This window comes from Citrobacter sp. Marseille-Q3906, assembly GCF_916618775.1.
Lineage (GTDB): Bacteria > Pseudomonadota > Gammaproteobacteria > Enterobacterales > Enterobacteriaceae > Citrobacter > Citrobacter murliniae.
This window is the reverse complement of the sequence record NZ_CAKAKA010000002.1, coordinates 1,614,806-1,672,476: the sequence shown is the minus strand read 5'-3', so window position 1 is coordinate 1,672,476 and position 57,671 is coordinate 1,614,806. Positions and strand designations below refer to the sequence as shown.

The 57,671-nt window shown below is 49.2% G+C and carries 54 protein-coding genes (2 of these 54 running past the window's edge); 25 read left to right on the top strand and 29 right to left on the bottom strand.

Annotation, left to right across the window (positions count from 1 at the left end):
- The 7 genes from sapD to pspF form a co-directional block, all read right to left on the bottom strand.
- Nucleotides 1–378, bottom strand: the 5' portion of a protein-coding gene (gene sapD / locus LG384_RS12085) for a peptide ABC transporter ATP-binding protein SapD (protein WP_045443447.1). Its footprint begins 615 nt before the window's first position; the window shows 378 of its 993 coding nt (coding positions 1–378); it begins with the start codon at nt 376–378; the stop codon falls past the left edge of the window.
- The gene (sapC, locus tag LG384_RS12080; RefSeq protein WP_048221390.1) at nt 378–1,268 is read right to left on the bottom strand and encodes a peptide ABC transporter permease SapC; all 891 of its coding nucleotides are present in this window, start codon (nt 1,266–1,268) and stop codon (nt 378–380) included. The genes sapD and sapC overlap by 1 nt, the downstream gene beginning before the upstream one ends.
- Nucleotides 1,255–2,220 carry a peptide ABC transporter permease SapB gene (gene sapB / locus LG384_RS12075; protein ID WP_045443441.1) on the bottom strand — a complete coding sequence of 322 codons (966 nt, stop codon included), beginning with the start codon at nt 2,218–2,220 and terminating at the stop codon, nt 1,255–1,257. The genes sapC and sapB overlap by 14 nt, the downstream gene beginning before the upstream one ends.
- Complete coding sequence (gene sapA / locus LG384_RS12070; RefSeq protein WP_045443438.1) at nt 2,217–3,860, bottom strand: ABC transporter substrate-binding protein SapA; 1,644 nt, start codon at nt 3,858–3,860, stop codon at nt 2,217–2,219. Before sapA ends, sapB begins: the two co-directional genes overlap by 4 nt.
- 320 nt (nt 3,861–4,180) lie before the next feature.
- Entirely contained in the window at nt 4,181–4,801 is a 621-nt protein-coding gene (locus LG384_RS12065) for a TetR/AcrR family transcriptional regulator (protein WP_045443435.1), read from the bottom strand.
- A 6-nt stretch (nt 4,802–4,807) separates the two neighbouring features.
- Nucleotides 4,808–7,936: an efflux RND transporter permease subunit gene (locus tag LG384_RS12060; RefSeq protein ID WP_225760961.1), complete on the bottom strand. Its 3,129-nt coding sequence runs from the start codon at nt 7,934–7,936 to the stop codon at nt 4,808–4,810.
- Nucleotides 7,937–8,233: 297 nt separating this feature from the next.
- Entirely contained in the window at nt 8,234–9,223 is a 990-nt protein-coding gene (gene pspF / locus LG384_RS12055) for a phage shock protein operon transcriptional activator (protein WP_225760960.1), read from the bottom strand.
- 155 nt (nt 9,224–9,378) lie between these two features.
- Between pspF and pspA the strand changes: the two genes are divergently transcribed.
- Genes pspA through pspD form a run of 4 tightly spaced genes read left to right on the top strand, consistent with a single transcriptional unit; the run spans nt 9,379 to nt 10,918 of the window.
- Nucleotides 9,379–10,047, top strand: a complete 669-nt coding sequence (gene pspA / locus LG384_RS12050) for a phage shock protein PspA (protein WP_045443428.1) — start codon at nt 9,379–9,381, stop codon at nt 10,045–10,047.
- A 54-nt stretch (nt 10,048–10,101) separates the two neighbouring features.
- On the top strand, nt 10,102–10,326 hold the full coding sequence (gene pspB, locus LG384_RS12045) for an envelope stress response membrane protein PspB (RefSeq protein WP_045443425.1): 225 nt from the start codon (nt 10,102–10,104) through the stop codon (nt 10,324–10,326).
- Nucleotides 10,326–10,685 carry an envelope stress response membrane protein PspC gene (gene pspC / locus LG384_RS12040; protein ID WP_136345572.1) on the top strand — a complete coding sequence of 120 codons (360 nt, stop codon included), beginning with the start codon at nt 10,326–10,328 and terminating at the stop codon, nt 10,683–10,685. The genes pspB and pspC overlap by 1 nt, the downstream gene beginning before the upstream one ends.
- Nucleotides 10,686–10,693: 8 nt before the next feature.
- Nucleotides 10,694–10,918, top strand: a complete 225-nt coding sequence (pspD, locus tag LG384_RS12035) for a phage shock protein PspD (RefSeq protein ID WP_045443419.1) — start codon at nt 10,694–10,696, stop codon at nt 10,916–10,918.
- A gap of 570 nt (nt 10,919–11,488) precedes the next feature.
- Here pspD and LG384_RS12030 read toward each other — a convergent pair.
- From LG384_RS12030 to LG384_RS12015, 4 genes are all read right to left on the bottom strand, one after another.
- Nucleotides 11,489–13,303: a hypothetical protein gene (locus LG384_RS12030; protein ID WP_225760959.1), complete on the bottom strand. Its 1,815-nt coding sequence runs from the start codon at nt 13,301–13,303 to the stop codon at nt 11,489–11,491.
- A complete protein-coding gene (locus tag LG384_RS12025; RefSeq protein WP_225760958.1) occupies nt 13,300–14,220 on the bottom strand; it encodes a glycosyltransferase family 2 protein in 921 nt (306 codons plus the stop codon). Before LG384_RS12025 ends, LG384_RS12030 begins: the two co-directional genes overlap by 4 nt.
- A complete protein-coding gene (locus tag LG384_RS12020; protein ID WP_225760957.1) occupies nt 14,217–14,579 on the bottom strand; it encodes a GtrA family protein in 363 nt (120 codons plus the stop codon). Before LG384_RS12020 ends, LG384_RS12025 begins: the two co-directional genes overlap by 4 nt.
- A 514-nt stretch (nt 14,580–15,093) precedes the next feature.
- Entirely contained in the window at nt 15,094–16,179 is a 1,086-nt protein-coding gene (locus LG384_RS12015) for an acyltransferase (RefSeq protein WP_225760956.1), read from the bottom strand.
- Between the two features lie 352 nt (nt 16,180–16,531).
- Between LG384_RS12015 and LG384_RS12010 the strand changes: the two genes are divergently transcribed.
- From LG384_RS12010 to LG384_RS12000, 3 genes are all read left to right on the top strand, one after another.
- On the top strand, nt 16,532–16,807 hold the full coding sequence (locus LG384_RS12010) for a metal/formaldehyde-sensitive transcriptional repressor (protein WP_045443410.1): 276 nt from the start codon (nt 16,532–16,534) through the stop codon (nt 16,805–16,807).
- Between the two features lie 33 nt (nt 16,808–16,840).
- Nucleotides 16,841–17,959, top strand: coding sequence for an S-(hydroxymethyl)glutathione dehydrogenase/class III alcohol dehydrogenase (locus tag LG384_RS12005; RefSeq protein WP_225760955.1), 1,119 nt, complete (start codon nt 16,841–16,843; stop codon nt 17,957–17,959).
- A 169-nt stretch (nt 17,960–18,128) separates the two neighbouring features.
- On the top strand, nt 18,129–19,814 hold the full coding sequence (locus tag LG384_RS12000; protein ID WP_225760954.1) for a methyl-accepting chemotaxis protein: 1,686 nt from the start codon (nt 18,129–18,131) through the stop codon (nt 19,812–19,814).
- 48 nt (nt 19,815–19,862) lie between these two features.
- Here LG384_RS12000 and LG384_RS11995 read toward each other — a convergent pair whose 3' ends face one another.
- The 7 genes from LG384_RS11995 to LG384_RS11965 all read right to left on the bottom strand — a co-directional run bounded on the left by LG384_RS11995 (nt 19,863) and on the right by LG384_RS11965 (nt 27,332).
- Complete coding sequence (locus LG384_RS11995; RefSeq protein ID WP_225760953.1) at nt 19,863–20,954, bottom strand: pilus assembly protein FimA; 1,092 nt, start codon at nt 20,952–20,954, stop codon at nt 19,863–19,865.
- Entirely contained in the window at nt 20,954–21,547 is a 594-nt protein-coding gene (locus LG384_RS11990) for a fimbrial protein (RefSeq protein ID WP_048221399.1), read from the bottom strand. Before LG384_RS11990 ends, LG384_RS11995 begins: the two co-directional genes overlap by 1 nt.
- Before the next feature lie 8 nt (nt 21,548–21,555).
- Nucleotides 21,556–22,116, bottom strand: coding sequence for a fimbrial protein (locus LG384_RS11985; protein ID WP_048221400.1), 561 nt, complete (start codon nt 22,114–22,116; stop codon nt 21,556–21,558).
- 2 nt (nt 22,117–22,118) lie between these two features.
- Entirely contained in the window at nt 22,119–24,698 is a 2,580-nt protein-coding gene (locus tag LG384_RS11980) for an outer membrane usher protein (protein ID WP_225760952.1), read from the bottom strand.
- Between the two features lie 17 nt (nt 24,699–24,715).
- The gene (locus LG384_RS11975; RefSeq protein ID WP_071828949.1) at nt 24,716–25,438 is read right to left on the bottom strand and encodes a fimbrial chaperone; all 723 of its coding nucleotides are present in this window, start codon (nt 25,436–25,438) and stop codon (nt 24,716–24,718) included.
- A 75-nt stretch (nt 25,439–25,513) separates the two neighbouring features.
- Nucleotides 25,514–26,068, bottom strand: coding sequence for a fimbrial protein (locus LG384_RS11970; protein WP_048221402.1), 555 nt, complete (start codon nt 26,066–26,068; stop codon nt 25,514–25,516).
- A 340-nt stretch (nt 26,069–26,408) separates the two neighbouring features.
- Nucleotides 26,409–27,332, bottom strand: coding sequence for a LysR substrate-binding domain-containing protein (locus LG384_RS11965; protein WP_045449629.1), 924 nt, complete (start codon nt 27,330–27,332; stop codon nt 26,409–26,411).
- A gap of 223 nt (nt 27,333–27,555) precedes the next feature.
- On the opposite strand from LG384_RS11965, the gene LG384_RS11960 reads away from it, so the two are divergent.
- The 4 genes from LG384_RS11960 to LG384_RS11945 all read left to right on the top strand — a co-directional run bounded on the left by LG384_RS11960 (nt 27,556) and on the right by LG384_RS11945 (nt 32,163).
- On the top strand, nt 27,556–28,458 hold the full coding sequence (locus LG384_RS11960) for a manganese-dependent inorganic pyrophosphatase (protein ID WP_225760951.1): 903 nt from the start codon (nt 27,556–27,558) through the stop codon (nt 28,456–28,458).
- 121 nt (nt 28,459–28,579) lie between these two features.
- On the top strand, nt 28,580–29,923 hold the full coding sequence (locus tag LG384_RS11955; protein WP_225760950.1) for a VOC family protein: 1,344 nt from the start codon (nt 28,580–28,582) through the stop codon (nt 29,921–29,923).
- Between the two features lie 193 nt (nt 29,924–30,116).
- The gene (locus LG384_RS11950) at nt 30,117–31,772 is read left to right on the top strand and encodes a glucan biosynthesis protein D (RefSeq protein WP_225760949.1); all 1,656 of its coding nucleotides are present in this window, start codon (nt 30,117–30,119) and stop codon (nt 31,770–31,772) included.
- Nucleotides 31,773–31,938: 166 nt separating this feature from the next.
- Entirely contained in the window at nt 31,939–32,163 is a 225-nt protein-coding gene (locus tag LG384_RS11945; RefSeq protein WP_045443368.1) for a YdcH family protein, read from the top strand.
- 64 nt (nt 32,164–32,227) lie between these two features.
- On the opposite strand, the gene alr is transcribed toward LG384_RS11945, so the two are convergent.
- Entirely contained in the window at nt 32,228–33,454 is a 1,227-nt protein-coding gene (gene alr, locus LG384_RS11940) for an alanine racemase (protein ID WP_045443365.1), read from the bottom strand.
- A 221-nt stretch (nt 33,455–33,675) separates the two neighbouring features.
- On the opposite strand from alr, the gene rimL reads away from it, so the two are divergent.
- A complete protein-coding gene (gene rimL / locus LG384_RS11935) occupies nt 33,676–34,221 on the top strand; it encodes a 50S ribosomal protein L7/L12-serine acetyltransferase (RefSeq protein ID WP_045443362.1) in 546 nt (181 codons plus the stop codon).
- On the opposite strand, the gene ydcK is transcribed toward rimL, so the two are convergent.
- Nucleotides 34,213–35,193, bottom strand: coding sequence for a YdcK family protein (gene ydcK / locus LG384_RS11930; protein ID WP_225760948.1), 981 nt, complete (start codon nt 35,191–35,193; stop codon nt 34,213–34,215). The genes rimL and ydcK overlap by 9 nt on opposite strands.
- Nucleotides 35,194–35,307: 114 nt before the next feature.
- On the opposite strand from ydcK, the gene tehA reads away from it, so the two are divergent.
- The 3 genes from tehA to LG384_RS11915 all read left to right on the top strand — a co-directional run bounded on the left by tehA (nt 35,308) and on the right by LG384_RS11915 (nt 37,739).
- Nucleotides 35,308–36,309, top strand: coding sequence for a dicarboxylate transporter/tellurite-resistance protein TehA (gene tehA, locus LG384_RS11925; protein ID WP_225760947.1), 1,002 nt, complete (start codon nt 35,308–35,310; stop codon nt 36,307–36,309).
- Nucleotides 36,309–36,905 carry a tellurite resistance methyltransferase TehB gene (tehB, locus tag LG384_RS11920; RefSeq protein ID WP_045443345.1) on the top strand — a complete coding sequence of 199 codons (597 nt, stop codon included), beginning with the start codon at nt 36,309–36,311 and terminating at the stop codon, nt 36,903–36,905. The genes tehA and tehB overlap by 1 nt, the downstream gene beginning before the upstream one ends.
- 159 nt (nt 36,906–37,064) lie before the next feature.
- Nucleotides 37,065–37,739: a DUF3313 domain-containing protein gene (locus LG384_RS11915; protein WP_045443332.1), complete on the top strand. Its 675-nt coding sequence runs from the start codon at nt 37,065–37,067 to the stop codon at nt 37,737–37,739.
- 41 nt (nt 37,740–37,780) lie between these two features.
- Here LG384_RS11915 and LG384_RS11910 read toward each other — a convergent pair whose 3' ends face one another.
- Complete coding sequence (locus LG384_RS11910) at nt 37,781–38,689, bottom strand: DMT family transporter (RefSeq protein ID WP_045443329.1); 909 nt, start codon at nt 38,687–38,689, stop codon at nt 37,781–37,783.
- Between the two features lie 189 nt (nt 38,690–38,878).
- Between LG384_RS11910 and LG384_RS11905 the strand changes: the two genes are divergently transcribed.
- The gene (locus tag LG384_RS11905) at nt 38,879–39,748 is read left to right on the top strand and encodes a helix-turn-helix domain-containing protein (protein ID WP_045443327.1); all 870 of its coding nucleotides are present in this window, start codon (nt 38,879–38,881) and stop codon (nt 39,746–39,748) included.
- On the opposite strand, the gene LG384_RS11900 is transcribed toward LG384_RS11905, so the two are convergent.
- Nucleotides 39,731–40,897 carry a benzoate/H(+) symporter BenE family transporter gene (locus tag LG384_RS11900; RefSeq protein ID WP_225760946.1) on the bottom strand — a complete coding sequence of 389 codons (1,167 nt, stop codon included), beginning with the start codon at nt 40,895–40,897 and terminating at the stop codon, nt 39,731–39,733. The two genes, LG384_RS11905 and LG384_RS11900, sit on opposite strands and share 18 nt — an antisense overlap.
- A 104-nt stretch (nt 40,898–41,001) precedes the next feature.
- On the opposite strand from LG384_RS11900, the gene LG384_RS11895 reads away from it, so the two are divergent.
- Both LG384_RS11895 and rlhA read left to right on the top strand, forming a co-directional pair.
- Nucleotides 41,002–41,538, top strand: coding sequence for a helix-turn-helix domain-containing protein (locus tag LG384_RS11895; RefSeq protein WP_045443321.1), 537 nt, complete (start codon nt 41,002–41,004; stop codon nt 41,536–41,538).
- A 78-nt stretch (nt 41,539–41,616) separates the two neighbouring features.
- Complete coding sequence (rlhA, locus tag LG384_RS11890) at nt 41,617–43,578, top strand: 23S rRNA 5-hydroxycytidine C2501 synthase (protein WP_225760945.1); 1,962 nt, start codon at nt 41,617–41,619, stop codon at nt 43,576–43,578.
- A 3-nt stretch (nt 43,579–43,581) separates the two neighbouring features.
- On the opposite strand, the gene LG384_RS11885 is transcribed toward rlhA, so the two are convergent.
- The 4 genes from LG384_RS11885 to LG384_RS11870 all read right to left on the bottom strand — a co-directional run bounded on the left by LG384_RS11885 (nt 43,582) and on the right by LG384_RS11870 (nt 46,539).
- The gene (locus LG384_RS11885; RefSeq protein WP_200042270.1) at nt 43,582–43,812 is read right to left on the bottom strand and encodes a DUF2554 family protein; all 231 of its coding nucleotides are present in this window, start codon (nt 43,810–43,812) and stop codon (nt 43,582–43,584) included.
- 188 nt (nt 43,813–44,000) lie between these two features.
- Entirely contained in the window at nt 44,001–44,126 is a 126-nt protein-coding gene (locus LG384_RS11880; RefSeq protein WP_071828945.1) for a DUF2474 domain-containing protein, read from the bottom strand.
- Complete coding sequence (cydB, locus tag LG384_RS11875; RefSeq protein ID WP_200010861.1) at nt 44,126–45,136, bottom strand: cytochrome d ubiquinol oxidase subunit II; 1,011 nt, start codon at nt 45,134–45,136, stop codon at nt 44,126–44,128. The genes LG384_RS11880 and cydB overlap by 1 nt, the downstream gene beginning before the upstream one ends.
- Complete coding sequence (locus tag LG384_RS11870; protein ID WP_045443300.1) at nt 45,136–46,539, bottom strand: cytochrome ubiquinol oxidase subunit I; 1,404 nt, start codon at nt 46,537–46,539, stop codon at nt 45,136–45,138. The genes cydB and LG384_RS11870 overlap by 1 nt, the downstream gene beginning before the upstream one ends.
- Nucleotides 46,540–46,706: 167 nt before the next feature.
- Here LG384_RS11870 and LG384_RS11865 point away from each other — a divergent pair, with 167 nt between their 5' ends.
- From LG384_RS11865 to patD, 6 genes are all read left to right on the top strand, one after another.
- Nucleotides 46,707–48,116, top strand: a complete 1,410-nt coding sequence (locus LG384_RS11865) for a PLP-dependent aminotransferase family protein (protein ID WP_045443122.1) — start codon at nt 46,707–46,709, stop codon at nt 48,114–48,116.
- 328 nt (nt 48,117–48,444) lie between these two features.
- Nucleotides 48,445–49,590, top strand: coding sequence for a putative ABC transporter substrate-binding protein YdcS (gene ydcS / locus LG384_RS11860; RefSeq protein ID WP_045443119.1), 1,146 nt, complete (start codon nt 48,445–48,447; stop codon nt 49,588–49,590).
- A 16-nt stretch (nt 49,591–49,606) separates the two neighbouring features.
- Nucleotides 49,607–50,623 (top strand): ABC transporter ATP-binding protein, encoded by a 1,017-nt coding sequence (locus LG384_RS11855; protein ID WP_045443116.1) that lies wholly within the window; start codon nt 49,607–49,609, stop codon nt 50,621–50,623.
- On the top strand, nt 50,624–51,568 hold the full coding sequence (locus tag LG384_RS11850; protein WP_045443113.1) for an ABC transporter permease: 945 nt from the start codon (nt 50,624–50,626) through the stop codon (nt 51,566–51,568). It begins immediately after the preceding gene.
- Nucleotides 51,558–52,364 carry an ABC transporter permease gene (locus LG384_RS11845; protein ID WP_045443109.1) on the top strand — a complete coding sequence of 269 codons (807 nt, stop codon included), beginning with the start codon at nt 51,558–51,560 and terminating at the stop codon, nt 52,362–52,364. The genes LG384_RS11850 and LG384_RS11845 overlap by 11 nt, the downstream gene beginning before the upstream one ends.
- A gap of 21 nt (nt 52,365–52,385) precedes the next feature.
- Complete coding sequence (patD, locus tag LG384_RS11840) at nt 52,386–53,813, top strand: aminobutyraldehyde dehydrogenase (protein WP_225760944.1); 1,428 nt, start codon at nt 52,386–52,388, stop codon at nt 53,811–53,813.
- A gap of 367 nt (nt 53,814–54,180) precedes the next feature.
- On the opposite strand, the gene yncL is transcribed toward patD, so the two are convergent.
- Complete coding sequence (gene yncL / locus LG384_RS11835) at nt 54,181–54,276, bottom strand: stress response membrane protein YncL (protein WP_071828932.1); 96 nt, start codon at nt 54,274–54,276, stop codon at nt 54,181–54,183.
- A 192-nt stretch (nt 54,277–54,468) separates the two neighbouring features.
- Between yncL and LG384_RS11830 the strand changes: the two genes are divergently transcribed.
- On the top strand, nt 54,469–54,642 hold the full coding sequence (locus LG384_RS11830) for a GhoT/OrtT family toxin (protein ID WP_136345510.1): 174 nt from the start codon (nt 54,469–54,471) through the stop codon (nt 54,640–54,642).
- Nucleotides 54,643–54,661: 19 nt separating this feature from the next.
- On the opposite strand, the gene LG384_RS11825 is transcribed toward LG384_RS11830, so the two are convergent.
- Nucleotides 54,662–56,821, bottom strand: a complete 2,160-nt coding sequence (locus tag LG384_RS11825; protein WP_225760943.1) for a virulence factor SrfC family protein — start codon at nt 56,819–56,821, stop codon at nt 54,662–54,664.
- Nucleotides 56,818–57,671 carry the end of a virulence factor SrfB gene (locus tag LG384_RS11820; protein WP_225760942.1) on the bottom strand. 2,128 nt of this gene lie beyond the right edge of the window, so the window shows 854 of its 2,982 coding nt (coding positions 2,129–2,982); its start codon lies off the right edge, out of view; it ends in the stop codon at nt 56,818–56,820. The genes LG384_RS11825 and LG384_RS11820 overlap by 4 nt, the downstream gene beginning before the upstream one ends.

Here is a 57,671-nt window from a genome sequence, read left to right as displayed (position 1 = left end):
CCACCAGCGCCCTTTATAGGTCCAGGCCGGGATATTTTGCATTAGTTGCCGCCCAATACGTTCAGACGGATCGAGACAGGATTGCGGCTCCTGAAAGATCATGGAAACGTTATGACCGACCAGTTTACGTCGCTCACGAGCGGAAAGACGCAGCAGATCGATATCGTCAAAGCGCATACGGTCGGCGGTAACGCGCCAGTTGTCTTTGGCTACTCCGCAGATGGCTTTGGCGATGAGACTTTTACCCGATCCGGATTCACCTACCAATCCACGGATCTCGCCTTCATTCAGCGTCATGCTAACACGGTCAACTGCCTTCACCCATTCGTCGCCGGTCCTGAACTCAATAGTCAGGTTGCGGATATCCAGTAATGGCATTATTCCACCCCCGCAATAATCGCGCGACGTACGCCGTCACCTAACAGGTTAACCAGCAGCACACTGATCATAATTGCCGCCCCCGGCAGCATTACCGTCCACGGCGCGACGTAAATCAACTCCAGCGCGTCGCCGAGCATAGCTCCCCATTCCGGCGACGGGAGCTGTGCACCGAGATCCAGAAAGCCCAGTGCGGCAATGTCCAGAATCGCCATCGACAGTGCGCGAGTGATTTCGGTGATAAGTCCGGCGGTAATATTGGGCAGAATCGCAAACCACAAAATATTGAGCGTTGTGGCACCGTCCAGGCGCGCAGCGATGACATACTCTTTTTCCAGCTCGTCGTGCACCATGCTGTAGACGGAGCGTACCATGCGTGGCAACAACGCCAGCCAGACAGCAAACATCGCGTGAGTCAGGTGCGGTCCGGCAAACGCCACCACAATAATCGCCAACAGCAGCGAAGGAATAGAGAGGAGGGTATCCAGAATATGGTTCAGCACGGCGGAGCGTAAACCGTGCGTTGCTCCGGCTAATACTCCTAATACCAGACCACACAGCGTGGCGGCGAGCGTCACGACAAACGCACCACCCACGGTAGGAGCCGCGCCGCTAAGCAGGCGGCTTAACACGTCACGCCCCAGATCGTCAGTCCCAAGGAAGAATGACACTTCGCCATAGCGTGACCAGGAAGGAGGCAGCAGTTGGTATCCCAGAAATTGCTGATCGATACCATAAGGTGCGAACCAGCCACCAAAAACACACAGTATCATCAGTCCCGCGCAGCCATACAGGCCGACCATTGCAGGAGCATCACCATAAAAATTGCGCCAGGCGGTGCGTAGCGTACCGGGCGGGCGCTTTTCGGTGTATACGCTATCGTAAGGCATACCATTCCTTATGTTTCAGAGGGTTAGCCATGGCACCCAAAATATCAGAGATAACGTTAACAATAATAACCAGAGAACCAATCACCATAACGCCCGCAGAAATTGCGGCGTAATCCTGTTGACGAATCGCGTTAATCAGCCAGCGGCCAAGCCCTGGCCAGCTAAAGACCATCTCAGTAATCATTGCCAGAGTCAGCATGGTAGAAAACTGTAAACCAAGACGCGGGATCACCGGCGGCAGGGCATTATGCAGCACATGACGTCTCAGGATCGTTAACCGCGACAGGCCGCGGGTGGCTGCTGCTTTCACGTAGTTCTGATCGAAAACTTCAATAGTGCTGATGCGCATTAGACGAATGACTTCGGTTGTTGGCGCGACGGAGAGCGTCAATACGGGGAGCACCATATGTCGGATTGCACTGACCACCATTTCATCACGCCAGGGCGAATCGGAGATCCACGCGTCGATAATGGCAAAACCTGTGACGGGTTTGACTTCGTAGAGCAGATCAAAGCGGCCTGATACCGGCAACCAACCGAGCGTAAGTGAAAAGAGTAATGTCAGCAGTAGCGCCAGCCAAAAAACCGGAATAGAAAAGCCCATCAGAGCAATAGCACTGATGCAACGATCCTGCCATTTATTACGCGTTATGCCTGCCAGCATGCCGATAGGGATCCCTACCATCAGCGCAAAGCCAAAGGCCAGAATGCACAACTCCATCGTGGCAGGAAATACCTCTTTCAGTTGTTCTGAAATCAACTGTCCGTTGATACTGGAAACACCAAAATCCCAGTGAATTAAGCCATTAAACCAGAATACCCAGGCGTTCCACAGCGATGCGCCTTGCAGAGGTGCATGGGGAGTAAAATAGCTCAGGCTAAACCCGATAAATGTCAGGAAGAAAAGGGTTACCAGGAGCAATAAAAAACGCCGCAGGGTGAAGATAATCATGGTTTTTTCACCTCATCTTTCTTTTCCCTGGAAACCCCGGCAAAGGAGGCATTACCAAACGGACTCAGCACCAGTCCTTTGATGTCGTAGCGATAGGCCTGCAGGCGTAGTGAAGATGCCAGTGGCAGAATCGGGAGCTCTTTTGCCAGAATATTTTGTGCTTCGTCATAGGCGTCAATGCGTGAGGCGAGCTGCTGTGAAGACAGCGCCTTGCGCAGAACGTTATCAAACTCCGGGTCACACCAATGGGCAAAGTTGGTCTGCGAGTTAATGGCGGCGCAGCTCAGTAGCGGTCGGAAAAAACTGTCAGGATCGTTACTGTCTGTCGCCCAGCCGGACAACGTCAGATCATGGTTCATATCCATTAATCGCGCCTCCTGAAAACGACCTTCTACCGGGACGATTACCACTTTTACGCCAACCTGCGCCATGTCTGCCTGGATCAATTCTGCGGTTTTCAATGGACTCGGGTTCCAGGCCTGAGAGCTGGTGGGTACCCAAAGTTGTAACGTTAAGTTCTCCAGCCCCAGCGCTTTAAGCTGTTCGCGAGATTTTGCCGGGTTGTATTCTGTAATTTTAGCTTCGTTGTCATAAGCCCACGAGGCGCGAGGTAAAATAGATGCCGCTGTTTCCGCCGTACCGTAGTAGATCGACTGCATCAGACGTTGGTTGTTGATCGCCAGTGCCAGCGCATGACGAACGGCAGGATTATTCAGTGGAGGTTTGTCCGTATTAAACGCCAGATAGGCAATGTTCATTCCCGGTCGCAGCGTCAGACGCAGACGCGGGTCATCACGTAAAATACTGAGCTGGCTGGCGGCAGGCCAGGCCAGAACATCGCACTCTCCGGTGAGCAGTTTTGATAAACGCCCCGTGCCACCCGAGCCGAGATCAACGACCACCTGCGGCATTAAAGGCTTACCGCGCCAGAAATTGTCGTGACGTTGCAGACGAATATATTGCCCGGCGCGATTTTCTGAAAGCTGGAACGGCCCGGTGCCGACAGGCTGCCTGTCCAGTAATTCCTGGCGATCCTGTTTTGCCAGCGTTGAGGCGTATTCAGCTGACATGACGGAGGCGTAGTGCGTTGCCAGGTGCCACAGGAAAGAAGCGTCGGGTTGGGTCAGACGAAATTCGACGGTGTTGTTGTCCAGCTTACGCACACTTTGTACGTTATCGGCAAACTGGAGGCTGTCGAAGTAGGGGAAGCTACTGCCATTTACGTTATGCCATGGGTTCTGGCGATCAAAGATTCGCTCGAAGGTAAATACCACATCGTCCGCATTTAGCTTACGTGTTGGGGTAAACCAGGCCGTCTTTTGAAACGGTACGTCTCGGCGCAGATGGAAACGGTAGGTTGCACCGTTGTCCAGCACTTCCCAGCTCTCTGCCAGTTCAGGAACCAGTCGATAAGTGTAAGGATCCACATCAAGCAGCCGGTCATAGAGCTGGGCGGCCAGCGTGTCGACAATCAGACCACTGCTGGCTTTTTGTGGGTTGAATGTGTTGACCTGCCCGCTGACGCAATAGACAAAGCCGCTGTCACGAATATCAGCGTGCGTGGTCTGCTCAGGCGCAGCAACTGCCTGACCACTCAGAAGTCCAGCCATCACGATCAGAGATGATAAAACCAGGCGCATAATTTTTAATGGATTATATATAAAGAAGCTATCTTACTAATATTTAATGACATTTGCCATTACCGTTTGTGTTTGGGGGTAGTAGTGGTGGTAATCACGAATTCAACATCGCGACCTGGTCAACATTCATACCAGCTTTCCACTTTGAATATACCTCATGAACTATCTTAGCATTTTCATGCCCTATCTGACTCGCAATAAACGAGGATACGCCTTAACAGAACTGGTCTGCGTTTTGCCAACGGTTATGACAAGAGGGGAATAGGGAGTGAACAGGCGGCAACCGAATTGTGACGCCAGAACTGCTTTGTTCTTATTCTTTACGCACGATTGAATCGCCACGCTCTGAGAAAAGTCTCCACAGCGGATAATGCCAGCTTATCCAACCACACCGGATCTACCGGAGCCTGGTCAATAAGTGCAGCGGGGAGGGCGTAGCCCATAATGGCCCCAAGAAAAGCTGTTGCTTGCAGATTGGGATCATCCAGTTGAATTTTACCTTCGGTCTGAAACTGAGCCAGAACCTGGGCTAGCGTATCGCGAATCCGGCCAGTAGGGCGCTGCGCAAGGCTGGAAAAGATTTCAGGGCGCTGAACCAGCACCTGAATGAGCAGTCGTTGAAAATGAATATTGGCCGGTGAGAAAAAATAGGCTTGTATCATCCTGGCGATCCCAAGAAGCAGCTCCGGTAAATTATGCTGTTTATCGTCAAGCAACTGCTGCAGAGACGGCTGAAGCTTATCGTTCAGAAAAGCAAAGGTTTCAACCAGTAGCTGATCCTTTCCTCCCGGAAAGTGACTGTAAAGCGTTGTTCTGGTTGTATTGGCCTTTTCCGCAATAATTTGAAGCGAAACATCCATGCCGTGCTCGAGGAAAATATCACGCGCAGCCTCAAGAATGCGAGGACGGGCTTTCATCGGGCGACCTTGTGGTTTAGTCATTTACTGTTACGTTTCCTTTTCACTCTCGACCAGTACCGGGGGATTAGCCATTCTTTCAATGCCCCTGCGGATAGCAATAAAAAAGAGTGGAACAAAGAGTAAGGTTAATAATGTTCCGGAAAGCATACCGCCAATAACGGCGACGCCAATCTCCAGGCGGCTTGATGCCCCAGCTCCTGTGGAGAGTACCAGAGGAATTACCCCGGCAACAAATGCCAATGATGTCATCAAAATAGGTCGTAAGCGTAAACTCGCTCCTTCCAGTGTTGCTGTGACAACCTCTTTGCCGCTCTGATACTGTGACTGTGCGAATTCAACGATCAGAATTGCATTCTTGGCGGATAATCCCATGGTTGTGAGCATGCCAACCTGAAAATAGATGTCATTGGTTAAGCCGGTGATCCAGGTAGCGAAGACGGCACCAGAAATGGCGAGTGGGATGATTAATAATACAGCCAGTGGGATGGCCCAGCTTTCATACAGCGCAGCAAGGCACAGGAAGATAAAGGCACAGGTCGCGAGGTAGATCCACTGGGCTTGTCCTGAGGACAATTGTTCTTGATATGACAGGCCGCTCCATTGGAGTCCAAAACCATCAAACTTCTGTATAACATCCTCAATCGCGTCCATTGCGGAGCCTGAACTTCCCCCCTCAGTTGCATTACCCTGAAACTGGACGGAAGAAAGTCCATTAAAGCGTTGCAGCATCTGGGGACCCGTGGTCCATTGCAGGGTACTAAAGCTGCTAAAAGATGCCATTAAATCGTTATCCCCCCGTACGTGCCAGGCGGAAATATCCTCTGGCGAAGTACGCCAGTCAGCATCACTTTGCATGTACACCCGCTTGACCCGTCCCCGGTCAATAAAATCATTAACATAAACACCTCCCCATGCGGCGGATAATGTACTATTGATGTCTGCTTGCTCTAGTCCCTGAACCTGCGCTTTATGTCTGTCGATATCGACCCTGAGCTGGGCTTTTTCGTCAAGGCTGTTGATCCTGACAGCCGAAAGATTTGCGTCATCTGCTGCAAGATTCAGGACCTGCCGTTGAGTGCTTAGCAGCGCGTCATAACCGTTAGCTTCCTGATCCTGTAACCAGACTTCAAAACCGCTCGACTGGCCGAGTCCACGTACCGTTGGCGGTGCCGTTACGTTAATGGATGCCAGCAGGTGGCTTTTAAAATACTGGTTAGCACGTGAGATGATGGATTGTGCGCTGTTTTGTTTACCACTGCGTTTGTCCCAGTGTTTTAGCTCAGCGAAAGCCATACCAACATTTTGTCCACTTCCGGCGTTATTGCGTCCTGTGACCATAAAGATGACATTCAGGTTTTCCTTTTCCTCCCTGAGAAAATATTGGCTTATTTCATCACCGACAGCCTGAGTCTGTGTGATTGGAGAGCCGACAGGGAGAGCAAATTGAATCATTACCGAACCCTGATCTTCTTCCGGCAGAAAACTGGTCGGGAGTTTCAGGTAAGTCCCAATAGTTAATAAAACCAGGATTACTGCGAGGATATACAGGCGTACCGGGCGGGATATGCTTCGCTGCAAGAGGCTGAGGTAGGCGCTCTGGCCTTTGTCAATTCCACGGTTCAGCGAAGTAAAAAATCGACCTTGCTGGTGAGGGACGGGTTTAAGCAGATGAGCGCAAAGTGACGGAGTCAGTGTTAGCGCAACCAGAGCGGATAAAATCATTGAAGACACAATCGTCACGGTAAATTGTCGGTAAATAATGCCAACAGAGCCGCCTAAAAAAGCCATCGGTATGAACACCGCAGAAAGCACCAACGCAATACCTACCAGAGCGCTGGTGATTTCGCTCATCGAACGTAATGTCGCTTCTACGGGGGGGCATTTTTGTGATGCCATAATGCGCTCCACGTTTTCGACCACCACAATGGTATCGTCTACCAGAAGCCCGATAGCCAACACCATGGCAAAAAGCGTGAGTGTATTGATGTTGTACCCCAACAGACTCAATATTCCGAAAGTCCCCAGCATAACAACGGGAACGGTGATTGCCGGGATCAGTGTTGCCCGCCAGTTTTGTAAAAACAGGAACATGACAACCACAACTAACAGAATGGCTTCCAGAAGGGTATGAATAACACCTTCAATCGATACGAGTACAAATGGTGTGCTGTCCTTGGGATAAGCTGCAATCACCCCCTGAGGGAACTGCGGAGTCAGGCGCTCTATTTCAGCGCGTACATTTTCAGCCGTTGTTAATGCATTCGCTCCTGACGCCAACTGGATAGATATCCCGGCCGCCGGATAACCGTTGAGCGTGGTCAGGTTTTGATAGTTTTCTGCGCCGATCTCAACTCTTGCCACATCCCGTAAATAAACTGCGGAACCATCGCTATTGGTACGAAGGAGGATATTCTCAAATTGTTTTGGTGTTTCAAGGCGAGACTGTACGGTGACGGTTGCGTTCAGATACTGATCCGCAGGGGCTGGCTGGGAACCAATTTCGCCACTCGTCACCTGGGCATTTTGCGCTTCAATTGCACTCTGTACATCAGAAGGCATGAATCCGAAGCTATTTAACTTATAAGGATCCAGCCATACTCTCATCGCGTATTGCGCGCCAAACACCGTGGTTTCCCCGACGCCATCGACCCGGCTTAGAGGATCCTGCAGATTACTGATCAGAAAGTCATTGATATCGATATTACTAAGCTGTCGGGAAGGGTCATAGAGCGCCACAACCATCAGACTGTCCCCTTGAGACTTTGTAACGGTGATCCCTTGTTGCTGAACTTCCTGGGGAAGACGCGTAATTGCCTGATTGACAGCATTCTGGACCTGGACCTGGGCAATATCGGGATCGGTCTCCTGTGCAAAACTCAGGCTTATTCGGGCCTGCCCGGCTGAACTGCTGGTGGAAGAGAAGTAGAGAAGACCATCGATCCCTTTAATTTGCTGCTCAATCACCTGAGTCACACTGTCTTCAACTGTTTCAGCTGAAGCGCCCGGATAGTTTGCGGTGATAGTGACCCCAGGGGGCGCGATATCAGGATACTGCTCTACCGATTGTGTGAACAGTGAGAGCAAGCCAGCCGACATAATGCAAATGGCCATTACCGCAGCGAAGACCGGTCTATCAACAAAAAATCTGGCCAGCATATGTCGCTCCACAAACTGTTTATTTACTTTACAGTAATGTAAATAAATGATTTGGACAAATAATAATCATCAAAGACATAGCTTTGTAAGTGACAGGTAACAAAGAATTTAAGTAAATATCTTTAAAATCAGTATGTAACAGAGAGCTATTTTTTAATAAAAATAATCTCTGTTGTTGGTTGATTTCTGGCACGCTGCTGGTTTGCACGAGCAGCGCCCAACAGATGAATGCTGCTTATTACGAAGCGCCACCCCAAAGTCGCTACGCTTGATGAGCAGTTCGGGCGACAGCTTTTGCTAAAGCTGATGTTTTTTAAGCAGTGCGCGCAGTTGGTGGTAGGTCAGTCCGAGCAATCCAGCCGCTTTTTTCTGATTAAATCTGGCCTGCTCAAGACTGGTTTGCAGAAATTGTTTCTCCTGTTGCTGTTGGAATTCGCGCAGATCGAGAGGTAATGGTGCCAGAACTGGTGAGGTTTCCGACTGCTGGATTTCGGGGGCGGGGCGTTTGAAAGGGTCAATCACAATCTCATCCAGAGGATAATCACTGGTACTGTGTCGGTAAACCGATCGCTCAACGACATTCTTCAGTTCCCGTATATTACCAGGCCAACGGTAGTGTAGCAGGGTCTCTCTGGCCTGAGCGCTAAATCCTGGAAACAGTGGTAACCCGATTTCACGACACATCTGAATAGCGAAGTGCTCGGCCATTAACATGATGTCGCTTTGACGTTCACGTAAGGGAGGGAGCTGCACTACATCGAAAGCCAGCCTGTCCAGCAGGTCCGCGCGAAAAGTGCCTTCGCTGACCATCCGTGGCAGATCGGCATTTGTTGCGCATACCAGTCGTACGTTAACCTGCAACGGCTGGCTGCCGCCAACGCGTTCGAGTTCCCCATACTCAATCACACGCAGGAGTTTTTCCTGTACCAGCATCGGGGCGGTTGCCAGTTCATCGAGAAACAGCGTCCCGCCATCAGCGCGCTCGAATCGGCCAGGATGGCGTTTTTGTGCTCCGGTAAAGGCTCCCGCTTCGTGGCCAAACAGTTCTGAGTCGAGTAGGTTTTCATTAAGCGCCGCGCAGTTCAGGGAAATAAACGGTCCCTGCCAGCGCGAGGAGAGATAGTGCAGGCGGTTGGCGATCAGCTCTTTCCCTGTGCCACGCTCACCGATAACCAAAACCGGTTTATCCAGTGGGGCCAGTTGAGAAACCTGCTCCAGTACTTCAATGAAGCTGTTAGCTTCGCCAAGAAGGTTATCTTTGTATCCTGCCATGATGAAATTCACCATTTGTTAGTGTTATTCACCAATGTAACCTAATTTCATGAACAGGTAAAATTTACTATTTTCTTTATAATCAAATAATTAAAAAGTTGGCATGCAAGCTGCATTAGAGCATCAGCAGGGCATTGCCCGATATCAGAACAGTAAGTGAGGATTACATTATGGGTATTTTTTCTCGTTTTGCCGACATCGTGAACGCCAACATTAATGCGTTGCTGGAAAAAGCTGAAGATCCGCAGAAGCTGGTGCGGTTAATGATCCAGGAAATGGAAGATACGCTGGTGGAAGTTCGCTCGAATTCAGCGCGCGCACTGGCAGAAAAGAAACAGTTATCTCGCCGTATTGAACTGGCCACCGCGCAACAGGCGGAGTGGCAGGAAAAAGCGGAGCTGGCGCTGCGCAAAGAGAAAGAAGACCTGGCGCGTTCTGCTTTAATTGAAAAGCAGAAGTTAACTGATTTGATTACCACTCTGGAACATGAAGTGACGCTGGTTGATGACACGCTGGCACGTATGAAAAAAGAGATTGGCGAGCTGGAAAATAAACTCAGCGAAACCCGTGCTCGTCAGCAGGCGCTGACGCTGCGTCATCAGGCTGCAAGCTCCTCCCGCGACGTTCGTCGTCAGCTGGACAGCGGTAAGCTGGATGAAGCGATGGCGCGCTTTGAATCTTTTGAACGCCGCATCGATCAGATGGAAGCCGAAGCTGAAAGCCATAACTTTGGTAAGCAAAAATCTCTCGATCAGCAATTTGCTGATTTGAAAGCAGATGATGAAATCAGCGAGCAACTGGCGCAGTTGAAAGCCAAAATGCAGCAAGACAAGCAATAATAACATCTGGCGGCGCCAGAGCGCGCCGCCGCTCATCACCTGTAAGGAGTACACATGAGCGCGCTATTTCTGGCCATACCGCTAACCATCTTTGTGCTGTTTGTTTTACCGATTTGGTTGTGGCTGCATTACAGCAACCGTTCCAGTCGTGGCGAGTTATCGCAAAGCGAACAGCAGCGCCTGGTGGAATTGAGTAATGATGCACAGCGCATGCGTGAACGTATTCAGACGCTGGAAGACATCCTTGATGCAGAACATCCTAACTGGAGGGACCGCTAATGGGGGGCGTTAACCTGAACAAAAAACTGTGGCGTATTCCACAGCAAGGTATGGTTCGTGGGGTCTGTGCCGGTATCGCACAGTATCTTGATGTTCCGGTGAAGCTGGTGCGAATCCTGGTTGTTTTGTCGATTTTTTTTGGTCTGGCCTTTTTTACCATAGTGGCTTATATCGTGCTGACTTTCGTTCTGGATCCAATGCCAGACAATGTCGCTTTCGGCGAACAACAGCCCTCGAGCGGCGAACTGCTTGATGCCGTCGATCGTGAACTGACCGCAAGTGAAAATCGTTTACGCGAAATGGAGCGTTATGTGACTTCAGATACGTTCACATTGCGCAGCCGCTTTCGCCAATTGTGAGGATTGAGATGAACAATCGCTGGCAGCGTGCCGGGCAAAGGGTGAAGCCTGGTTTTAAATTAGCAGGCAAGCTGGTACTTCTTACCGCGCTCCGCTATGGTCCTGCAGGCGTTGCCGGTTGGGCAGTGAAGTCCGTTGCTCGACGTCCGCTGAAAATGGCGCTGGCGTTGATTCTGGAACCTTTATTGAGCCGCGTGGCGGTAAAATTATCCAAACGTTATTCCGGGAATTAGCCCGACATCCGAATGACGCTATTTGAAATAACATATAGATAACATTTTTCCTGTTAATTTGCGGCAGCTCACAAATACGATTTTTGGGCTGCCAAAATCATTTTCCCCCTCAAGCTCACCTCTGCTGATTGACAGTTTATTTTCGTCTGAATTTATGTGTCAGCAATAATATTGCGTTAGTAAGTCTTGCCATTAATCAACTCAAATAGTAAATGCCAGCTCTGTTCTTCCTACGTGCGCGTGGACGCATCAATTCCACTGGGAGGGAAAGGAGTGAATTTTATTGCAGTAACCTGCCCCCGCAAGTTGATCTAGAATGGTGACGATTTTCACAGCAGTTGTATGATAAATATTCGTCAGTTTTAAACTATCAGTTTAAAATACAATATCGAGTAGAGGTGAATAAGAATAGCAATACACTCAACAAAACGAGGTTCATTTAATTAAAAAAAACGCCCACAGCAAGTTTCATGAATACAACTGCTCTTGGGACATCGGGAATGTAGGTTAAAACTAGCTATCCGATAATTATCGGCCGCTAATCATATTCTGACTTAGCGGCCGATATTATTAATTACTTACTCTTTCAAACTCATATGATTTGAAGCAAGTATTTGAACCTTCATGTGCGGTTATGACTATTTCACCAGAAGGGAAATCATCCTTCAGATCAAAATAAAATAGACCATTTGTAGAGCTGATTTTAGAAGGGACGACTCTTTTCCCAGTTAGGTGTGAAGAAACTCCGACAATGAAGTCGTCCCCTGAAGATGTAACTTTTAGATAGTACTTACCACGACCTATATCCTTATATGGACCAAATGCAATTGATCCGCCTTTACCATTATTGCAAATTTTACCATTGTCTCCAACTTTAAATTCGCTAAGAACATTTTCTGTGTTAGCAAAGATATCACCAGTATTAAGATTGATCGGGTCATTGTAAATAATTATTATGACATCAACTAATTTGTGTATAGATTCAGGTTTTCCATATATCCCTTCAACAACTGATTGCTGCTCTTCATTTTCAACTATAAAGAATTTATTTCCATTGTTAAAATTAGAGGTTTTTGATAGCCAAAAAACTGGTTCTATAGTTTTCATTTTAGTATCAATGTTCACAGGTCCAATATTGAATGTCTTTGTTGAGCTAATAGATGCAGAATACCAAAAGGTTGCATAGCCACTATTAAGATTATTGGCAGTCAAAAAATCAGATATGATGTGATACTTAGAACCACTTCTATTAAAATCAAGGCCAAGATCTGGTTTGTTTATAAATATAAGTGAGCATGATGATATTATTACAGTGAAAAGTAAAAGTGCGGAATTAAGTTTAGTGTTAATTCTTAGATTTCTGCAAATGAAGATTGAACCAAAGATTATTACTGGCACGAGGTACCTTGTCGTTCCCTCATCAACTGGCTTATCACTCATGGTATAAGCTGGTATCATTATCAAAGATGATACTAAAAGAGAAATGTCAATTAGCGAAAAATTCTTAGATCTTGATGCTGCTTTATAAATCAGGAAGAAAAAAAATAACGCCGATACGAATTTTATGGACGAATAAATTCCATCAAGAGAAGATATTTGCTTCCCTAAAAAATCAGCATTGAACAGGATTAATAATCCTTTAAATAATAGGGAGAGGTTAAATCCAAGTTTTTCATATGAAACAAATGCAGGGCTCGGCATTCCGGGTAAGAAAAAAAACTCCGGTGAGTTGGTTATGGTTAACATAACTTTGTATAAAATATATGATACTATAAGAGATAAGAATATTAAAATTCTATTTTTTGAATTTCCCTTAGATAAGATACACGATAATGCTACTGGTATGAAAAATAAGTACATTGTTATATCATCACTAAAGATGGTGAGTGACGATAGAATTATTGTAAAGTAAATATACGATATACTCTGAGTTTTACAATATGACTCTATAAGAATATACAACAGGACAATATAAAGATAAGTAGGTACATGAATTATTGCTACGGAAAGCATGTAGCTTACCATAGTTCCAGGTATGGCCATAAACAGGAAAAGAGGCCAAGTGTTTTTGGACCCGGTGTTTATACTCAAAGCATAACATGCTGTTATAAGAGCACCGGCCATCATCCCTGGTATTACGTAAGTTATCCATGAAACATATCCGAATATTTTAATTGCAATGGCAAACCAAACAAGGTCGGTAAAATAAAAGCTTACCGTAGAAAGGTACCAGCCTTTCAGTGTTATATTGCCATCGGCTATATCAACAGCCTCAAGAATTCCGCTCATACTATCAGAGCTAGGTGCAAATTTATGGCTAAAAGCCATGTATAAATATGACGATATTATAAACAATAGTGTTAGCGATAATCCTTTTTTCGTCATTTTTTCATGCCTTTCAATAAGTATTTTGGTCGTTTTTTTGTTTCAATGTAAATTCTACCTATATATTCTCCCAACACTCCAATACCTATCAACTGTACTCCACCCAGGAACAGTATCGAAACTAGAAGGGAAGGGTAACCGTGCACCGGGTTACCGAAGGCCAAAGTATCTATAATCATCCATGCACCATATATAAATGCTAAACCAGCAACAATAAGACCGATATAGCTCCACATGCGCAATGGAAATGTTGAAAAACTAGTAATCCCCTCAATCGCCAGATTCCACAGTTTCCAACCGTTGAATTTTGAATCACCAGCTACGCGTTCGGCGCGGACATATTCAATGACATCAGTTTTTCCACCTACCCAACTGAGTACTCCTTTCATAAATAGATTGCGTTCAGGCATTTGCTTGATATTTTCGACAACATCTCGGCTCATTAACCGGAAATCACCAACATTTTCTTCTATTTTTGGGATGCTTATTTTGTTGTGCAGCTTATAAAACCACTCAGCTGTCTTACGTTTCATATGTCCATCGCTTGTACGATCCGAACGCTTGGCCAGCACCATGTCTGCGCCGGATTTCCACTTCTCAATTAGTTTGGGGATCACATGAATCGGATCTTGTAAGTCGACGTCAATCGGAATTACTGCATCCCCTGTTGCATGGTCCAGCCCGGCGAACAACGCAGGCTCTTTACCAAAATTGCGGGTGAATGATAACGGCATTACCAGTGGATCAGACACAGCAAGAGCATTGATAATTGACTCAGTGGCATCTTTGCTACCATCATTGATGAATACAATTTCCACTTCATACGGTTTTAACTCTTTACATTCGCGAACCGTTTTATAGAAAATTGGTATTGTGTCTTCCTCATTGAAGACCGGAACAACCAAAGAAATTTTCATTTCTCATCTCTAAAGACAATGAACTTAGAATAAATGAACCCTGCAACCAGGCTAAACCCTGAGAAGACAATGAGGGTGACGGTAGCCGGGGCGTGAAGAAGGTCTGCAACATAACCGGTAAGTGCGGCCATTCCTCCCATAAAGACTACGAAGGCTACATATCGACCTTTTGTAGCTTTTGATTTGAACGTCCATTTGGCATTAACAAAAAAACTGAACGTCACAGCAAGGCAGAAGGCAACAAGGTTCGACATTGCCTGATTAAAACCAAGTAAATTGAACGTGATGGCAAAACATAGCCAATGGATGGCGGTATTCAACACGCCTATAGAAACATATCGACTAAATAGCTTTAACATTATAGAAATCAGTCAATTCTGAAAAGGAAGGAGTTTACCATTAGCTACTGAGATGATCGACCCTTAAGAAAGTTCTGATGAGGTAAATGTAGGATACTCTAAGGTTTTTATAGGTTAGTTTTATGTCACTTTCAAAAATATACTGTTTTTATATACAGTTTTAAATGGAGCATATCATGATATCCCAGTTGCATTCAGAATCGATATTAAACGAGACCTTACGTGAGGCCAGATTGTTTAGACGTGAGACATTTTAAACAAACAGGCAAATCTAAATCATTTCCGGACACAACCCAGGCCAATAAGTGGGTTAAATCTCATCAAGACTCGTTCTATGATTCCACTGATTAAGAAGGCAAGGGCAAGGTTTATTTTATGATGTATTAGGGAAGGTAGGTGATGGTTTTCGTCATAATGTATAGGATAGAGTAGGTAAATTTCGCCAATGATATACGATATGATAATAATTTTCAATATAATGATTGTAAGTAAAGGGGGAGGCCCCTTTACTTTTCTATCTGAATATTATTTTCTTTATTTGCGAATATAAAGTTACTACCAATAAAGGGCCAAATACTCCGCAAACAAAATAGACCAAGTTAGCTAACATCTCTCCGTCGGATGGAGCTCCAATATCATGAAGAGCGGAGGATGGAAGTTTGCCTAAACAGATGAGGATAAGAGTTCCAAGTTTGAAAAAAAGAAAATGTAGCGCAAGAATATGCAAGGTGTTTTCACCAATAAATTTAAGCATATTAACTACAGGTGTATAATTTATATGATATGAAATTCCGATAATAAATGCGATACTTATAAATGATAGTGATATAAAGAGAAATGGGTCAACTTCTCCATATAAATATAGCGTGGGTCGTAATGAAATGTATGACATCGCCATTATGGCGAAGCAGGGTATTAAAATACGACTGGATTTTAGGAGTTCCAATCCCTTGTTTTTAAACAAAAAACCAACGTAGAAGAAAGGAAGGTATACAAAAAATTGAGCGTTAGGAATGTATTTATTAAGATCTTGATTTTCCGATATGTATTTTCCTTTTACCAGCCACCATCCAATAAAAAATAAAACTATTACTAGAACACTTAGAAAGTCACCCTTTCTGTTAATAGGAGTGGTAACTCTATTAATAATATAAAAGACTATTTGCATTATTACCAATACTGGTATGAACCACATAGCGCCGGAAAGTGGTTCAGTTGGTATGGTTATTGATGTGATAATGGCAGTGACATAGTCCGAAGAAGCATACTCCATCGTATTTATTGGTTGGATGTTTAGATGCGTGAAGTAATTGTGAAGAAAAATAAACAGTAAAGAATATCCTACATATTGTATTATTATCTTCTTTCTGCTGAGAATGAAACTCAAAATACTAGTGGCATATTTGTTATAGTTGAAGAAGAAGCCAGATAAAAGGAAAAAACCTGCCACGTGATAAAAATAAAAAACCTCCCCAAAAGGAAAGTTTGCAATATGCCCGGCTACAACCGAAATCATTAGTAGGCCTTTGGCTACATCTAAGCTTTTATTCCTGTTAGATTGTATTTTCCTGGAGACTACAACGTTATTCAAAGTACACATCTGTTGAATCTTTTTGGTTTAAGTGAAGGTGAGACATTTTATCATGTTTTCTCTATTTAAATAAAGAGCATGAGTGTGCATTAAGTCCATGTCCGAAAGGATAAACTGATTGTTTGTTTTTAATATGTACAATCGACCGCTAATTAAGGATCAAGGGATATGGAACCGACCCGAAACCATTCGAGAATTTGGAAGCAAAATACCACTTAATGCATGAACTGGGGTATCAAAAAGGCATCATACGATCACGAATGATATCCGGTATCGCATTGATCTATAATGAATAATTAATTTTTTTACAAAAATGTTAAAAGCATGATACCATACTCCCCTATAGTATACAGGAGGGCGTATGCCGCATTCCCCGGAAGATAAAAAACGTATTCTTACTCGTGTACGTCGTATTCGTGGTCAGGTTGATGCACTTGAACGCGCGCTGGAGTCCGGCGAACCGTGTCTGGCTATCCTGCAACAAATTGCCGCTGTACGCGGCGCATCCAATGGCCTGATGGGCGAAATGGTCGAAATTCATCTGAAAGATGAGCTGGTCAGTGGTGAGACAACCCCGGACCAGCGTGCCATTCGCATGGCTGAAATCGGCCATCTTCTTCGCGCTTATCTAAAATAAACACCATCACCTCGCAATAATGGGAAGAGACAGATGAAATCACGTGCAGCAGTAGCATTTGGCCCCGGCCAACCGTTGATAATTGTTGAGATAGACGTCGCCCCGCCAAAGAAAGGGGAAGTGCTGGTTAAAATTACCCATACTGGCGTCTGCCATACTGACGCTTTTACGCTCTCTGGCGACGATCCGGAAGGTGTGTTCCCGGCGGTACTTGGCCATGAAGGTGGCGGTATTGTGGTTGAGGTGGGAGAAGGCGTCAGCAGCCTGAAACCGGGCGATCATGTGATCCCTCTGTACACCGCAGAATGCGGTGAGTGTAAGTTCTGTAAGTCCGGTAAAACCAATCTGTGTCAGGCCGTCCGCGCCACTCAGGGTAAGGGGTTGATGCCGGACGGTACGACTCGTTTCTCTTATAATGGCCAGCCGATTTATCACTACATGGGAACCAGTACATTTAGTGAATACACCGTGTGCGCAGAGATATCCCTGGCGAAGGTTAACCCAGAAGCACCACTGGACAAAGTGTGCCTGTTGGGATGTGGCGTCACAACCGGGATCGGGGCGGTACATAATACGGCGAAAGTCAAAGAAGGTGACACCGTTGCGGTATTTGGTCTGGGCGGTATTGGCCTCGCGGTTATTCAGGGTGCAGTTCAGGCAAAAGCCGGGCGCATTTTAGCGGTTGATACCAACCCTGAGAAATTCAAACTGGCAGGTGAAATGGGCGCGACCGATTTCGTCAACCCAAATGATTACGAGAAACCCGTTCAGGACGTGATTGTCGAACTGACTGATGGTGGCGTGGACTTCAGCTTTGAATGTATCGGCAACGTTAACGTAATGCGCGCTGCGCTGGAATGCTGTCATAAAGGGTGGGGCGAAAGCATCATCATTGGTGTGGCCGGTGCCGGTCAAGAGATCAAAACGCGTCCGTTTCAGCTGGTTACCGGTCGCGTCTGGCGCGGTTCGGCGTTTGGTGGCGTGAAGGGGCGTACACAGCTTCCAGGAATGGTCGAAGACGCGATGAGCGGGAAAATTCAGCTCGATCCCTTTATTACGCATCGTTTGCCGCTGGAGCAGATTAACGAAGCGTTCGATTTAATGCATCAGGGCAAGTCTATCCGCACCGTGATCCACTTTGGTGATAACTGATTCATTAGCCAGCGGATCCCTCCGCTGGCACTTTCCTGAATTTCTTTGAATTATGTTGTGAAAGTGTGATGAATGTTGCGCTTTTTACGGTAATCAAACTTCTTGAATTGCCGATGACTATCTAATGGGCGTGTTTTCACGCATTAACCCTACAAGAGAGTCGACGGTCATGGACAACACTAAATCGATGCAAGCCCAGTATAAACTGGGCTTTCTGCATCAAATCCGACTGGTTCCGCTGTTTTCCTCCATTCTCGGTGGCATCCTTCTGCTGTTCGCTTTAAGTTCCGGATTAGCAGCTTATTTCCTTATGCAGGCCGATCGCGATCAGCGTGATGTAACGAATGAAATTCAGGTCAGGATGGGGTTATCTAACAGTTCGAACCATTTACGTACTGCGCGTATCAACATGATCCATGCGGGCGCGGCAAGCCGCATTGCTGAAATGGATGACATGAAAGCCAATATTGCAGACGCGGAAAAACGGATTAAGCAATCGCAGGATGGTTTTAAGGCTTATATGTCTCGCGCGGTGAAAACACCAGCCGATGAGGCACTGGATGTAGAGCTGGGCACTAGCTTCAAGGCCTATATCGACGGCCTGCAACCTATGTTGAAATACGCTAAAAACGGGATGTTTGAAGCCATTATCAACCATGAAAATGAGCAGGCCAGACCGCTGGATTCCGCTTACAACAAAGTACTGTTGAAAGCCATTGAGCTTCGTACCGCCAGGGCCAACTTGCTCAGTGAGCAGGCCCATCAGCGTACTCAACTTGGCATGGCATTTATGCTCGGTGCATTTGTACTGGCGCTGGCACTGACAGTAATGACGTTTATTGTCCTGCGCCGTACCGTCATTCATCCTCTGTTGCGTGCTGCTCAGCGAATCGAGCAGATATCAACGGGCGATCTCACGATGCAGGATGAACCCACCGGACGTAGTGAAATTGGGCGTTTAAGCCATCATCTGCAAAAAATGCAACGTTCGCTGGTACAAACGGTAGGTACGGTGCGTCAGGGGGCTGAGGAAATCTACCGCGGCACCAGTGAAATATCGGCGGGAAATACTGACCTGTCATCACGAACTGAAGAGCAGGCTGCAGCCATAGAAGAGACGGCGGCCAGCATGGAAGAACTGACGGCTACGGTGAAACAGAATGCCGATAACGCACACCATGCCAGCAAACTGGCGGAAGATGCCTCAGGTAAAGCCAGCCGTGGCGGGCAAATGGTCTCTGGCGTAGTGAAAACCATGGGTAATATTTCGACCAGCTCGAAGAAAATCTCTGAGATTACCGCTGTGATTAACAGCATTGCCTTCCAGACCAATATTCTGGCGTTGAATGCGGCGGTCGAAGCCGCGCGGGCGGGCGAGCAGGGACGTGGCTTTGCGGTGGTGGCCAGCGAAGTGCGCACGCTGGCGAGTCGTAGCGCCCAGGCGGCAAAAGAGATTGAGGGATTGATCAGCGAATCCGTTCGCTTGATAGACCAGGGCTCTGGCGAGGTAGTGGCTGCTGGTAACACCATGACGGATATTGTCGATGCGGTTAAACGTGTGACGGATATTATGCTGGAAATCGCGGCGGCTTCCGACGAACAAAGCCGCGGTATTGTGCAGGTGAGTCAGGCAATTTCAGAGATGGATAAGGTGACTCAGCAAAATGCCTCGTTGGTCGAAGAAGCGTCGGCCGCAGCGGCATCACTGGAAGAACAGGCGGCGCGTTTAACGGAAGCGGTTGGTACATTTCGGTTACAGGGGAGCGTGATTAAACCGACTTTTTCAGCAGCGACGCCGGTTTACTCACCACCCAGCACAGTGAAGGCAGGTATGGATAACTGGGAAACGTTCTAATCAGTATAAAATCCGGTAATGCGGAACTGCGCATTACCGGATTTACCGTTACCTGTACGTTGCGCCAATGATGCCGCTTGCGCTAAAGGGTCCGGGCTTATAATTATCACAGGTTTTTTTGTTATCTGAAGTGCAGGTGAGTAGGGCTGCCATGGGAATATCTTTCGATGTAATAAAATCGCCGAAATTAATAGAGACTTCAGAGTTACTGTCATTGGCGGAAAGATAGGTTCGTGACGAACCGTGTTCGTATGAGATAGCTATGCCACGCCCGCCAGCCGCCCACCACCCGGAGGCGGCGTCGATAGTGTTAGCGAGGATCCCTAATCCTTTATTGTCATAGGCGGATTTTGTTGATGTCAGCTTCAGGGTAAGCCCAGAGGTATTTACGCAGCCGCTATTTTTCAGGGTAAAGGTTTTGCGCGGGCTGTCATTGCCAACATCACCGAAATCAATGGTGGTTGGTGAGGCTGTAAAATTGCAGGTTGGGGTTTCGAATTTAACGGTAAACGATGTGCTGTTGACGTTAATTCTCAGCTTTTCTTTGTCACCTTCATCAAGCGAACCGGCACGAAATGTTCCAATTAAGCCATTTTGAATGGGGTGGGCATCGCCCACAGCGGTAACTCTACCGTATTGCCAGATCTCAATCGTTGCGATGATATCACGATCGGTAGCATCTTTTTGATAATCGAACAGGCGCGTTTCTGTTGTTTCTGGGGGCAAATAAGCGATTCTATAGGCACCTGCGGTACTAATTCGTACGGAATAATATATCCCTGGGATATTTGTCGGCCAAAATGCCCTGTTGTGTTCTCCATAAAGACCGGATTTAACGCCTGCCGCATTTGAAGCCTCCGACCATCCATACCAGTCCGCCCCATCATTACCGGTGCCACACTCAAGCTTACCAATCTTAACATCCTGGAGTTCCCCTAAACTAGTGAGCCTGGTATTTGTAGGGTTGAAACTACGCACTTTCAATGTGCCTGCACTGAGAATTTGAGCTTGATTATCCGGGTGGAAACTACATTCAAAAGCCTGAACGTAATTTATCAGAACACTTAATCCCCATAGCCCCGCAGAAAAAAATAGACGTCTGGCCGTTGAACGTTTATGCATTGAATTGTGATTATTCATTATTTATAACTCACGCTGATTTTTACCTGGCTTAACACCCCGCCAGGTGTGACCGGTTTTGCCGGATTAATGATTTGATAACGCGCCTGAAACGTATATTCGGAATATGACGATTCGGAACCGATATACCGGGTGAAGTTAACCGCTGACGTGTTGTCTTTATTCAGTACATTGGTACTTTCATAAAAAACGACTACACCGATATTTTCCGCCGCAGACGTTGCCTTTACCCTGCCTGTTGGCCCGGTATATTCATTGGGGAATATTTGATTACCGCTAAGCTGAGCTTTCTGTGGTTGAAAACTGAGTATCAACGTTTTTTCAGCTGAGCCGGAATCGCAGCGCGCTTTCACCTGCAGCGGTTTGGTAGCAACATTGCCCGGAGATGTTGCACTCAGCCCCGCCCAGTTACCACCGGCAGAAAAGGCATTGATATTCAGATCGCCTAAATCAACATCAGAAGCGGTAATATCACAGGTTCCGGATACAATCTCGGCCTTTAGGGTTAATGTATTGGTTCTTCTATTGACATCCGACCATGATGGAGAGGACATCAGCAGCAAAAATACCAGCGTATATTTTTTTACTGTCATGTTCGCGCCTACTGATAAATCGTGGTAAAGGTCAACGTACCGTTAAAAATTCCTGTTTTAACCGTCGTTGACGAGGATGCTGGCCGTAAAACTAATGTTAAAGGGAGTTTTGCGTTAGTGCGTTCAGTACTGCTCCAGGTTATTTTTTCATTATTATTAGGATCAAGTGGAATTGCAGTGTTTAAATCGCTGGTACGATACAACACGGCAGCAACGCCCACCTCCCCACCTTTTAATTCGGTAGAGTATCCACTCCATGAAGCACTGGCCTTGGGTAACGTTTGTATCCAGTTCAGCGTTTGTTTGACCGTAGAACCTGAGCTAGTGATATAACAGTCGTTATACTGCAAAGAAAAATCTTTCCGCGTATTACTGCCCTGAGCCTCTATCTGCGACATCGTTAATGCGCCAAAATCAAGAGTCTGATTAACGGTGGTGTTTGAACCCACCGCAATACTGATATTGCAGGTTGTGGTCTGCAAAGTAGCTCGAAAATTGACGGTCACATAAGAAACCGCTGAAACAAAAGGGCAATTAAGGATTAAACAGGCCAACAGAATATTACGCATTGTTATCTCCCTGACTCTGGCATCTGACAAATTAAGCTATCCAGATGAATTGATTTACCGATCATCACCGGAGATGGCGGAATGTGATAATCAACATGACAACGGCTCTGGTTGTCATTTCCCCAGACCACGTTCAACCGCCCATTGTTTTCAATCCCTCGCAAAAAGGCTCGCCCGGCTTGCCCTATCGCCCCGACCGACTTACCTTGTTCATTCAGTACATCCGCACCCAGCGGGATGAAGCTGTTATCGCTGCGGCGAAGAGTGACAAAGACCGACTGGCCTGCTTCGGTAGCAAAAGTTACTTTCACGACAGCGCCTTCGCGAGGAACCACGGCAGCGGAGGTGTTTTTCACTTCCACATCGCTGGTCACCGTACTCAGATCGAGCCCCACGGTATTTTCTGCATACGGCGTCAGGCTGGTAGCGACGGCATAGCCAGCATGGTTGATTTCGCTATAGCCATTGGTAGTTGTAGCCCCGTCAGCTCCTTTAGCTTCAATCAAGGCAATGGCGGATTGGGTATCGACATTACCCGGTAACAGCGTTAAGCCGCCGCTGTGTAGCAACAACCCGCCATTATTATTTAGGGAATATTGCTGGTTGTGGTTTTTATCGACACTGGCAGAGAGGCTGGTGGTTCCTCGGGTTCCGTTGTAGGTGGAGTAGCCACTCACAGAATAGGTATCGTCGCTCCCGTTACTCTGGTTACCCATAGTACTGAGGCTGTAGTTCCATTTATTGTCTTTACTGTTTCCGCTGGCGGTGCTGGTAAAACCATTACTGTCGCTGAAATCGCTGTTCACGCCCATGCTCAAATTGGAAAAGAGCGGTTGCTGCCTGTCGTTACCGTTGCCGAAAGGAATATTGAAACCAACATACAGGCTATCGTTTTCTTCTCCCCATTCGTCGTAACTGCGCTGTAACGATACGTTCCAGGATATTGAACCGAAGGTGTTGCTGTAGCCGATGGAGTACTGTGATGTGTTGCCGGTTCCCCCCCAGTAGCTGATCCAGCTACCGCTGAGATAGAACGACCCGTAGTCTTCGTTGTTGACGGTCAGAGGTTGGTTGACGTTAACCTGAAACTCATTTTTTGAGTGGAGATAATTGTTGCGATACGCATTGTCAGAGCTGAGATCGTTTTCGTCAGCGTAATTGGCAATGCTATTCTGTAATGAGAGTGTATCGTTTAGCGAGAGGTAATCTTTGGTGCTGTAGCGATACGCGGTTAAGCTGAAGTTCGTATTGGTAGTGTCCAGAACATTGCTGTAAGTCAGCCGATAGCTCTCGCCTTGTAAATCGCCAACATCGTCCAGGGAGGCTCGGGAATGGATAGCGTCAAAGGCTATCGCCCCTAGCCGGGTATTGAGCGCCATCCCCAGCATACCGGCCTGATAATCACTTTCCATGACCTGAAGGCCACCATACAGGGTGAAGATGTCACTCAGACCATAATTCCCGTTGCCGGTGATGACCCACGGCGTGTCATTACTGTAATCATTGTCAATGGTACCGGTGGCGAAATCCCAGTCGACTTCCCCTTTGGTCATCAACTGTGCGACAGACGCGTAAGGTACGGAAAAAAAGCGCTTCGAACCATCGGCTTCTTCAACCGTTACATCCAGGTCAGCACCGTTGATTGCCACATAGTAATCTTTCAGCGCAAACGGCCCCGGCGGTACGGTCGTTTCATAGATAATGCGTGATTGCTGGCGCACCGTGATTTTGGCATTACTGTTTGCCACGCCATTGATCACCGGAACATAACGACCATCACGGGGATCCATACGTTCATCGTTATAGAGATGAACCCCTTTTATGCTCACGCTATCCAGCGCTTCGCTGATCGAGGTAACCTGACCCATTTCCAGCTGCGCCCGAATGGGCGGTAGGTCACGCTGCAAATAGAGATCGTAATTATCCCATGAGGCAGTATCGTCGTTAGCCCAGTTCAGTGCGCCGCTGGAACGTAAACGCCAGGCCCCCAGGTTAATGCCGTATCCTAATCCGAGGTAGCCAGTGTCGGACGTATCACTTTCATTTTCGCTATGATAGCCACTAAAGTTCCAGGTCAGTAACGCTGCTGGTATGCCGGAATCCCAACGCGCAGGGTTCACATAACCGACCGGATGGCTCACTAAAAAAAGCTGAGGAACTGTGAGCATCAAGACTTGTGAATTAGGATCGTAACTGATGCTGGAAGACGGGTAGTAGTCAGCCAGTACATAGCACTGTGCGTCGCCCTCTGTTGCTGCCGGTAGCCGGGAAATATCAATACTGGCCTCTTCCAGAAGCGTTCGCGTTAAACAGGGCGTCGCATTCGGCGTGTTATTTTCGATAAATTGAACGGCGGTGGTTTGTTGTGCCTTGCCATTAATCGACACGGAGACGGTATATGTCCCGGCCTTTACCGGGTTGCCATGCGCGTATTGAGCAACGTTAATCGTCGATTTGTTCCCGGCATTACCGAAAATAAAATCGTCGTTGAATTCAATATAGTTTTCATCAGCAAAAACTGACTGACAAAACCCGAACAGGATGAAGGTAGAAGCAGTAATTAGGCGTGTCGAAGTCTGCATTAATGCTATCCCTGCGTTTACTTTTTGGTGGCTTCCACATTGCCGCCGTAGTCATTGACGGCAGTCCATGAAATGGTATCCATCTGAGTTGATGTCAGTGATTTCACCGCATAGCGAGCGCTGGAAAACGGTGCAACCATATCAGGTTCGATGTTGTACTTTTTACCCCCGGAGGTGATCGTAGCGCCCACCAGAGAGACAAAATAAGGGGAGTCGTTTTTTGCCGTCGCCCAAACTTGTTTTTCTTGATTGGCCAGGCTCCATTGCAGGTGTTGAATGGCTTCGGCAGGTGAGCCGGGAAGGGAAATCGGGCGATAAAATACCTTGATGCGTGTTTTAAGCGCTATCTGCAGTTGATTTGATTTATCTGCATCTTTATTTTTTTTCGGGATCTCAAGCGCGTTAAACCAGTAAACGCTTTCGCGATCGGTCGGTAAAGGTTGCCCATCCCAGTTTAAACGTACGGTAAGACCCTGTTTCGGATCGACCCGGCTAACAGGAGGGGAGGCAATAAACGGCACATTTAATGCCTGTGGATCGACGTCTTCATGTCCGTCATCTAACCAGGACTGGATTAATAGCGGCTGTTGCCCCTGATTAACCATTTTGATTAACGCCTCTTTGGCATCTGAAGGGTAGATAACCCGGGTGGCATTAATAACAATACTGGCCGTTGATGGAGCGCTAAATGAAATAAATGTTGTAAATATAATTACGGTAAATATGTTTTTTATTGGCATTTTATTTATTTCTGCGTATAGACGCTGTAGCCCCCAGTTGAACGGGAGCTACAGAGAACATATTAAGATAACTAATTAAGGGTAGGTCGTTGTAAACGTTGTATTCGCTTTAACTGAGCCTATGGTTGGTGTGCCAGTACCTGAATATATATAACCTACTGTATAGTTAAATGCGGCACCATTGGTTGCACTGTAGGTTGCTTCGGATTGCGGTAATGCGGATTTAAAGTCGATGATGGTATTGGTTGCGGTATCCTGAACCCGGAAACCAGCATCTTTATCGCCAGACAGGTCGGTGTTTAACAGTGCCTGAGTGGTGCTGTTATAATTACCGGTCGTTGAGAATTGGCCTTTTACTTTCCCACCGTCGACTACCGATGCAGCGCAATTTTTGACGGTTATACCGAAGCTGGCTTTCTGGGCCGGGGTGCTGGTGGCTGCTTTCATAGACGGCACAGTAATATCATCGAGTTTAATCTCTTTGGATGTGCCTGCCCCATCAATGCTGACGTCGCAGGTTGATGTTGTAATATTTCCCGCGAAATCAATGTTTGCTAAGTCAGCAGCCTGAGCTTGCGTGGTAATACCTGCAACCAGAATGGCTGCAGCACTTAAAAAGCAAAGTTTCATTTTATTTTCCTTAATGGTGTTTTCCCAAGGGGCGATAATTACATAATGGGTATTAATTGGGGAATGATATTTTCTTGTTTAAATTGATTTTGGGATTTTATTTAGGGTGTTTTGCTAACAAGTGTGGTTCAACATTGATAAAATGTATTGAATCACGGAGTGAGGTAAATTTTATCTGTGCTTGCAAACACTGTTTTTTATTTTTTGAAAAGGTGCATTATGTAGTGGATTCTACTATTTACCTAACAGGGCTGAATAATGAATTATTGATTTTGATATTCATTATAATTATAGATGAAGGGCCAGACCCATGAAAGAATGAGTCTGACGAGGTAGTAGATTACAGCGGCATAGTTTTGCGAATGGCGTTAATAAAAGTTTGCGCCGTGCTGGAAAGAGGTGTGTCGATGCGAGTCAGTATGCCGATCGGTTCACCTGCACCCTGGGCTGGAACTGGTAAAGAAACCAGAGCTGCCTGGCGCAGGTCTTCACGTACTGCGCCGGAAGGTACAAACCATACATAGTCGTAATCAACCGTCAATTGGCGGGACAGTGAAGCTGACAACGTTTCGATACAGCCAGACGGCATTTTACAACCCTGGCTTTGTAGTAAGGCTTCTGCATGTTGCCTGGGGGCAGTACCTTTTGGTGAGATCACGACTGGCCACTCCATTACCCGACTCAATGTAATGGTTTCCTGTAATAGCGGATGGTTAGGGCGCACCACCAGTTTCAATGACTCAAGAAATAATAATTCGTAGTTCAGGCCGCTCATCAATTCTGGGTCGGCCATACGGCCAATACCGAGATCGATTTCCCCTGATTTTAAACCTGCCAGTATCATGGGGTTACTCATTGTGGCAACCTGCAGTGTGGTCTCCATTTGCTGTTTATGGAACTGACCGATTACGGTGGGCAGAATGCCCAGCGCAGCAGTAGGCAGCGCGCCAATACGGACAACATCATTTTGCGCTTCTTCTCTTTGGTTTAACGCCTGACCCGCAGTATTGAGCGCATCAAGCACTCTTACCGCATGGGTAAGAAACTGTTCGCCGGGTACCGTTAGCTGCGCGCCCAGACGACCGCGTTCAAAGAGTCTGGCTCCGGTCAGTTGCTCCAGTTCGTTGAGTGTTTTGGAGAGGGCCGGTTGACTCAGGTTGAGGGTTTCAGCTGCGCGCCCCAAAGTCCCCTGTTGTGCAACGGCTACAAAAGTATGAAGGTGGCGCAATCGAATGCGCTGATTAAACAGACCATTTTTTTCCATAAGCGATGTTAAAAACAGAGTCGTATCGGTGACAAGTGAAGTTGTTTGTTTTTGATAACCTGATAGCAAAATATTATTAACATTTATCATGTTTTAATTACAACTGATTTATTTTGCTTATGTTTTGTACAGCAGGCCAGCAATATGGTAGGGGGCGTTACCAGTCGTTATACTTTGCCTGTCATTCGTTTCCACGACATTCCTCATCACAAGGCACTGATTAATGATACATGTAATAGGGCACCTTAACCCCGATAGCGATGCAATTTGCACCGCTACAATGACCGCTCGCTGGCTCACTTTACGCGGTCAGCAGGCAACGGCATGGCGAGCGGGGGAAGCTAACCGTGAAACGCAATTTATTTTTAAGCATGCAGGACTGGCGCTGCCAGAACTGTTGACCTTTCCTCTGACCGATCAGGATGTCTGGCTGGTCGATTTTACTGAACCCGCGCAGGGGCCAGATTCGCTTCCTGAGAGTAATGTTGTCGGGATCATCGACCATCACCGTCTCGGTGGATTAATCACTCGTTTACCGCCGGAAGTCTGGGTGAAGCCCGTAGGCAGTAGCGCGACGCTGTTGTGGCAGTTGATGGCGGATGATGTACGTAGTCAACTTTCTCCTGCAGAGGCTATTTTGCTGCTAGGTGCAGTGCTGAGTGACACTGTCACGCTGCGTTCACCAACGACTACGCCCGACGATCGTCTGGCAGTGGAGGCTCTTACTCATAAGGCGGGGATTGATCTGGAGGCGTTCAGCCGTGATCTGCTGTCTGCCAAAACCAGCGTGGAAGGGATGAGTGCCCGGCAACTTCTCAATAAAGATATTAAAACGTTCAAAATTCATGGGCATCAGGTCTGTGTGGCGCAACTCGAGCTGTATTCACTAGACCAGGTTGACGCAGTGCTGGACGAGCTTCGCCAGGAAATGGTTCGCTACGCAGAGGAAAATCATGCCGCACTGGTCGTTCTGATGCTGACCGATATTAATCTGGGCGATACCAGTCTGTGGTTTGCTGGAACCGAACTTTCAGATGTGCCGCAACCCTGCAAGGTGGAAGGGATGTTAAGCCGTAAAAAACAGATGCTACCGTGGCTGGAAAAACACTTAAAACCGCGTCAGTAAGTTCCGTTAATCGTCGATGTGGGTGGGGGAATTTATGCGGGATCACACTTTGTAAATTCTTCCCACCGGACTGACTGGCGTTCTCTACACTCCAGGTAATATTCACTGGAGGCATGACATTATGGCGAACACCATCACGGCAGATGAGATTCGGGAACAATTTTCGCAGGCAATGTCAGTAATGTACCAGCAGGAAGTCCCGCAGTATGGCACGTTGCTGGAACTTGTCGCTGATGTGAATCTGGCTGTTCTGGAAAATAATCCAACGCTACATGAAAAACTGGCGAATGCGGATGAGTTAGCGCGACTTAACGTCGAGCGCCATGGCGCTATTCGGGTGGGGACGGCACAGGAACTCTCCACGCTGCGGCGAATGTTTGCCATTATGGGCATGTATCCCGTTAGCTATTACGATCTCTCTCAGGCCGGCGTTCCCGTTCATTCCACAGCGTTTCGCCCCATTGACGACGCATCTCTTTCGCGCAATCCGTTTCGGGTATTTACTTCATTATTACGGCTCGAATTAATCGAAAATGTAGCGTTGCGTCAAAGGGCTGCAGAGATCCTCGCGAAGCGCGATATTTTTACTCGCCGTTGTCACGAACTTCTGGATGAATTTGATGCCCAGGGTGCTTTCACGCCAGCACAGGCACGGGAGTTTGTGCATGAAGCACTGGAAACATTCCGTTGGCATCAGCATGCCACGGTTGACGAAGAGACCTATCACGCGCTGCATAACGAACACCGGCTGATCGCCGACGTGGTGTGTTTCCCCGGTTGCCACATAAATCACCTGACGCCGCGTACGTTAGATATTGACCGCGTACAATCGATGATGCCGGAATGCGGTATTGAACCGAAAATTCTCATCGAAGGACCTCCGCGTCGTGATGTGCCCATTTTGCTGCGCCAGACCAGCTTCAAAGCGCTGGAGGAAGCGGTGCTGTTTGCCGGGGAAATGCGCGGGACCCACACGGCGCGCTTTGGTGAGATCGAACAACGTGGCGTAGCGCTGACGCCAAAAGGCAGGCAGTTGTATGACGAACTCCTGAATAAAGCGGGAACGGGGAAAGATAACCTGACGCATCAGTTACATCTTCAGGAAGTGTTCAAGGCTTTCCCTGACAGCGAATTTCTACTGCGGCAGCAGGGGCTGGCCTGGTTCCGCTATCGATTAACGCCATCGGGTGAGGCGCATCGTCAGGCAATTCGACCAGAGGACGATCCTCAGCCACTGATCGAGCGTGGCTGGTTGGTGGCCCAACCTATTACTTACGAGGATTTTTTACCAGTCAGCGCTGCGGGAATATTCCAGTCTAATCTGGGCAATGAAACACAAGCGCGTACGCACGGCAACGCCAGTCGGGATGCGTTTGAGCAGGCGCTTGGTTGCGCAGTTTACGATGAGTTTGCGCTATATCGGGAGGCAGAAGAACGAAGCAAACGGCGATGTGGTTTGCTCTGATGGGATTTACACGGGTTTCAGTCTGTTCTCATCGACATAAAATATTTTCGATTTTGTACAGATAATCGGCGACCAACAATTGGATTATTAATGAATTTTGTCTAGAGTGAGCGGTCAGAAATCTGCACTCTCTTGCCGCTGATTAAGACCGGCGCGGGACCATTTACACGACCAGAAGGACTCACTTTCAGGCATGAATCGTAGACGATTTATTAAAGGTTCAATGGCAATGGCCGCCGTGTGCGGAACCAGTGGTATTGCATCACTCTTCTCCCGCGCCGCTTATGCGGCAGAAACTGACATTGCAGACGGAAAAACCGTACGTTTCGATTTTTCCGTTCTGCAGTCGATGGCTCATGATTTAGCGCAAAAAACGTGGGGTGGCGCACCGCGTGCATTACCTGACACGCTGGCTAAACTGACGCCTCAGGCTTACAACAGCATTCAATATGACGCAGAGCAGTCTCTGTGGAATAACGTTGAAAATCGTCAGCTCGACGCGCAGTTCTTCCATGTAGGAATGGGCTTCCGTCGCCGTGTACGCATGTTCTCGGTCGATGGCAGTACACATATGGCGCGTGAAATTCACTTCCGCCCTGAGCTGTTCAAATACAATGATGCGGGTGTCGATACTAAACAGCTGGAAGGGCAAACTGACCTTGGCTTCGCGGGCTTCCGCGTGTTTAAAGCACCAGAACTGGCCCGTCGCGACGTGGTCTCTTTCCTGGGCGCCAGCTATTTCCGCGCTGTGGATGACACCTATCAGTACGGTTTGTCGGCGCGCGGTCTGGCGGTCGATACTTATACCGACACCAAAGAAGAGTTTCCTGACTTCACCGCTTTCTGGTTCGAAACGGTTAAACCGGGAGCAACCTCATTTACCGTTTATGCTCTGCTTGATAGCCCAAGCGTGACCGGTGCGTTTAAGTTCGTGATCCACTGTGAGAAGACACAGGTGATCATGGATGTGCAGAATCACATCTATGCCCGTAAAGACATCAAGCAACTCGGTATTGCGCCGATGACCAGTATGTTTAGCTGCGGCAATAATGAACGTCGGATGTGCGACACCATTCACCCACAAATTCATGACTCCGATCGTCTGGCGATGTGGCGGGGCAATGGCGAGTGGATCTGCCGTCCACTGAATAACCCGCAAAAGTTGCAGTTCAATGCCTACACCGATAACAACCCGAGAGGGTTCGGGCTGCTGCAACTTGATCGTGATTTTTCACACTATCAGGACATCATGGGTTGGTACAATAAGCGCCCGAGCCTGTGGGTAGAACCGCGCAACCAGTGGGGTAAGGGCACCATTGGACTCATGGAGATCCCGACCACGGGTGAAACGCTGGATAACGTTGTCTGTTTCTGGCAGCCGGATAAATCGATCAAAGCTGGTGACGATCTGGAGTTCAAATATCGTCTTTACTGGAGTGCTCAACCACCTGTGCGCTCACCGCTGGCGCGCGTACTGGCTACCCGCACCGGTATGGGTGGATTCCCGGAAGGATGGGCGCCGGGCGAACATTACCCGGAAAAATGGGCGCGTCGTTTTGCCATTGATTTCGTTGGTGGAGATCTGAAAGCCGCTGCACCGAAGGGGATTGAACCGGTCATTACGCTCTCCAGTGGGGAAGCAAAACAAATTGAGATCCTCTACGTTGAGCCAATTGATGGCTATCGCATTCAGTTTGACTGGTATCCGACATCTGACTCAACCGACCCGGTAGACATGCGTATGTTCCTGCGTTGTCAGGGGGATGCTATCAGCGAAACCTGGCTGTATCAGTATTTCCCGCCTGCTGCGGATAAACGTCAGTACGTTGACGACCGCGAAATGCGCTAATTGCGTGCCCAGTGGCTCTCCTGATGGGGAGCCATATCTGTCATCTCTCCCAAAACCGTCTGTTCACTATTTACTCGATCCTGTTCTCATTTTTCCCTGGTTTAACCAGGTAAGCTGAGGATGTGTATTTGTTGTACACGTTCTTGACCACTAACAGGGAGAAAGTATGTTTCCAGAATACAGAGACCTTATTTCCCGACTGAAAACCGAGAACCCTCGCTTTCTGTCTTTATTCGAAAAACACAACAGCCTTGATCATGAAATTTCCAGACTGGAAGGTTCGGATGGTCGGGGATACAGTTTGGATATTGTTCGCCTGAAGAAACAGAAACTCCACTTGAAGGAAGACCTGCTCAAAATTTTGCAAAAAGAGAGTGTCAGTGAGGGCTAAATAGAGCTGCTCCGCTGTGTAAAAGGGCTTTCCGCAAGAATGGGAAGCCCTTCCTGTTTGGGGCTTAGTCGACAAGTACGCGTTTGTTTGTCGCACCCCAGAGAATCGACATTTCAGTGAACAGCGCGCCGCTAATTTCTTCAACTTCCTCAGCGCTAACCTGCGCATTCCCTTGTTTGCCAAATAACACCACTTCATCACCTGAAGCAACCTGTGGCAGATCGGTCACATCGACAATCAGCGTATTCATCGAGGTTTTGCCTAACACAGGTACCCGCTGGCCGCGGATCAGAACATGTCCTGCGTTACTGAATACGCGGCGGTAACCATCTGCATAACCCGCCGGGATATTGGCGAGCACGGAATTGCGTTTGAGGGTATACGTTCGGTCATACCCAACGGTATTTCCTTTCGGGTAATGGTTGACTGAAGCAATTGCAGATTTAAAGGTCATCACACGTTTATATTCAGTGCTGGCGATGGTATCGCCATAAAAAATTCCGCCGACACGCACCATATCCAACCACGACTCGGGAACAGTCAGCGTGGCGAAGGTATTAGCGACATGCAACGTGACCTCTTCGCGCTTAAGCCCGGTGATTTTGAGGACCTGTGCGGATTGTGAGTTGAAACGGGCCAGATCGCGTTTAACCACCGCAGCATCTTCTTCCGGGAAATGCGACATGAGCCCAACAATTTTCAGGCCCGGTAAGGCTGAAATTGCGCGAGCCTCTTCCAGTCCCGCCGCCGTACTGACTTCCAGACCATTGCGTGACATACCGCCAGAGTTCAGTGCCAGATGAATACGGATGGTTTTTCCTTTCTCCCGGGCAATGGCACTCAGGCGCTTAGCCATATCCAGGTTGCCTATCAACTCTTCGGTATCAAAATCTGCCGCCTGCCGCATCTCTTTTTCTGTTGCGTTTCGAACGCGCATGAGCTGCGATTTAAATCCTGACTGGCGGACGGTGCTGATTTCCTCATTGCTCGCGACGCCTATACATTGAACACCATTTTGCATCATTATTGGGGTCACTAACGAGAGGTCATGCCCGTAAGCATCTCCTTTCAGGATGGCGCACATGCGGGTTTTATCACCCAGCAGTTGCTGAACTTTGTGAACGTTATATTCCAGCGCGCTACGAGAAATTTCCAGAGTGGTATTATCCACGACCAGTTGCTTACTTACCGCATAGGGAACGGGGCTCGCCTGTGTATCAGTGGCGGGCTGGTGACAGGCGGTAATCAGTAACAGCGGGATCAGTGCTAAACGGCCCAAAGGTGCTGCCATGCTTGCTCCTTAGCAAAATAGTAGAGGTGTTGTTGTCATCATTACGGCTCCCCCTCGGCGGGGAGATGCCCGAAGAAATAGAGTAGCGGGTTATGCGCGGTATATTGTCTCTAAGTGATTGCTGTAACAGCATAAAAAAGTGTTATTCAAGGTGGTAATCAGATTAATATCAGCTGGTGCCAGTCAGAAATGCCCCTTTAACGATCGCAAAGGAGATATACATGCCGGAAATTATTAGCGTCAGTGAAACGCTGGAACTGCGTGCAGTAGAAGAACAACATGTTACGCCATTACATCAACTGGTGGTTAAAAATAAGGCATGGCTCCAGCAGTCGCTGAACTGGCCGCAGTTTGTTGGTTCTGAGGAGGACACGCGTAAGAACGTGCAGGGGAACATGATGTTACATCAACGCGGCTACGCCAAAATGTTCCTTATTTTTGAGCATGAAGATGTGGTGGGCGTTATCTCGTTTAATCAGGTAGAACCGCTGAACAAAGCCGCTTATATCGGTTACTGGCTGGATGAAGCTCATCAGGGGCAGGGTATTATGTCCCGGGCGTTACAGGCCTTTATTCATCACTATGCACAACGTGGAGAGATCCGACGTTTTACCATTAAATGCCGGGTGAATAACCCCGAGAGCAATAGGGTGGCGCAACGTAACGGCTTCTCGCTGGAAGGTTGTATGAAACAGGCCGAGTTTCTTAATGGTGTGTACCATGATGTTAATCTCTATGCCCGAATCATCGACAACGCCTCAGAGTAAGCCAGCCAGGGGCGTGCGCGTAATACGCTGTTCGCCGTTGATAACCTTAGGCCCGCGCAGATGAATAGCATCACCATCAAACGCCTCGACGTGGGCCTGCCCGTTAATTTCAACGCGATGTTCAATGAGCACTTCTCCCCGGATGCGGACATGACCTTCAATAAGAATGTTGTCATCGAGCAGGATCGGGCCACCACGTAGTTCGGCATGACCGCCGACCAGCACGTGGTGTTTCAGAACGCAGTTACCCTCAACCAATGCGTGCTCTGCCACTTGTGAGCTGTAGCGCAACGTCGGAATAGCATCTTCATCAACTCCGGCTAGTATGCGGGCGTGTCCGTACACTTTCGCACAATCGCAAATCCAGACATTATTTTCCTCATTGCCTTTTATAAGCGCAAATTCAAACACTTCAGCACGGTGTTCAATAAACGCGTAGCTGACACTGGCTTCGCCATAGATCTGCGCCTGATGTACAACACGAGAATTGCTGAGGGTAGCGCGGTCGTAGATTTGCAGAATCTGGTCGCTTTCACGGGTTAATCCTTTGGCCGCGATAATTTCACAGTGACACTCAATGCATGCATCGCCGGACAGCAGACACTCTCCCTGAACGAGAGAATCTTTAACTGTGACGTTGTCACGTATTTGTGCGCCGTGGCTTATCTCAGCGCGATCGATCCAGACTTCATCACCAATCTGTACGCCATCTCTGATAATGCTTTCCTGCGTAATACGGGCATTTCCTGAGATCGCCGCACCGGAGAACGCCAGCGCATTTTCATCGTAAATCCAGCAATTGCCGCTCTGCGCCAGTACGTTTTCATCGTCAATCCAGCCGCCTCGCGTCCCGGCTTTAACGTCATTAAAGTCAATAAGGGCGATAATCTGGCGTAGCAATACACTTTTTTTGTTGCCATTATCCTGATAACTGAAGGAGCGTGGCTCATCACTTAGGCAGTATTTAGTCATAGCCTCATTTCCATGTTGCGCACTTTAGTTAAACGTAGCAAAGTTTTCCACGCTGGCTAAACCGCCAGAAATTCCATAAAATGCATTTCAAATATACTTTAAAAAATAAACAAAATGAGTAACAACAAAAAGAGTGATCGGATCCTCAATCTTCCGGCCGGTTATTTTGGGATGGTACTGGGCATCATAGGTATGGGGTTTGCGTGGCGATATGCCAGCCAGATATGGTCGGTCGGCCACTGGGTCGGCGATGGTCTGGTGATCCTCGCGATGATTATTTGGGGTCTGTTGACGCTGGCATTTCTTACCCGCCTGGTGCGATTCCCGCACAGTGTGCTGGCAGAAATTCGCCATCCGGTGATGAGCAGCTTTGTCAGTCTTTTCCCTGCCACAACGATGCTGGTCGCAATTGGCTTTGTCCCCTGGTATCGTCCATTAGCCGTGGGATTGTTCAGTATCGGCGTGGTGATTCAGTTATTGTACGCAGCCTGGCAAACGGCAGGGCTTTGGAGAGGTTCGCATCCAGAGGAAGCAACAACGCCGGGGTTATATTTACCGACCGTGGCCAATAACTTTATCAGCGCCATGGCCTGCGGTGCGTTGGGTTTCAACGATGCCGGATTGGTATTTTTGGGGGCAGGCGTCTTCTCATGGTTAAGCCTTGAACCTGTTATCCTGCAACGTCTACGCAGTTCAGGCGAACTACCTGCTGTATTACGCACTTCACTGGGTATTCAACTGGCGCCTGCACTGGTCGCCTGTAGTGCCTGGCTCAGCGTCAATGGCGGTGAAGGCGATACGTTGGCCAAAATGTTATTTGGCTATGGCCTGCTGCAGCTTCTTTTCATGTTACGCCTGATGCCGTGGTATTTGTCCCAGCCATTTAATGCCTCTTTCTGGAGTTTCTCGTTCGGCGTGTCAGCGCTGGCGACGACGGGGCTGCATTTAGGGCACAGCAGTGAGTCTGGTTTTTTTCATACTCTGGCGATCCCTCTGTTTATTTTTACCAATTTTATCATTGCACTATTACTGGTACGTACGTTTGTATTGCTGATGCAGGGAAAACTGCTCATCCGCACGGAGCGTGCTGCATTACTGAAATCTGAGGATAAATAATGACCCTTTGCGACGAAAACTACTTTACGGAAAAATATGATTTAACCCGCACGCATTCCGATGTTGTCGAAGCGGCAAAAATTGTTGCGCCAGGCAAAACGTTAGATCTGGGCTGCGGCAATGGTCGCAACAGCCTCTACCTGGCGGCAAACGGCTACGACGTTACCGCATGGGATAAAAATCCCATGAGTATTGCTAATCTGGAGCGCATCAAGGCTGCTGAAGGGTTGAACAATCTGCAAGCGAAGGTTGTGGATCTTAATGCGCTGAGCTTTGACGGCGAATACGACTTTATTCTTTCTACCGTTGTGATGATGTTCCTGGAAGCGAAAACAATCCCAGGGCTTATCGAAAATATGCAGCGTTGTACTAAACCTGGCGGATATAACCTGATCGTCGCAGCAATGGACACTGATGATTTCCCTTGCACCGTCGGTTTCCCGTTTGCGTTTAAAGAAGGTGAATTACGCCGTTATTACAATGGTTGGGATCTGCTGAAATATAACGAAGATGTGGGTGAACTTCACCGCACAGATGAAAACGGCAATCGCATTAAACTGCGCTTTGCGACAATGCTGGCGCGTAAGACGGCCTGACCCTCCTGGTAAGATAACTCTCTCTGCGGGCGGCATTTTTTTATCGTGCTGACCGCAGAAATAAAAATGTGTGACGCTTACCATTTTTAGTACATCCAAAATGAATCCGTTTTGCTATCCTTTTTTATGCATCATTGCGAAAACTAAAGGGATCGTTTCATGCGTACTCAAACTTTATTTAAAGTTGCAGTGCTTACCGGTTTGTTGGCGTTATCTGGCTGTGCGTCAAAAGTGACGCAGCCGGATAAATACTCTGGGTTTTTAAAAGATTATTCTGGCCTGAAGGAAACTAAATCAGCAACCGGACAACCGGTGCTCCGTTGGGTTGACCCAAACTTCAATGAATCCAAATACGACAATATCGTTTATAACCCGATAACGTATTATCCGATTCCTAAGCCGACCACACAGGTAGGTCAGCAGGTTCTTGATAAGTTGCTGACCTATACCAACACTCAAATGAAGACCGCTATTGCTAAACGTAAACCTCTGGTTACGACTCCAGGTCCGCGTAGCCTGATTTTCCGTGGGGCGATCACAGGTGTAGCAACCAGCAAAGAAGGGCTGCAATTCTATGAAGTGGTCCCGGTTGCGCTGGTCGTAGCAGGTACTCAAATGGTAACAGGGCACCGCACAATGGATACTCACCTCTATTTCGAGGGTGAGTTGATCGATGCGGCGACCAATAAACCAGTGATTAGAGTTGTACGTCAGGGTGAAGGTAAAGACCTGAACAACGAAAGCACGCCGATGGCGTTCGAAACGTTGAAAAAAGTTGTTGATGACATGGCGACAGACGCCTCAATGTTTGACGTGAACAGCAACAAAAAATAATGATGAACGCACCATCTGCAACAAGCAGATGGTGCCTTTTTCTATGCCGTACGGCGACGGTAAAATAACTTACCAACCAGAGCCTCAGGTCGTGCAAACATCACCAGATTCCCCAGTAAAATCAGCACTAACCCGGCAATCGCATTGAGCTGCCAGACATACCCCTCATACAATGTAGACAGCGTGAGCGCCACCAATGGGAAAAGCAATGTGCTGTATGCTGCCTTACTGGGACCAATGCGTCCGACCAGCGTGAAATAGGCGCCGAAGGCAATCACTGAACCAAAAATCGCCAGATACAACAGTGCGCTGAGATAGCTGAAAGTCCACTGCGGCGTGAAGTTATCGCCACGCACCACAGCAATCGCCGCAATCAATAATGTGCCATACAGCATTGCCCAACTGTTGGTGGTCAGGATCTCGAGCCCTTTTTTCTGATGGCGCATGCTGATCATATTGCCCAGTGAGAAACCAAAGGTCCCCAGAGCACTTAAGCCAATTCCCAACAACAGTGAATGATTAAACCCGCTGTTGACCAAATCTTGCCAGAACAGCGTGACGATACCCGTTAACCCCAGAGCGGCTGCAATATAGAAGCGTACCGGCGGTTTTTGACCAAAAAATACGAAGCTATTTATCGCATTGAACAGCACTGCCATGGAGAAAATAACCGATTCCAGCCCTGTATTGATCCAGGCAGCAGCGGTGTAAAAACACCAGAAGTTGAAGCAAAACACGCATCCTCCCTGCAACAGACAAAACAGATGATCGCGACCGGAAAGCTTGCGTAGTCTGCCACTCATCAGCAGGAGCAATATCATCACTACGCTGGCGACGGCAAAACGCCAGAAGATGGAGACGGGCGCAGGAACCGGACCTTGCTGCAGGTAAATTGCAATCCATGTGGTTCCCCATATCACCACGACCAGACAGTACAACAGTGCGTTCATACGACTCCCTCTCTCTTTTTTTATTCAGAAATACACTGTGTCATGACATCAGTCAGGGGGCTTTCATCTGTTTGCGCGGGACTTGCATAATCTTGCGCTTTTTTTGCCGCAAGCGTGAAAAGGAGGCTGTTAACGACATATAGCTGAGATAGACTGAAAAGCCTGCTAACTTCTTTTGAATGTGATGGTATGTCTCAGCCCTACGATGCCTTTGAAAACTTACGCAAACATAATGCCGTGTTGCATGAATCGGTTGCGTTACATTCAGGGATCCAACTGGCGGCCTGGTCGAACAAACGCGACACCATCACACAATATTGCGATCACCATACGCTCAGTTTGTATGTCGCCGATGGCTACGAGAGCTATCACAAGACGGCGGGGGGCTGGAAGAACGGTGGCGGCCCGGACCGTTTCTGTCTGATGCCGAAAGAGAGCGAGTCGAGTTGGGACATCCGTGATGCCCTGTCGTTTGTTCATCTCTACTGTACGGACGCACATTTACGTGAAGTGGGTGAGAAAGTCTGGGACAAAAGTCCATATAGTTTCACACTGGATGAGCATACATTTGGTAGCGACCCCGGGATCACCGCAGTTTACCGCCAGTTTTTGCTCGGAAATGACTGGCAGCAACCCGCCAATCATCTCACGCTCAGCGCTGCATCCTCGCTTTTATTAACGCACCTGATCCAGCATTACAGCAATGTACAATGGCGGGCACCGGCGGTCACGGGAGGTCTTGCCCCCGTCACATTGCGAAACGTACTGGCCTATATTGAGGCACATCTTGCTTACCCGATAACCCTGAGCGATCTGGCAGGCGAAGCGGCGTTAAGTGATTTTCACTTTGCCAGAATGTTTCGTCAGTCAATGAACATGGCACCGCACCAGTACGTTATGCAGCGTCGAATGACGCTGGCGCAACAACTGGTCTGCTATTCTTCACGCAGTTTGTCGGATATTGCGATGGCATGTGGATTCAGTTCGGCAAGCCATTTCAGTAACCGGTTTAAACAGGTGACGGGTAAGACGCCATCGCAGTTACGCGCGGCGCGCTAATTTCAGCACCGCATAGCACAACCCGCCGGCTACTAATCCCCAGAATGCAGAGCCAATCCCCAATAGCGTTAACCCACTGGCGGTAACCAGAAAAGTGACGATGGCGGCATCCCGTTCCGTTTCATTATGTAATGCCTGGTACAGACTGCCGCCAATGGTCCCCAACAGCGCCAGACCAGCCAGCATCTGGATCCAGCTAACGGGCAGGGCTGTCATTAAGCCACTGACTGAACCGCCAAATATCCCCGCCAGCAAATAGAATACGCCAGCAGCGGCAGCGGCTAACCAGCGTCGCTGTGCGTCAGGGTGTGCTTCGGGACTTTGGCAAATCGCAGCGGTGATGGCGGCTATACAAATGGAATAGACACCAAAAGGGGAAAACAACAGTGCCAGCAGGCCGGTGAAAACAATCAGCGGTGAAACAGGCAATGGGTAGCCGGAAGCCTTCATGGTGGCGATACCAGGAGCATTTTGCGATGCCATCGTCACCAGAAATAGCGGTATCGCAACGCTGATGCTGTAGGCAAAGGAAAAATGAGGAGCAATAAACTCAGGTACTACCGGCGACAGGCTTACACTATTTGTGACAATGTCACCTTTAATCAGAGCAATGACGATACCCACCAGCATCGCGGCGATAACCGCATAACGTGGGGCCAGGACTTTTAAGACCAGCCACGCCAGCAGCATACTGCCGCACAGAACCCATTCACTATTGAGACTGGCGAATGCCTGCAATCCAAAACGTAGCAGGATCCCGGCCAGCATAGCCGACGCCAGAGAGTGTGGGATAATTTTCATCAGACGGGCGAACAGCCCGGTTACGCCGCACAGCACAATTAGCGCATTAGCGACAATAAAAACGCCGATCGCGTCCTGAATTGTTAAGCCTTGCAGACCGGTGACCAGCAGTGCCGCGCCTGGTGTTGACCAGGCAGTCAATACCGGAGCGCGATACCATAGTGTCAGTACCAGCGTGCTAACGCCCATCGCGAGCCCAAGGGCAGTCATCCAGCCCGCGATTTGCGCGCTTGTCGCACCCGCAGACATTGCCGCTTGCCAGATAATAGCCGCCGAGCTGGCGTAGCCGACCAGAACGGCAACGAAACCGGATAAGACGGTGGGTAAAGGTATTGAAAGCGCGCGCATAAAGACTCCGTGTGCGTTATAACGGTCAGTCACTGTATCACTGTGCGTTATAGCGTACAAGTGGTAAGCTATTGTTTTGCAGAAGGGGATTAAGGGAGGAATAAATGGACAATTTAACTCAATATCTGGCCACTACGCTCAGAACATTGCGCCACCAGCGAGAATGGAGCCTTTCTCGCCTGGCCGAGGAGACAGGCGTTTCAAAGGCAATGCTGGGGCAGATTGAACGTAATGAATCCAGCCCCACGGTGGCGACATTGTGGAAAATCGCGACTGGGCTGAACGTCCCATTTTCAACCTTTATTTCACCGCCAGAATCCGACGGCACGACCACATTCGATCCCGAACAACAGGCAATGGTGGTGACACCGCTTTTCCCGTGGGATCCACAACTTTGCTTTGACCATTTTTCGATCCTATTGGCTCCGGGGGCGCTGAGTGAATCTACCCCACATGAGACTGGCGTCATTGAGCATGTCGTAGTGATTAATGGCCTGCTCGATATGTACATTGAGGGGGCATGGCGAACATTAAAAGCCGGTGAGGGGGTGCGTTTTGCCGGAGATACTGCGCACAGTTATCGTAACAGCAGTGAACAGACGGTTCACTTTCATTCACTCATCCATTACCCGCGCAGTTAATCGGGAAAACTATTCCGAAACGTTGCGCTTCTGACTACAATAGCCGCCATTTTGCCGCTATTGGATGGTAACAACTGTATGCGTCAGCAACCTCATCGCCTTGAACTGTTAAGCCCGGCCCGTGATACCGCGATTGCGCGCGAAGCCATTTTACACGGCGCAGATGCCGTATACATTGGCGGTCCCGGTTTTGGGGCGCGTCATAATGCCAGCAACAGCCTGAAAGATATCGCTGAACTGGTGCCTTTTGCCCATCGTTATGGGGCGAAAATTTTTGTGACGCTGAATACGATCCTGCATGATGATGAGCTGGAACCCGCGCAGCGGTTAATTACCGATCTGTATCAAACCGGCGTTGACGCGTTAATTGTGCAGGATATGGGGATACTGGAACTGGATATTCCCCCTATTGAACTGCATGCCAGTACCCAGTGCGATATCCGTAGTGTAGAGAAGGCGAAATTTCTCTCTGACGTCGGATTCACCCAGATTGTACTGGCGCGGGAATTAAGCCTTGAACAAATTAGCGCTATTCATCAGTCCACAGACGCTACCATTGAGTTTTTTATTCATGGTGCGCTGTGCGTGGCGTATTCCGGTCAGTGCTATATCCCCCATGCCCAGACTGGCCGCAGTGCTAACCGTGGGGATTGCTCTCAGGCCTGTCGCTTGCCATATACCCTGAAAGACGATCAGGGCCGCGTGGTGTCATATGAAAAACATCTGTTGTCGATGAAAGATAACGATCAAACCGCCAATCTCGGCGCGTTGATTGATGCGGGTGTGCGGTCCTTCAAAATTGAAGGTCGCTACAAAGATATGAGCTATGTGAAAAACATTACAGCACATTATCGGCAGATGCTGGATGCGATAATCGAAGAGCGGGGCGATCTGGCCCGGGCTTCTGCGGGGCGAACTGAGCATTTCTTTACTCCCTCCACGGAAAAAACTTTCCACCGTGGCAGCACCGATTATTTTGTTAACGCCCGGAAAGGGGATATCGGTGCTTTCGACTCACCGAAATTTATAGGTCTGCCCGTCGGAGAAGTGCTGAAAGTTGCGAAAGACCATCTTGATGTTGAGGTGACGGAACCGCTGGCGAACGGCGATGGCCTGAACGTGTTAATTAAACGTGATGTGGTAGGGTTTCGGGCTAATACGGTGGAAAAAACGGGACACAACCGTTATCGGGTCTGGCCGAATGACATGCCTGCCGATCTGCACAAAGTTCGCCCGCACCATCCGCTGAACCGCAATCTCGATCATAACTGGCAACAAGCGTTAACCAAGACGTCCAGCGAACGCCGGGTGGCGGTAGATATTGAGCTGGGCGGCTGGCAGGAGCAGTTGATCCTGACGCTCACCAGTGAAGAGGGCGTGAGTATTACCCATACGTTGGACGGCCTGTTTGAAGAGGCTAACAATGCGGAAAAAGCGTTGAGTAACTTGCAGGATGGCCTGGCAAAACTGGGGCAAACGCTCTATTACGCCCGCGATATTCAGGTCAATTTGCCGGGGGCGCTGTTCGTACCGAACGGGCAACTCAATCAGTTCCGGCGCGAAGCTGTAGATATGCTGGATGCCGCTCGTCTGGCCAGTTATCAGCGTGGCTGCCGTAAACCTGTTTCCGAACCGGCACCGGTGTATCCACAAACGCATCTGAGTTTTCTGGCGAACGTTTATAACCATAAAGCGCGTGAGTTTTATCACCGTTATGGTGTCCAGTTGATTGATGCCGCTTATGAGGCACATGAAGAAAAAGGTGACGTCCCGGTAATGATCACCAAGCACTGCCTGCGTTTTGCCTTCAATCTGTGCCCGAAACAGGCAAAAGGAAATATCAAAAGCTGGAAAGCGACCCCAATGCAACTGGTCAATGGTGATGAAGTGCTGACGCTAAAATTTGATTGCCGACCGTGCGAAATGCACGTTATCGGCAAGATTAAGCATCACATTCTGAAAATGCCGTTGCCGGGTAGCGTTGTAGCTTCTGTCAGCCCGGAAGATCTGATGAAAACGCTGCCAAAGCGTAAAGGCTAAGCATTAACTTAAATGTGTATCGGGCTTGCGTGATTTTAGCCAGTGATGATGCTCACGTAGATCGGCGGCGGACTCTTCCGCCGTCACACGTAACTCATCGCTGTCGGCTGAGTGGCGTAATAAATGATCGGCATCCTGTACCTGAAGATATTCATGTCCCTGATTAGTAGCGAAAAGCTGGCCGGAGAAAAGCGCGCTGGCCAGCAATAACACCGTTAACCCTTTCTTAAACATCATGCAGCCTCTGGTACGTAATAAACAGAAATGGCGATAATTTCGCCTGGTGACTATTTCAATATTTATTCGTACCAAAGGCAACATCTGTTTCGCAAACTCGGCAATTATTACTGAGTTGTTTAATAATCGTTTGAATTTTGAGTTTCCGGGAAGTGCGAGCACAACCCGGCTTGAATCGCAGTGTCCTAGGACTTAAAACCTGCCGCCGTCATCAACAGACGGAAGAACATGCCAACGCCAGCGAGCGCCAGCACACTTCCTCCCCAGAGGATCACCAGCCACATCAGGCGTTTCCAGATCGATTGCTGCATCAATGATACCCCTCACCATGTTGAACTTTGCCGCGAAAAACGTAATAGCTCCAGAAGGTGTAAACGAGGATTATGGGGATAATCAGCAGTGCACCAACTAACATGAAGCCCTGACTCTGCGCTGGTGCCGCAGCCTGCCAGAGGGTAATTGACGGTGGAATAATATGCGGCCAGATACTGATCCCCAACCCGCTGAAACCCAGAAAAATCAAGCCGAGTGTCAGCACAAAAGGCACTGCATGGCAGCTTTGCTGGCCCAATGTGCGCCAGATCCACAGACTGATAAGCGCAACCAGTACCGGTACTGGCATCAGGAACCACAGATTCGGCAGGCTAAACCAGCGCTCGTAAATGGCGCTGTGTGCCAGTGGCGTCCAGAGGCTGATAATGGCAATCACGACCAGCAGTGTGAGCAGCAGTTTTTTTGCCACGTTGCGCATTTTATCCTGCAACGGGTTTTCGCTTTTCATAACCAACCATGTTGCTCCGAGCAGAGCATATGCGACAACCAGCCCGACTCCGCAAAACAGCGTGAAAGGTGTCAGCCAGTCGAATGCTCCACCGCTGTAGCTGCGTCCGGTGACTGAAAAACCGTTGAGAACAGCACCAACAACAACGCCCTGGGTGAAGGTCGCGAGGATTGAGCCGCACAGAAAGGCTTTATCCCAGAATGGTCGGTGAGCCGGTGTAGCCTTGAAACGGAATTCAAAGGCGACGCCACGAAAAATCAACCCTATGAGCATCAGCGTTAACGGAATGGTCAGCGCATCGACAATCACGGCATAGGCCAGCGGAAAAGCGCCGAACAAGCCTGCGCCACCGAGTACCAGCCAGGTTTCATTCCCGTCCCATACCGGTGCCACGCTGTTGACCATCACGTCCCGATCGTCGGCATCCTGAATGGCGGGGAATAAAATGCCGATCCCGAGATCAAAACCGTCCATCACGATATACATCAGCGTGGCGAACACGATGATAACAAACCAAATAACTGATAAATCAATACCCATTAGCGGAGCACCTCAGGTTGCGAATCGAGGACCGCAGCTGAAAGCGGCCGTGCAGGAGTGCCTGATGGCGGGATGGTCGGCGGATCTTCCTGAGGCCCTTTGCGGATCAGGCGGATCATATAGCTGTAACCCACACCGAAGACCGAGCTGTAAACCACAAAGAAGGCCAGCAAACTGATGCTCATATGCAGATCGCCATGCGCGGAAACCGCATCCGCTGTACGTTGTAGCCCATAAACTACCCACGGCTGACGTCCCACTTCGGTGGTGACCCAACCTGCAAGAATTGCAATCAGACCTGAAGGTCCCATCCACAGCGCGAATCTCAGGAAGGGACGCGAAGTGTATAAACGCTGTCTGTAGCGTAGCCAGAGCGCGAATGCGCCCAGCAGGATCATCAGCATGCCTAAGCCTGCCATAATACGAAACGACCAGAACACCATGGTGGAGTTAGGGCGATCTTCTTTCGGAAACTCTTTTAACGCCGGAACCTGTTTGTCCAGACTATGCGTAAGGATCAGGCTTCCCAGTGCCGGGATAGCCAACCCGTAACGGGTACGTTCCTGCTCCATGTCAGGCCATCCGAACAGCAGCAGTGGAGTCGGTTCGCCTGGCGGGTTTTCCCAGTGTCCTTCAATGGCTGCAATTTTCGCGGGCTGATGCTTAAGGGTATTCAGTCCGTGCATGTCACCAATCAGCGCCTGGAGTGGGGCGACGATCAATGTCATCCACAGCGCCATGGAGAACATGGCCCGAATAGCCGGGGTGTTATTACCGCGTAATAAATGCCAGGCAGCTGACGCGGCGACAAACAGGGCGCTGCTGAGGAATGCTGCGACGGACATATGTAGCAGTCGATAAGGGAATGAAGGATTGAAAATGACGGCAAACCAGTCCACTGGCACTACCTGTCCATTGACAATTTCGTAGCCCTGCGGCGTTTGCATCCAGCTGTTTGATGCCAGGATCCAGAAGGTAGAGATAATGGTCCCCAGCGCGACCATACAGGTGGCAAAGAAGTGCAGGCCGGGTCCCACTCTGTTCCAGCCAAACAGCATGACACCAAGGAAACCCGCTTCCAGGAAGAATGCGGTTAACACTTCGTAGGTCAGTAATGGCCCGGTGATACTGCCAGCGAACTCAGAAAAGCCGCTCCAGTTGGTACCAAACTGGTAAGCCATGACCAGACCCGATACGACACCCATGCCAAAGTTAACGGCAAATATTTTAGACCAGAAATGATACAGCGACCGCCAGGTCGGATTTTTCGTCTTCAGCCAAAGACCTTCGAGTACCGCCAGATAGCTGGCAAGTCCGATAGTTATAGCCGGAAAGATAATGTGAAAGGACACCGTAAACGCGAACTGGATCCTCGCCAGGTGAAACGCGTCAAGACCGAACATGCTTAACTCCGCAGGAAAAATTGATTTAGCGCAATTCTAAGCCTGGGGAACAGCGGGGGGCAGAAACAGAACTGTTCTTTTTAACCATAACAGTTATAAAAAATAAGTTGATTATGTAAACTGATATACATCGTGGTTATCACCGACACCGGATATCAGGACGAAAAATGAAAAAGTATCAGCGGCTGGCGGAACAAATTCGCGATCAAATTGCGTCTGGCGTATGGCAGCCAGGCGATCGCCTGCCATCCTTGCGTGAGCAAGTGGTAAGCAGCGGAATGAGTTTTATGACCGTCGGACACGCTTACCAGCTACTGGAAAGCCAGGGACGGATCATTGCCCGACCGCAGTCGGGTTACTATGTTGCTGCACGTCCCGAGCGTGAGGTTTCAATACCGCAAGTGCAGGTCATGCGTGATGAAGCCGTGGATATCAATACCTATATTTTTGACATGTTGCAGGCCAGTAGGGATGCATCTGTTATGCCATTTGCTTCCGCATTCCCCGATCCCCGCTTATTTCCCTTGCAGCAGCTTAACCGTTCGCTGGCGCAGGTAAGCAAAACAGCCACAGCCATGAGCGTTATCGAAAACCTGCCACCAGGTAATGCTGAACTGCGTCACGCTATCGCACGGCGTTATGCTCAGCAGGGGATCACTATTTCGCCCGATGAGATTGTGATTACCGCAGGTGCGCTTGAAGCCCTCAACCTGAGTTTGCAGGCGGTGACTGAACCGGGTGATTGGGTTATTGTCGAAAACCCCTGTTTTTACGGTGCGTTGCAGGCCCTGGAACGACTGCGTCTGAAGGCGCTTTCTGTGGCCACTGATGTAAAGGAAGGCATCGACCTTGTTGCATTGGAACTGGCATTACAGGAGTATCCGGTAAAAGCCTGCTGGTTGATGACCAACAGTCAAAACCCGCTTGGCTTTACGCTCAGCGCACAGAAAAAAGCCAGTCTGATTGCATTGCTGGAAAAATATAACGTCATGCTGATTGAAGATGACGTTTATAGCGAGCTTTACTTTGGCCGTGAAAAACCGTTGCCCGCAAAGGCCTGGGATCACGGCGACAGAGTGCTGCATTGTTCTTCGTTTTCGAAATGCCTGGTGCCAGGATTTCGTGTTGGCTGGGTTGCCGCAGGAAAACATGCCCGCCGCATTCAGCGACTCCAGTTGATGAGTACCTTATCAACCAGTTCTCCAATGCAGCTTGCACTGGTGGATTACCTGTCCACGCGGCGTTATGACGCGCATCTGCGTCGGTTACGCCGTCAACTGGCAGAACGCAAACAGCAGGCCTGGCAAACGCTGCTTCGTCATCTTCCGGCGGAAGTCAAAATTCACCATAACGACAGCGGCTATTTTCTGTGGCTGGAACTGCCCGAGCCACTCGATGCGGGGGAACTCAGTACTCAGGCGCTGGCCCACCATATTAGTATTGCGCCAGGTAAAATGTTCTCAACATCGGGGACCTGGACACGTTTCTTTCGCTTCAATACCGCATGGAACTGGGGAGAGCGCGAGGAGCAGGCAGTGAAATTGCTCGGGAAATTAATTCGCGAGATGATGAAATAATACCGAACGCGCTATTCAATATAAAAGAATAGTGCGTTCTTATTTTCGAAATAACGAATACCAGGCCACAAAGTTATTTATATCGGTTGCCACCATACAAAATATCAATAGTTATTGGTATTACCCCCTGCGCATCTAACTCCTTGTCTATACTCCAGAAGATTTAGTCATCCTGCCAGAGCCCGCGGCGTAATGAGCGTTAGCTCACAACCTGATTAAATTTCCTTGCGCCAGCAGGAACGCTTACGACACCCCGACTATTTTTAGGAAAGGACATATATTTACGGCAAGGCTGCCGCTCAATATTTTTCGACAGGAGTAAGATGTTATGAGCAAGCAATTTGCCCTCAGTAGTCTGTGTGCCCTCAGTATGACGCTGATGACAGCCCATGCAGCCGAACCCCCCACATCATTAGATAAACCGGAAGGCCGCCTGGATATTATTGCCTGGCCGGGTTATATCGAACGTGGACAAACCGATAAACAATATGACTGGGTCTCACAGTTTGAGAAGGACACCGGTTGTGCGGTCAATGTGAAAACAGCGGCCACTTCAGACGAAATGGTCAGCCTGATGGCAAAAGGCGGTTATGACCTGGTAACGGCTTCAGGTGATGCTTCACTGCGTTTGATTATGGGGAAACGCGTTCAACCTATTAACACAGCGCTTATCCCTAACTGGAAAACTATCGATCCGCGCGTCGTAAAAGGTGAGTGGTTTAACGTTGGTGGGAAAGTCTATGGCACGCCATATCAGTGGGGGCCAAACCTGCTGATGTACAACACCAAAACCTTCCCGACACCGCCGGATAGCTGGAACGTGGTGTTTGTGGAACAAAACCTTCCTGACGGGAAAAGCAATAAAGGGCGCGTACAGGCTTACGACGGTCCAATTTATATTGCAGATGCCGCGCTGTTCGTTAAAGCCACTCAGCCACAACTGGGCATCAGCGACCCGTATCAACTCACTGAAAAACAGTATCAGGCGGTCATTAAGGTTCTGAGCGATCAGCATGCATTGATCCACCGCTACTGGCATGACACCACCGTGCAAATGAGTGATTTCAAAAACGAAGGTGTCGTGGCTTCCAGCGCCTGGCCGTATCAGGCTAACGCCCTGAAAGGTGAAGGCCAGCCGATCGCGACCGTATTTCCAAAAGAGGGCGTTACCGGCTGGGCTGACACCACTATGCTGCACAGCGAAGCGAAACACCCGGTTTGTGCGTACAAATGGATGAACTGGTCGTTAACGCCGAAAGTACAGGGCGATGTTGCCGCCTGGTTTGGTTCTCTGCCTGTTGTGCCGGAAGGATGTAAAGCCAGCCCACTTCTGGGTGAAAAAGGCTGTGAAACCAATGGGTATAGCTTTTTCGACAAAATCGCTTTCTGGAAAACGCCCATCGCAGAAGGTGGGAAATTTGTTCCGTACAGTCGCTGGACGCAGGATTACATAGCCATTATGGGCGGTCGCTAATTCCGCTGGGGGTTTTATGACGTACGCAGTGGAATTTGACAATGTCTCACGACTTTACGGGGATGTTCGTGCAGTCGATGGGGTCAGTATTGCGATTAATGATGGTGAATTTTTTTCTATGCTGGGGCCATCCGGCTCCGGCAAAACCACCTGTCTGCGTCTGATAGCTGGCTTCGAACAGCTCTCTGGCGGCGCAATTAAAATTTTTGGTAAACAGGCCAGCGATTTGCCGCCCTGGGAACGGGATGTCAATACCGTTTTCCAGGACTATGCGTTGTTCCCGCACATGTCGATCCTCGACAACGTGGCCTACGGGCTGATGGTCAAAGGTATTGATAAAAAACAGCGCCATGCTCAGGCCCGTGAGGCGCTGGAAAAGGTGGCGCTCGGCTTCGTTTATGAACGTAAACCGTCACAGCTTTCCGGTGGGCAGCGTCAGCGTGTGGCCATCGCCCGTGCGCTGGTTAATGAACCGCGCGTTCTGCTACTGGATGAGCCGCTCGGCGCGCTGGATCTCAAGTTGCGTGAACAGATGCAACTGGAACTGAAAAAACTACAGCAGTCTCTTGGTATTACCTTCATTTTTGTCACGCACGATCAGGGAGAAGCGCTGTCGATGTCCGATCGTGTAGCGGTGTTTAATAACGGTCGTATTGAGCAGGTGGATTCGCCGCGTGAACTCTATATGCGCCCACGCACACCTTTTGTGGCGAGTTTCGTGGGGACATCAAATGTCTTCGATGCGGCGATGTCGGCGAATGTTTGTGGGCTGCAGGGCATGTATTCACTGCGCCCGGAACACATTCGATTAAATGATTCCGGCGGCGAGGTTCAGGCTCGGGGGATTATCCAGGCGGTGCAGTATCAGGGGGCAGCGACACGGTTTGAGCTAAAACTCGCTGGCGGTGAAAAATTACTGGTCAGTCAGGCAAACCTGACAGGGGAAACGCTGCCAGCAACGCTGTCACCGGGCCAACAGGTGATGGCATCGTGGTCGCGTGACGTGATGGTACCGCTGGTTGAGGAGAGGTGAATGGCTATGAATGTCTTACATTCACCTGTGCAGTCGACAAACCTGAGCAGGATAACGGGTTTTTTCTGGCGTAATCCGGGCTTTGGGTTGTTTTTGCTGCTGCTCGGACCGTTGATGTGGTTCGGAATCGTCTACTTTGGCTCATTACTGACGCTATTGTGGCAGGGTTTTTATACCTTCGACGATTTTACCATGTCAGTTACGCCAGATCTGACGCTGGCCAATCTACAGGCGCTGTTTAATCCGGCAAATTACGACATCATTTTGCGAACGCTGACGATGGCAGTAGCTGTCACTATTGCCAGCGCTATTCTGGCGTTTCCGATGGCGTGGTATATGGCGCGTTACACCAGCGGCAAGATGAAGGCCTTTTTTTACATCGCGGTGATGCTGCCAATGTGGGCTAGTTATATCGTCAAAGCCTATGCGTGGACGCTGCTGCTGGCAAAAGATGGTGTGGCGCAGTGGTTTTTAACTCATCTTGGGCTGGAGCCAGTGCTGACGGCTTTTCTGACGTTGCCAGCTATCGGGGGTAACACACTGTCGACGTCGGGATTAGGGCGTTTTCTGGTTTTTGTCTATATCTGGCTTCCGTTTATGATTTTGCCGGTACAGGCTGCGCTGGAGCGGTTACCGCCATCGTTACTTCAGGCTTCGGCTGATCTGGGGGCTCGTCCGCGCCAAACCTTCCGTTATGTGGTGCTTCCGCTGGCGATTCCGGGTATTGCGGCCGGCTCGATCTTTACCTTCTCGCTGACGCTGGGGGACTTTATTGTTCCTCAACTGGTGGGACCACCGGGGTACTTCATCGGCAACATGGTCTATTCGCAACAAGGGGCTATCGGCAATATGCCAATGGCGGCGGCATTCACCCTGGTGCCGATTGTCTTAATTGCACTGTATCTGGCGTTCGTGAAGCGTCTGGGAGCTTTTGATGCACTCTGAACGCGCACCTTTTTTACTCAAACTGGCTGCATGGGGAGGCGTGATTTTTCTGCACTTTCCCATCCTCATTATTGCCACCTATGCTTTTAATACCGAGGAGGCTGCTTTTAGTTTTCCACCCCAGGGGTTAACGCTTCGTTGGTTTAGCGTTGCGGCGCAGCGCAGCGACATCCTTGAATCAGTGACGTTGTCACTTAAAATTGCTGCGCTGTCGACAGCTATTGCCCTGATCCTGGGAACGTTAGCAGCGGCTGCACTGTGGCGCAGGGACTTTTTTGGCAAGAGCGCAATATCGCTGTTGTTGCTTTTGCCGATTGCATTGCCGGGCATTATTACTGGCCTGGCGCTGCTGAGTGCGTTTAAAACCATCAATCTGGAACCGGGGTTCCTGACGATCGTTGTGGGACATGCGACGTTTTGTGTGGTGGTGGTTTTTAACAACGTCGTGGCGCGCTTTCGCCGCACTTCATGGAGTCTGGTTGAAGCATCGATGGATCTGGGTGCCAACGGCTGGCAGACCTTCCGCTATGTCGTATTGCCGAATTTAGCGTCGGCACTGTTGGCGGGTGGCATGCTGGCGTTTGCTTTGTCGTTTGATGAAATCATCGTGACAACGTTCACCGCCGGACATGAAAGAACGCTTCCTTTATGGCTGCTTAATCAATTGGGACGTCCACGCGATGTTCCTGTCACCAACGTTGTGGCATTGCTGGTCATGCTGGTTACAACACTGCCAATTTTAGGGGCCTGGTGGCTAACGCGTGAAGGCGAAACTCTCGCCGGAAACGGTAAATAAACGACAATATGGGAAATTGCTATGCAACATTTATTACTGATTAACGGTGAGCTGGTCGGCGGTGAAGGTGAAAAGCAGCCAGTTTACAACCCTGCGACCGGAGAGCTTATCCTGGAAATTGCGGAGGCGTCGGCTGCGCAGGTTGATGCCGCCGTTCGCGCTGCGGACCATGCGTTTACGGCATGGGGACAAACCACGCCGAAAGTGCGATCGGAGCTCCTGCTTAAACTGGCGGATACCATCGCAAACAATGCCCGAACATTTGCTGAGCTGGAGTCTCTCAACTGCGGCAAGCCGTTGCACTGTGTGCTCAATGATGAAATTCCAGCCATCGTGGATGTTTTCCGCTTTTTTGCCGGGGCTGCTCGTACCTTGCACGGGTCGGCTGCCGGGGAGTATCTGGAAGGGCATACGTCAATGATCCGCCGAGATCCGCTCGGGGTGGTGGCATCTATTGCCCCATGGAACTATCCGCTGATGATGGCTGCATGGAAACTGGCACCGGCGCTGGCGGCAGGTAACTGCGTGGTAATCAAACCTTCAGAAATTACGCCACTTACGGCGCTGAAACTGGCGGAATACGCGAAAGATATCTTCCCGGCAGGTGTCATTAACGTCCTGTTCGGCAGAGGCGCAACGGTGGGCGATCCGCTGACCGGACATGAAAAAGTGCGTATGGTTTCGTTGACGGGCTCCATTGTGACCGGGGAGCACATCATTCAACATACCGCGCCTACGATTAAGCGCACGCATATGGAACTGGGTGGAAAAGCGCCAGTCATTATTTTTGATGATGCCGATCTGGATGCGGTCGTTAATGGTGTGCGAACGTTTGGTTATTACAACGCCGGACAGGATTGCACTGCGGCTTGCCGCATCTATGCACAAAAGGGGATTTATGATGCGCTGGTTGAAAAACTGGGCGCGGCTGTCGCCAGCCTGAAAACCGGGGCGCCGGATGATGAATCAACAGAACTGGGGCCATTAAGTTCAAAAGCACACCTTGAGCGCGTGGCAAAAGCAGTAGAAGAGGCCAAAGCACTTGGCCACATCAAAGTCATCACTGGCGGTAAAAAAGTGGAGGGAGGTGGCTATTATTTTGCTCCGACGCTGCTGGCAGGGGCGAAGCAGGAAGATGCCATCGTTCAACGGGAAGTCTTTGGCCCGGTGGTTAGCGTGACCGTCTTTGATGACGAAGAACAGGTGCTGGCGTGGGCAAACGATTCGAAGTACGGGCTGGCGTCGTCTGTCTGGACGCGGGACGTTGGTCGCGCACATCGGGTAAGTGCTCGTCTGCAGTATGGCTGTACCTGGGTCAATACCCACTTCACGCTGGTGAGTGAAATGCCGCATGGCGGACAAAAACAGTCAGGTTATGGCAAAGATATGTCGGTTTACGGGCTGGAGGATTACACGGTTGTTCGGCATGTGATGATCAAACACGAGTAAAATCTTCAGTCGCGAACAGTGAAAGAGGCACGGATAGCTAAATATTGGCAAACGTGTCTCTATACTATGCGCGCCACTGGCCTCGTCGCCATTGGACGGCGGTAAGTTGGAATTATCCGCGAGGTCAGACTAATTTCGCATTAAACGGGACCTTGTTCCCGAACCACAAATTCCCCCCATAAATGCATTACTGAACAGCATACACACATTGCCAGGTTTTATTATTTAATGCCGCAGAAGGATTAGGGATATTACGCATTAAGGATAATTTACCGGATGGCTGTGGAGTGGGAAGATCACATACTAATGGCAGAGAGAACGCCATCTCTCTGCCAGCAGGCGCTGCAATTAATCAACACGAATCACATCACGCAAACCAGCCGAACCTTACGGATATCAGGCTGAAAAGTCCTACAGCAGCAAATATATTTATCAGCACAACAGTTTTACTGGAAACATTCATTTTTGCCACCTTTCGATTTAACCCCTATGGGTATAGTACGGGTTAAGACGAACCGCAATAGTACCCATTCTGAACATTGTGGTAACAGGGTGTTTTTCAGGCGTTTTTCTGAAAAAAATGAATAAAACTTGATGTGAGTCATGAAAAAGAGCATATTGCGCGCGATTTTCCCCTCTGGCCTGGATGCCCCAAATGTCTTTGTACCAAAAAATGCTGGTTTTTTATGCGGTGATGGCCGCAGTCGCGGCTATCATCACCTGGTTTCTATCCCGCGATAAAAAGCGTATTCGCTTTCTGAGTGCGGTGTTAGTTGGGGCGACATGGCCGATGAGTTTTCCCGTCGCACTCCTGTTTTCTCTTTTTTGATGGCGGCGTTACCGCCGCTTCAGGTACTGAGCAAGGCGAGCAATTGTTTCCTGTCTGCCTCAGTAATATCTGAAGGATGTTGATAGTCCACATTCTCATTAGCACGAGTGTAGAGAGCAACCAGCCAGTCGTACACATAACGGCTTGCACCATGCAGCGGCTGTTCATCCAGCTTTGTCAGACGGAACATAGGTTGTTGCACCGGCGCGCTAAAAATAGCCGTACCCTTTTGGATCCTGCTGGCTGGCCGCTTTTCCTCCGCTACGTTGGCATAGCCAAGCCAGGTAATAAAATCACCGATATCGGCGTGCAACTGTGCCCCGCAGACGTTCTCGCGTTGCATAATACGCTGTAACTGCTGAGGCATCTGCAGTCTGTAGCTGGTCGTGACCAGTATGTCGGCAACCTGCCTTAACGTACGGGGTTCCAGGCGAAGACGTCGCGCATTATTCTCATTGCGGCACCATTGACGTACATGGTTGACCCACATTTTATGCGCCTGATATCCGGTTTCTTTATTCTCATGCTGATGCGATGTGTCCTGCACCTCAGCAAACAGATCGATCTCTTCATTAAATAAGCCACTGACCTGTTCTTCCCGTGGCTGCTGAATGCGTAGCAGAGACTCAAAACTGCGCATTGGCGGCAGCAGACCATCCAACAGCTCGCCATGTTTTGCCGCCTGTGCCTGTAACTGGCGGATCACTGATTCGCTCGCACCGGATCCCTCATCAGCAACATTCAACCAGGTGTTCAGGGTTTCGCGAATGCGCTGCTGGTACTGCTCGCGAAGGGAAGTCAATCGGGCCTCGCGCTGGTGCGGTGACGTTGCCTGAGACAACCATTCAACAAGTCGCTGAACACTGTGTTTGTCCAGTGCCTGCAACGTGCCCCAGTGTAATCCGGGTTTGCCCATTAATTGTTGAACGGCTTCATCCAGGTTTTGCTGCGTAGTAAAACGTGCGTCCTGGGGAGTAATCGCCCATACCACGCCAGGCAACGCGGCATCATGCAGCGGTTGGGTATCGTTGACCCAACCCAGCAGCGTTCGGGTAATCGCTGGCGTCTGTGAACGCGTAGATACGGCATTGCAGATCACTAAGACATCCGGTTGTAGATGCTGGCGGTAATGTTCCAGCATCCAGCCTAATTTTGCACGCCACAACGGATGCGGGTGCGTATCAGGTGCAAGAGGAATATCCAGCAGATCCACATTGCCAAGCACATTGTCTTCAACTGTCAGTACCAGTTCACGCGTTAGCAGGGCCAGGGAGTCCAGCGAGAGGCTGACCGCATTGAGTAACTGATTATCATCAATGGGATGAACGACCACGTCGCTTTGTGCATCACTTCCGGTTAATGCTACCTGGGTCAGGAAGTTTTCGGCGGGCAAACCAAAATGGTCGACCAGCAAACTTAGCGGCGCGGCTATCTCTTGCGCATGACCGGTCTGCTGCAACGTGTGTGCCAGCGCCAGCCATTGCTGCGTTAGCTCCGGTTGTTCCCCCCACAGCAACGCCCATGCGTGTGCCCGGGTAGTCAGATCCAGTGCGGGAAGTAGCGTGGCAAAGTGATGCCATAATGCATCGTCAATTTGCTGCTGGCTGGAGGGAACACTGTTTCGCCAGAAGCGGCCGATTGCCGCCACATCTTGTGCGGAAACCCCCTGAACTGGATGACGCTGGCGCAGCGTCTGCCATTTTTCCAGTCGTGCTTCAATGATTGACCTCTCAACCTGGCGGTTGTCGGGTAATGAGCAGAACTGCGCGATAAACAGTTGTACCAGTTCTGCCTCACTCATCAACCGTAGACGCAGAGGCCATTCGCTATCAATCGGGTTTTCTTTACGCGTAAAACGGATCGCCATATTGGTCGGTGCATGTCCGGGGTTAATATGCGTAAAGTAATCAAAACTACGGTCCGGGGCGGTGATGTTGAGTTTGCCATTGTCATTGCTACACAGGGCGGATAACAGATGCGCTTTCGCCGGTTGAGAATGTCCATATAATCCAACACAACCTTGCGCGGTTAATGCCGCATTTAGCGCAGATTCATTAACTGCCGTCAGCGTTAGCTGAGCCAACAGAGCGTCCGCTTCATCATCAAGACGTGTGGTACGCTGACGTGTTTCAGTCACCCATTTGATGGCGGCTTGTGCGGTATTTAACATCTTGCTCATTTCAGGTACACGCTCCCGCTATCAATCCAGTAATGGCTGCCGCTATGACGACGGTCTGCCAGCGTATTCAGTTTTAACGTTAAGGCATTGGCGGCAACGGGTGTGCCATCCTGCAGCCAGGCATCACTCAGAACAAAGAATTCCGGGCCTGTCTCTTTAGTACCGCCGCGTAGTTGTAAGCGCACATTTAAGACGCCATCGCCAGCAATGGTTTTCGCCAGTTCGGCAGAGTTAATACTGAGCGTATACAGCGGAGTGGCGGGCCAGCGACTATTAGCCAGTTGACGAAAACCTAACGTCACGTTGCCACGCAGCGGAAAGTGCAGACGGGTATCCAGTTTTGCCCCTGGCTTATCGAGATCGATATCGTGATACCAGATGTTCTCATCACGCAGCGTATTGACCGTATTATCCAGTACGCCAAGATAGCGTACGGTAGAGTACGCACCGATATCGGCGGCTTTAAAGTTAAAGCGTGGCAGGCGTAGATCCAGCGCCAGACTACACAGCATTGCACCAACGGCGGCGGTGGATTTCGGATTGCCAATGCGACCTTGCTGACTGAACGGATACCATTCATGTACACGGTAGTTGTCCATCCAGATTATGCGGTTAACCGGTACCGGTTGCAGATGACGGATCAGCGCTTGTACGCCTGGCAGGCAGGCGGGTCTGCCGGTGACTAATAAAATATCGCAGCGATAATGTGAAATGGCTTCGCAGACAGCGTGCAGTGGGGCAGTAAGGGTAAATTGTCCAGCCAGCAATGCCTCCTGGAGCTGCCTGAACTGTACCTGTAACGGGACATTCAGCAAGTCAAAGACTGGCGAACCCGACGGCAGCGCATGAT

Excerpts from the sequence above, each read along its gene's own strand:
- sapC (WP_048221390.1), bottom strand. The coding sequence starts at position 1,268 with ATGCCTTACGATAGCGTATACACCGAAAAGCGCCCGCCCGGTACGCTA.
- sapB (WP_045443441.1), bottom strand. The coding sequence starts at position 2,220 with ATGATTATCTTCACCCTGCGGCGTTTTTTATTGCTCCTGGTAACCCTT.
- sapA (WP_045443438.1), bottom strand. The coding sequence starts at position 3,860 with ATGCGCCTGGTTTTATCATCTCTGATCGTGATGGCTGGACTTCTGAGT.
- LG384_RS12065 (WP_045443435.1), bottom strand. The coding sequence starts at position 4,801 with ATGACTAAACCACAAGGTCGCCCGATGAAAGCCCGTCCTCGCATTCTT.
- LG384_RS12060 (WP_225760961.1), bottom strand. The coding sequence starts at position 7,936 with ATGCTGGCCAGATTTTTTGTTGATAGACCGGTCTTCGCTGCGGTAATG.
- pspF (WP_225760960.1), bottom strand. The coding sequence starts at position 9,223 with ATGGTGAATTTCATCATGGCAGGATACAAAGATAACCTTCTTGGCGAA.
- pspA (WP_045443428.1), top strand. The coding sequence starts at position 9,379 with ATGGGTATTTTTTCTCGTTTTGCCGACATCGTGAACGCCAACATTAAT.
- pspB (WP_045443425.1), top strand. The coding sequence starts at position 10,102 with ATGAGCGCGCTATTTCTGGCCATACCGCTAACCATCTTTGTGCTGTTT.
- pspC (WP_136345572.1), top strand. The coding sequence starts at position 10,326 with ATGGGGGGCGTTAACCTGAACAAAAAACTGTGGCGTATTCCACAGCAA.
- pspD (WP_045443419.1), top strand. The coding sequence starts at position 10,694 with ATGAACAATCGCTGGCAGCGTGCCGGGCAAAGGGTGAAGCCTGGTTTT.
- LG384_RS12030 (WP_225760959.1), bottom strand. The coding sequence starts at position 13,303 with ATGACGAAAAAAGGATTATCGCTAACACTATTGTTTATAATATCGTCA.
- LG384_RS12025 (WP_225760958.1), bottom strand. The coding sequence starts at position 14,220 with ATGAAAATTTCTTTGGTTGTTCCGGTCTTCAATGAGGAAGACACAATA.
- LG384_RS12020 (WP_225760957.1), bottom strand. The coding sequence starts at position 14,579 with ATGTTAAAGCTATTTAGTCGATATGTTTCTATAGGCGTGTTGAATACC.
- LG384_RS12015 (WP_225760956.1), bottom strand. The coding sequence starts at position 16,179 with ATGTGTACTTTGAATAACGTTGTAGTCTCCAGGAAAATACAATCTAAC.
- LG384_RS12010 (WP_045443410.1), top strand. The coding sequence starts at position 16,532 with ATGCCGCATTCCCCGGAAGATAAAAAACGTATTCTTACTCGTGTACGT.
- LG384_RS12005 (WP_225760955.1), top strand. The coding sequence starts at position 16,841 with ATGAAATCACGTGCAGCAGTAGCATTTGGCCCCGGCCAACCGTTGATA.
- LG384_RS12000 (WP_225760954.1), top strand. The coding sequence starts at position 18,129 with ATGGACAACACTAAATCGATGCAAGCCCAGTATAAACTGGGCTTTCTG.
- LG384_RS11995 (WP_225760953.1), bottom strand. The coding sequence starts at position 20,954 with ATGAATAATCACAATTCAATGCATAAACGTTCAACGGCCAGACGTCTA.
- LG384_RS11990 (WP_048221399.1), bottom strand. The coding sequence starts at position 21,547 with ATGACAGTAAAAAAATATACGCTGGTATTTTTGCTGCTGATGTCCTCT.
- LG384_RS11985 (WP_048221400.1), bottom strand. The coding sequence starts at position 22,116 with ATGCGTAATATTCTGTTGGCCTGTTTAATCCTTAATTGCCCTTTTGTT.
- LG384_RS11980 (WP_225760952.1), bottom strand. The coding sequence starts at position 24,698 with ATGCAGACTTCGACACGCCTAATTACTGCTTCTACCTTCATCCTGTTC.
- LG384_RS11975 (WP_071828949.1), bottom strand. The coding sequence starts at position 25,438 with ATGCCAATAAAAAACATATTTACCGTAATTATATTTACAACATTTATT.
- LG384_RS11970 (WP_048221402.1), bottom strand. The coding sequence starts at position 26,068 with ATGAAACTTTGCTTTTTAAGTGCTGCAGCCATTCTGGTTGCAGGTATT.
- LG384_RS11965 (WP_045449629.1), bottom strand. The coding sequence starts at position 27,332 with ATGGAAAAAAATGGTCTGTTTAATCAGCGCATTCGATTGCGCCACCTT.
- LG384_RS11960 (WP_225760951.1), top strand. The coding sequence starts at position 27,556 with ATGATACATGTAATAGGGCACCTTAACCCCGATAGCGATGCAATTTGC.
- LG384_RS11955 (WP_225760950.1), top strand. The coding sequence starts at position 28,580 with ATGGCGAACACCATCACGGCAGATGAGATTCGGGAACAATTTTCGCAG.
- LG384_RS11950 (WP_225760949.1), top strand. The coding sequence starts at position 30,117 with ATGAATCGTAGACGATTTATTAAAGGTTCAATGGCAATGGCCGCCGTG.
- LG384_RS11945 (WP_045443368.1), top strand. The coding sequence starts at position 31,939 with ATGTTTCCAGAATACAGAGACCTTATTTCCCGACTGAAAACCGAGAAC.
- alr (WP_045443365.1), bottom strand. The coding sequence starts at position 33,454 with ATGGCAGCACCTTTGGGCCGTTTAGCACTGATCCCGCTGTTACTGATT.
- rimL (WP_045443362.1), top strand. The coding sequence starts at position 33,676 with ATGCCGGAAATTATTAGCGTCAGTGAAACGCTGGAACTGCGTGCAGTA.
- ydcK (WP_225760948.1), bottom strand. The coding sequence starts at position 35,193 with ATGACTAAATACTGCCTAAGTGATGAGCCACGCTCCTTCAGTTATCAG.
- tehA (WP_225760947.1), top strand. The coding sequence starts at position 35,308 with ATGAGTAACAACAAAAAGAGTGATCGGATCCTCAATCTTCCGGCCGGT.
- tehB (WP_045443345.1), top strand. The coding sequence starts at position 36,309 with ATGACCCTTTGCGACGAAAACTACTTTACGGAAAAATATGATTTAACC.
- LG384_RS11915 (WP_045443332.1), top strand. The coding sequence starts at position 37,065 with ATGCGTACTCAAACTTTATTTAAAGTTGCAGTGCTTACCGGTTTGTTG.
- LG384_RS11910 (WP_045443329.1), bottom strand. The coding sequence starts at position 38,689 with ATGAACGCACTGTTGTACTGTCTGGTCGTGGTGATATGGGGAACCACA.
- LG384_RS11905 (WP_045443327.1), top strand. The coding sequence starts at position 38,879 with ATGTCTCAGCCCTACGATGCCTTTGAAAACTTACGCAAACATAATGCC.
- LG384_RS11900 (WP_225760946.1), bottom strand. The coding sequence starts at position 40,897 with ATGCGCGCGCTTTCAATACCTTTACCCACCGTCTTATCCGGTTTCGTT.
- LG384_RS11895 (WP_045443321.1), top strand. The coding sequence starts at position 41,002 with ATGGACAATTTAACTCAATATCTGGCCACTACGCTCAGAACATTGCGC.
- rlhA (WP_225760945.1), top strand. The coding sequence starts at position 41,617 with ATGCGTCAGCAACCTCATCGCCTTGAACTGTTAAGCCCGGCCCGTGAT.
- LG384_RS11885 (WP_200042270.1), bottom strand. The coding sequence starts at position 43,812 with ATGTTTAAGAAAGGGTTAACGGTGTTATTGCTGGCCAGCGCGCTTTTC.
- LG384_RS11880 (WP_071828945.1), bottom strand. The coding sequence starts at position 44,126 with ATGCAGCAATCGATCTGGAAACGCCTGATGTGGCTGGTGATCCTCTGG.
- cydB (WP_200010861.1), bottom strand. The coding sequence starts at position 45,136 with ATGGGTATTGATTTATCAGTTATTTGGTTTGTTATCATCGTGTTCGCC.
- LG384_RS11870 (WP_045443300.1), bottom strand. The coding sequence starts at position 46,539 with ATGTTCGGTCTTGACGCGTTTCACCTGGCGAGGATCCAGTTCGCGTTT.
- LG384_RS11865 (WP_045443122.1), top strand. The coding sequence starts at position 46,707 with ATGAAAAAGTATCAGCGGCTGGCGGAACAAATTCGCGATCAAATTGCG.
- ydcS (WP_045443119.1), top strand. The coding sequence starts at position 48,445 with ATGAGCAAGCAATTTGCCCTCAGTAGTCTGTGTGCCCTCAGTATGACG.
- LG384_RS11855 (WP_045443116.1), top strand. The coding sequence starts at position 49,607 with ATGACGTACGCAGTGGAATTTGACAATGTCTCACGACTTTACGGGGAT.
- LG384_RS11850 (WP_045443113.1), top strand. The coding sequence starts at position 50,624 with ATGGCTATGAATGTCTTACATTCACCTGTGCAGTCGACAAACCTGAGC.
- LG384_RS11845 (WP_045443109.1), top strand. The coding sequence starts at position 51,558 with ATGCACTCTGAACGCGCACCTTTTTTACTCAAACTGGCTGCATGGGGA.
- patD (WP_225760944.1), top strand. The coding sequence starts at position 52,386 with ATGCAACATTTATTACTGATTAACGGTGAGCTGGTCGGCGGTGAAGGT.
- yncL (WP_071828932.1), bottom strand. The coding sequence starts at position 54,276 with ATGAATGTTTCCAGTAAAACTGTTGTGCTGATAAATATATTTGCTGCT.
- LG384_RS11830 (WP_136345510.1), top strand. The coding sequence starts at position 54,469 with ATGTCTTTGTACCAAAAAATGCTGGTTTTTTATGCGGTGATGGCCGCA.
- LG384_RS11825 (WP_225760943.1), bottom strand. The coding sequence starts at position 56,821 with ATGAGCAAGATGTTAAATACCGCACAAGCCGCCATCAAATGGGTGACT.